Source organism: Phytoactinopolyspora halophila (assembly GCF_003287285.1).
In the GTDB taxonomy this organism is placed as follows: Bacteria; Actinomycetota; Actinomycetes; order Jiangellales; family Jiangellaceae; genus Phytoactinopolyspora_A; species Phytoactinopolyspora_A halophila.
In genome coordinates this window covers 401,568-459,238 of record NZ_QMIG01000001.1, presented here as the reverse complement: position 1 = coordinate 459,238, position 57,671 = coordinate 401,568, and the positions used below count along the sequence as shown (strand labels likewise).

Sequence of the window (57,671 nt, the reverse complement as noted above, 5' to 3'; positions counted from 1 at the left end):
TGATCTTAGAGCAACGTACGCTGATCACATGCACATCGAGGCGGCCCGCCAGTTCAAGAACGCGCTATTGCGCGAAGTCCGAGCGGAAATCGTCGCTGAACCCGGAGTCGTCGCCGCAGGCATCTGGCCACTTCCCGAGGGCGGGTATGGGCTCGCGGTGCGCTGTTCCGGTGATGTGGATCGGATACGCCGGGTGCTGGCACGAATGGGTGCCCCCGCGCCGGAGGAGTCCGACCTCCGCGAGGTGGGCATGATCAGCCCGCTCTCCTGGAATCCAGCCGATCTGCAAAAGCGCGTACGCCCGGTGCGTCCCGGCCTGTCGGTCGCCCATGGCGAGGTCACGGCGGGCACCATCGGAGCCTTCGTCATTCCCGACGACGGCGGGGGTGGCTGGGAGAGCGATGGCACCGGGAACGGCGGCGATCCGGGCAGCGACGGTGGCTCCGACCGCGACGGCCGGCTGCACGTCCTGTCGAACAACCACGTTCTCGCCGATTCTGATCGGGGCATACCAGGCGACGCCGTCCTCCAGCCCGGCCCAGCAGACGGTGGCGTGGATCCGGGAGATCGGATCGGCGTCCTTGATCGGATGGTGACGCTTCAGCGGGACGCCAGCAACCTGGTCGACGCGGCCACCGCGCGGCTGGACGGCGCCATCGAGACCGATGTCGCCCATCCCATCGGCGTTCTCGCGGGGTGGAGCGACGTGCACGAGGGGATCGAAGTGGCCAAGGTGGGCCGGACGACGGGGATCACCCGGGGAGATGTCAGCGCATTCGAGGTCGACGGCCTGGTTGTCGAGTTTCCCGGCGGCCCGGTGGAATTCCACGGCCAGATCGAGGTGTCTGGCGGCGCCGACGGCGCGTTCTCCTCGGGCGGGGACAGTGGCTCCGTGGTCTACCGGGAGGATCGCCAGGAAGCGGTGGGGCTGCTGTTCGCCGGAAGTGAGCGTGGCGGCCCGGCGGGCACCGGGCTCACCTACTGCAATCCCTTCGGAGCGGTGCTCGACGAGCTCGGGGTGCGGCTGGCGAGCGGCTCGCAGGGTGGTGGTGTGCCGGAGGCGGCATCAGGAGGATAGGGGCATGAGTGCTTCGGTCATCCGTCGGCGGGTGGTGGCTCACGGCCGCGTACAGGGCGTGTTCTTTCGCGACACGTGCCGCCGGGAAGCCGCCCGGAACCAGGTCAGTGGCTGGGTGCGTAACGTGCCTGACGGCAGTGTGGAGGCGGTGTTCGAGGGCCCACCCGAGGGCGTCGAAGCGATGGTGGCGTGGGCGCACGAGGGGCCTCCGGCAGCGAAGGTGGAGCGGGTGGACGTCACCGAGGAGCCGGTCGAGGGCAACGACGGCTTCCGGATCAGCTGATCAGCTCGACGTGTCGCGAGGAACTCGCCGCTTCACCGGGCGTTAAGGTCATCTCGTGAGCTGGCGTGCGCCAACTCATGTGAGGTGCGCCAGCTCACGTGACGGCACGACGGAGGGATGGTACTGCGCATGCGTGTATCGGTGATCGGCACCGGCTATCTCGGTAGCGTGCACGCAGCGGGTATGGCCGAGCTCGGCTATTCGGTGGTAGGTATCGACCCGGATGCGGACAAGATTGCCGCGCTTTCGGCTGGCTCTGCCCCCATCTTCGAGCCGGGCTTGGACGAATTGCTGATGCGGCATCTCCGGTCCGGATCGCTGCGGTTCTCGTCCGATGTCGAGGATGCCGCCGGTGCCGATGTTCATTTCGTCTGCGTCGGTACACCGCAGCTGTCCGACGGTCTCGGGGCAGACCTGACCGACATCCATGCCGCCATCGATAGTCTGGCACCTCTTCTGGACCGGCCGAGCTTGGTGGTGGGCAAATCCACCGTTCCCGTCGGGACGGCGCACCAGCTCAGCGACAAGCTCGCCAGGCGTGCACCGGCGGGGGCCGACGCGGAGCTCGCGTGGAATCCGGAATTCTTGCGCGAGGGCCGGGCCATCGAGGACACGCTACGCCCGGACCGTCTCGTCTTCGGAGTGAACTCGGAGCGTGCGGAAAAGATTCTGCGGGAGCTCTACGGGACGGCAATCGCTGGCGGAACCCCCGTCGTCGTCACCGATCTCGCCACATCCGAACTGGTCAAGGTGTCGGCGAACGCCTTCCTGGCGACGAAGATCTCATTCATCAACGCGATCGCCGAGGTGGCCGAGGTGAGCGGCGCCGACATCACCAGCCTCGCCGACGCCCTCGGGTACGACGACCGGATCGGCCGCAAATTCCTCAACGCCGGTGTCGGGTTCGGCGGCGGATGTCTTCCCAAGGATCTGCGTGCCTTCATGGCGCGGGCGGGCGAGCTGGGCGTTGCCGATGCGCTGACGTTGCTGGGTGAGGTCGATGCGATCAACCTGCGCCAGCGCGAGCGGGTGGTGGAGCTGGCGCAGCGTCTCGCCGGCGGCTCCATGATCGGGCGGAGGGTTGCGGTGCTCGGCGCGGCGTTCAAGCCACACTCGGACGACGTGCGGGACTCTCCGGCATTGACGATCGCCGGTCAGCTGCACTTGCAGGGCGCCGATGTCGCCGTGTTCGACCCGCAGGCGATGGAGAAGGCCCGCGTCATCTACCCGACGTTGGAGTATGCGGATTCTGTGGTGGACGCGTGCACGGGCGCGCACGTCGTCTTGTTGCTGACTGAGTGGCCCGAGTTTCGCGAGCTCGACCCTGCCGAACTGGGAGACGTCGTGGCGGCCCGCGTCGTCGTCGATGGCCGCAACTGCCTGGACGGCAACGCCTGGCGCGCGGCCGGATGGACCTACCGTGGTCTCGGTCGCCGCTGAATCGCGGGCGCGCTTCGCGCTCGCGGTCAGTCCTCAAGGAGATGGCGCGGAACTTCGGTCCCGTCTTGCAGGGAACTCCACAACTCGCCGGCTGCCTCCGGATCCCAGTCGACCGTGTTTCCGACGCGTCCCAGCGGCACCGTCAGCGTGTCGCCGGAGCCGGAAGAGATGCTTCCCATGGCTTGGACGAACGTGAACATGTCCCACGGTTGCGTGCCGTCGTCGATCACCAGAGCGTCGCCTCCGGCGAGTGCCGTGCGCGTGAACTCGATCGGGTTCAGCAGCGTGCCCGGCGAGAACGCCTTGTCAGAGATGGCGGAGATCAGCTCCCGTTGCCGCTCCACCCGGCCGAGATCGGCGCGTGGATCGAAGTACCGGGCGCGCGCGTAGCCGAGGGCGTCGTCTCCACCCAGTTCCTGGCATCCGGCCGGAAGGTCCAGCTTGGCCTTCTCGTCCTGGATCGCTTCGTCGAGACACATCTCGACGCCACCGAGCGCGTCGACGATGTCGGAGAATCCGCCGAATCCGATCTGGACGTAGTCGTCGATGGCGACCTCGGTGTTCGCCTCGATGGTTTCGACGAGCAGTGCCGGGCCCCCTTGGGAGAAGGCGGCGTTGATCCTTCCCGAACCGTGACCGGGAATGTCGACCGTTGAATCCCGGGGGACGCTGATGAGTGCGGGGCGGCCGTCGGACGGATTGTGGACGAGCATGATCGTGTCGGCCCGATCGCCACCACTCGTGCCGGTCTCGTCACCACCGTCGTCGAGGTCCTCCCTGCGGTCCGAGCCGACGAGGAGGAATACGTGACCGTCGGATGTCGCGGCGCCATGATCGTCCGGGACGGCTTCGACCTTGTCGATGCGACTCCAGATCCACCACACGAGCCCGCCAAGCGCGACGGCGATGATGAGCACGAAGATCAGTAAGAAACGGAAGAATCGGGCGAGCCCGGAGCGGCGCTTCTTCGGTCGCTTCTCGGTTCGGCGCGCTCGCGGTTCACGCTCGCGAGGTGGCGCCTGCGTTGCCGGCCGCTCCGCCGCCATCTGGCGAGTACCACCGTGCGGCGGTTGCGGAGATGCTGCGGGCACGGGCTCTGCTCCCTCGTCCTCGTCGTCGGGGCTGTGAGCATAGCCGCCCTTATAGGACACACCTGGGACGTTGCCCGACGTGTAGCTCGTCACCTTGGGCGGGCCGGCGTGTGGCGCGTCGTGCCCTGCGTTTCCCTCGGGGTGGTGCTCGGTCACGTTCTGAACCGTACCTCGTCCGCTGGCAAATAGGGATAGACGTGACGCTAGCAGTGACACGCCGTGCTGTGTGAGCAGGACGGGCGTTGCAGTGACGCTATAGTTCGCAAGGAGTCACTCACGGAGTAAAAGGTATTTCCCGTGCCTGGTGCCTGGCTCGTAGTGTGTGACTGATGTGACAGCAGGTACGCCAGTTCGGTCCGGCGCGTCGTCGACAGCACGATGACCCGCAGCTCGATACTGGCCATGTCGGCGCTACGGGGGCGTCGGCGTGACATGCTCCCATGGGAGGATGCGAGATGACGCCGACGGCACGGCCACCGGGGGGCGCGTCCCACCGGCACGGCAGGTCGCATGCACAACGTGCTCCAGGACGCTCGCGCGCGAGCCGCGCGGCTGAGAAAGAACAGCGTGCCGAGGCCACGAGGTTCCGGCGCTCGCTTACATTGATGGCGATGTCGGTGGTCGCGCCGGGCAGCGCGCAGTTCATGAGAGGCCACCGAAAAACCGGCAAGATCGCCTTGTTGGTCTGGGCCGGACTGGTGTTCGTCGGCCTGCTGGTCACGTGGCGCATCTCGATGAACGATCTGGCCAGGCTCGCGGTACATCCGTGGCTGCTGACGTCGTTCCAGATCCTCGCGTTCGGCTTCGCTCTCGCGTGGGTCGCGATTCTCATCGACGCCTGGCGGCTCGGCAACCCACCGGGGCTGAACCGCAAGCACCGCTTGATCATGGTTGGTGCCACGCTAGGTCTGGCGATCATCGTGACCACGCCGTTCGTGGTGGCGGCTCGATATGCCGAGGCGGCTCATGATCTCGTGGTGCGGATGTTCCCCTCGGGAGACGTCGCGGCGGCCAGTGACGGCAGACTGAACATGCTGCTCCTGGGCATGGATTCTGGCGACAACCGGTACGGTGGCCGGCCGGACAGCATCCATGTGGTCTCTGTCGACGTTCTCACCGGCGAACCCGCTCTGATCAGCCTGCCCCGTAACCTTGAGAAGGCGCGCTTCGCCTCCGGCACCCCCGCCGCCGAGGAGTTCCCGAGGGGATTCTCCGGTGAGGGTGATCGCTCCGATTACCTTCTGAATGCCACCTGGACCTACGGGACGGAGAACCCGGAGCTCTTCGACGGATCATCGCCGGGAGCCACGGCGGTCAAGCAGGCGGTGCAAGGCAGCCTGGGCATCGACATTCATTACTACGCGGCAATCGACCTGCAGGGCTTCCGTGACCTCGTCGACGCCCTCGGCGGCCTGACCATCGACGTGCACGAAGAGTTGCCGATCGGAGAGCAGGGGCGGGTACTCGAACCCGGCGTGCAGACTCTGGACGGATACCATGCCCTGTGGTACGCCCGCTCGCGCGAGAGTACGTCCGACTACGACCGTATGGCGCGGCAAATGTGCGTCCTCGGCGCGTTCCTCGACCAGGCGGATCCGCGTACGGTGCTCACGAACTTTGTCGAACTTGCCGATGCCTCGGCCGAGATGGTCACCACCGACATCCCCCGAGAAGACCTGAGCAACCTTGTCGACCTGGCGCTCGAAGCCAAGGACCACGACGTCGCGTCGTTGCAGTTCGTGCCTCCGTTGATCGTTCCCGCGGACCCGGACTTCGACCTCATCGCCGAGGAGACCTCCGAGCTGTTGCATGGCAACCGGGACGTCGCCGGTGGCGAACCCCCGGACGGCCCGGAATCCAGCGAGGCCGCCGAGACGTCCGGTGACACCGACGCGGATGGCGAAGGTGACGGCGAGGAATCGCCGGCTGAAGGAGCAGCGGATGAGTCCGATGACGGTGGCGAGAACCACGATCCTGGCCAGGCGATGGAGAACGGCGAGCCGGTGGGAATCTCCTCGGCATGCTCGTTCGGCTGATCGGTGATGCTCGTGGCGCCCCGGGCAGGTCTCGCCTCGGGACAACCTCGCGGAGCGGCGCACCGATCACCCGTGTGAAGATCGATCCGGGAGGCCCGTCGACGGGCGGAATACCGTGGCAGGTAATCTGCTCGCGGACATGGACGATTCCCTTCGGCACGAGCTGCCTTCCGATACGCACGCGCTCGCCCAGGACCCGGACCTGGACGCGAGCGTGACCGGAGGCAGCGAGCCCACATCCGAGTGGCCGGGCGTGTCGGTGATCATGCCGGTGCGCAACGAGGAGCGGCACCTGGCCGAGGCCGTGGCTGGCGTACTCGCTCAGGAGTATCCGGGCGAACTCGAACTGGTGGTGGCGGTCGGGCCGTCCGACGATCGGACAGCCGAGATCGCGCGGCGTCTCGCGGCCGAGGACACCCGCGTACGCCTGGTGGAGAATCCGGGAGGCACGACACCGGCGGGTCTCAACATGGCCATCTCCGCCGCCCGCCACGGCATCGTCGTGCGGGTTGACGGCCACGGCATTCTCAGCGACGGCTACGTGCGGCGCTCCGTCGAGGTGCTCGAGGAGACCGGAGCGGCCAACGTCGGGGGCATCATGCATGCCGAAGGGACGACCGGTTTCGAGCGTGCCGTCGCCTTCGCGTACTGTTCCAAGCTCGGTCTCGGCGGGGGACGTTTCCATGTCGGCGGGCCGCCCGGTCCGGCGGACACCGTCTACCTTGGCGCGTTCCGGCGTGATGTGCTCGACCGGCTTGGCGGGTACGACGAACACTTCATCCGCGCGCAGGACTGGGAGCTCAACTACCGGATCCGGGCCGCGGGCGAGCAGGTGTGGTTCACACCCGATCTGAAGGTGAGCTACCGGCCGCGTTCCAGCCTTCGCGCCCTCGCGCGCCAGTTCCTGCGCACCGGACAGTGGAGGCGCGAGGTGGTGCGCAAGTACCCCGATACGGCCACTGCGCGCTACCTGGCGCCGCCCGTGTTGGCGGTTGCCGTGGCTAGCGGCACCGCCGCGGGTGTTGCCGCACTTCTCGGTGCGTGGAGCTGGCTCGCCCTGGGATGGATTTTGCCGGCCGGCTACGTGGCTGGCGTGGTGGCCGCGGGATTGGTGGTGGGCCGCAGGCTGCCCGGCCGTGCCCGGGCGTGGCTTCCGGCCGTTCTCGCCACGATCCACCTCAGCTGGGGGGCAGGCTTCCTCATGGGTCCGCGCATGCACACCCGGAGTGGTCGCCCATGACGCTCTTGGAAGCGGGCCTGCTCGGAATCGTCCAGGGCCTGTTCATGTTCATCCCGGTGAGCTCGACCAGTCACCTGGCACTCACCCAGCACTGGCTACTCGACCGGGGTTCGGGCATGCCCGAGCCGGATTCGCCGGAGATGATCCTGTTCGACATCGTCGTGCACGTCGGCACGCTGGTGTCGATCATCCTGGTGATGCGGGGGAGCCTGGGCAGGCTGATCGCCGGCATCCTCGGCGACGTGCGCTACGCCCTCGCCCGGCCGCCACGCGGTGCGCATCGTCGGGGTGTGCAGCACGACGACGGCCGCCGCCGCAAGCTCGGCGAACTGCACTATTTGCGCATGGCCTGGCTGGGAGTCGTCACCGTTGCCGTGACCGGCGTTCTGGGGCTCATCGTCCGGGCCGTCGGCACGGAACAGTTCGCCAATCCGGCGGCGATCGCCGGGGCGCTGTTCATCACCGGGGCAATCCTGTGGTGGACGGACACGACCGGCCCGCAGTGGCGCGATGCGCGCCATCTCACGGTCTGGGTCGCTGTCGGGATCGGCGTTGCCCAGGCGGCGGCGCTGCTGCCGGGCCTGAGCCGAAGCGGGTTGACCATCGCGATGGCGTTGCTGCTGGGACTGCACCGCAAGCTGGCGGCGGAGTACAGTTTCTTCATTGCCATCCCGACGATCTTGTCAGCGGTCGCGGTGCAGGCCCTTGACGTGCTCGGTGAGCCGGATGTGACATTGGCCATCGGTTTCTCTGCCTACGCCGTGGGCTTCGTCGTCGCGGCGATCGTGGGCGCCGGCGCTCTGCTCGCCGTGTTGAAGTTGCTCTACCAGGCCCGATTCCGTTTCTTCTCCGTGTACGTGGTTGCGCTGGCCATCGCCATCTTGGTCGTGCAGCCGGTTCATCTCTAGCGTTGGGTACTCGATGGTGCGGACTCTCGACGGCGTGCGGACGGTGGCCGAGATCGGCGCATGCGTGTGGGCGACACGGGTGCCCGGTCGTCTACGCTTGTCCAGACTCGGAAACGACAGCTATTCGAGAACGACGGTGACGGCGGCGACACCGGCAAGGGCCGGAGTGGCGCCGGATGGCCGCCTCGAGGCGAAGGGGCATACAGGGAGATGAACGCGACTCGGCTCGATGAGGACTTCACCTCGTCGGTGCACGTCTACGAGCCGCACCGCAACGGCCTACCGAGGTTGCGGGCGTACTTCAAGGCGTTGTGGCAGCGCCGGCCGTTCGCGGTCGAGATGTCACGCGCCAGCATCCGCGCGGACAACGTGAACACGTTCTTCGGCCAGATCTGGCTGGTCCTGAACCCGCTGCTGCTGGCGTGCGTCTACTTCCTGCTCGTGATGATCATCCGAGGGGCGGGCGATCCGTTCGAGGAGAACGTGGAGCGCTTCGTGTATCTGTGCTCCGCGCTGTTCGCGTACTACTTCCACGCCGGATGTGTGCGGCAGGGCGCGTCCAGCGTCGTCGGCGGGGGCAAGCTGTTGCTGAACATGTCGTTCCCGCGGCTGCTGCTTCCGCTGGCCGAGGTCCGCACGGCCTTCTTCAAGTTCCTGCCGACGCTGGTGATCTTCTTTGTCCTGATGCTGAGTTTCGGGCGCCCGCTGCACTGGCAGGCGGTGTTCGCCCCGGTGTTCTTCCTGATGTTGATCCTGTTCGCGTCCGGCACGGCGATGATCTTCGCCGCGATGCAGGTCTACTTCCGTGACATCGGGAACTTCCTGCAGTACATGATGCGGGCGTGGCTGTACCTGTCGCCGATCCTGTGGTATCCAGACATGCCGCTGGCGCACCTCGACAACCTGGGAATCCCCCACTGGATCATGCATCTCAATCCGCTGTACTCCATGCTGGGGGGATGGAGCAGCCTGCTGGTGCACGGCGAGATCCCTCCGCTGGCGTGGTGGATCGCTGGAGGAATCTGGTCGATCGTGATCTTGATCCTCGGCACGTTGTTCTTCATGTCAAGGGAGCGCGAATTTGCCGTCCGTCTCTGAGGCCACCGAAGTGAGCACTGCCACGACGCAGACTGCCGATCCGGCAGTGCGTGTCCAGGACGTTTCCATTTCCTACCGGACGACGTTCGAAAAGGTGCCGACGTTCAAGTCCGCCTTGCGCCGCATGGGGCGGGGAAAGCGCGAGGTCCACGAGGTCGAGGCGCTGCGTGACATCTCGTTCGAGGTGGAGCACGGCACCAGCATCGGAATCATCGGGGCCAACGGCGCGGGCAAATCCACGCTCATGCGGGCGATCGCCGGCATCTTGCCTCCCAGCAAGGGACGGATCGAGGTGCACGGCAGGGTTAGCACCTTGCTCGCTCTCGGCGTGGGTTTCAACCGCAAGCTTTCCGGTCGGGAGAACGTCATTCTGGGCGGGCTGGCCGCCGGAATGACCCGCAAGGAGCTGGAAGAACGCTACGACGAGATCACGGAGTTCGCCGAGCTGGGTGAGTTCATCGACATGCCGATGAAGACGTACTCTTCCGGCATGTACAGCCGGCTAGCGTTCTCCGTCGCCGTGCATCTGAACCCGGACATCCTGCTCATCGACGAGGCGCTGTCGACCGGGGACGCGAAATTCAAGCAGAAGGCCGCGCGCAAGATGCGCGAGGTCGCGGAGAACGCCGGAACGATGTTCCTGGTCAGTCATTCCATGCGTAGCGTCAAGAAGCTATGTAACGAATGCATCTGGCTGAACAAGGGTCAGGTCATGATGCACGGTGAGCCCTCCGAGGTGATCGCGGCGTACTCGAAGTTTCTCGAAGTTGGTGAAGACGCCTTTTCGCTCGAAGACATGTAGCCGTGATCGGCTGGCGAGGATCGACGATTGGCCAGGTCGGCCGGGATTTTCGAGACGGTGGCCGGCCGGAGATGGCCGATGATTCGTGCCGAGCTCGAGCCAGGGCTCATGGTGCGTCTCAGAGTGTGACCAAACCGTTCACAATTTGTGATGATCTTGCGTATTGTCGCGCTCGTGCGTCAAGGTGACAGTGACCATAGCCTGATGCCTGAACCGGAGTCAGGGGTGCCCAAACGGCAACGGTGCGACGGAGAGACACGTACAGATGCTCCTGAGTCGCAGGCTCCGGTCCCCCGGCAAGGTGCGAATCGCGTCGAGGGCGCCGCGAATGAGGTGGGACGGATGCGTGCGGAGCTAGAAGACATGCAAGCCCGGCTGGCTGCGTCAGAGGCCAGGCTCGCCAGGGTGGAGGGCCGGCTGCAGCGCATTCTCAGCAGCCGCTCCTATCGCTTCGCCAAGCGCTTGGCGGGCGCCAAGCGGCGAGTGGCGACGCTGGTCGGCGTCGGTAAGGAGAGCTAGACGCGGAACCTGGATGTCGCGGGACGGTTCATGCAGAGCCCAGCGCGATGAAGGAATCGAGGGCGCCGGGATTCTGCAGAGCGTCCCGGCTGACCGCACGTTCCGGATCGCGTCCGGTCAGGATCTTCTTGACTGGGACCTCGCACTTCTTGCCGTTCAACGTTCGTGGCACGTCACTCACGGCAACGAACCGGTCCGGCACGTGCCGGGGCGATAGCTGGCGGCGCAGCTCGGTGCGTAGCTCGGCCTCGACCTCCTCCAGCGTCGCCGCGTCGGCGAGTACGAGGAAGCACCACAGTTCGCCGTCCTCGCCAGCCGTGCCGGATGTGTCGATGACGAGCGAATCGAGCACGCCAGGATGGGATTCGACCACCCGGTAGAACTCGGCGGTTCCCATGCGAATACCGCCCCGGTTGAGCGTCGAGTCGCTGCGGCCATGAATGATGGCCGACCCCCGGTGTGTCACGGTCACCCAATCGCCGTGCCGCCACACGCCCGGATAGACATCGAAATAGGCCTCGCGTAACCGGGAACCGTCGGGATCGTTCCAGAACGACACCGGCATCGACGGCATCGGCTGGGTGAGGACCAGCTCTCCGACGTCGTCGACGACGGGCTCGCCGTTCTCGTCGAAGGCGGCCACGGCGGCGCCCAGCGCCGGGCGGGACAGCTCGCCGAGCCAGACCGGGACGTCGGGCGCCGGGCCGATGAAGCCGGTGCACAGGTCGGTGCCGCCGGAAAAGCTCGCGATCTGTACGGACGGCCCCAGGTTCTGGGTGAGCCACCGGAATCCGTCGGCCGACAGTGGCGCGCCCGTCGATCCGACAATCCGCAGCGCGGAGAGGTCGTGCTGCGACAGCTGCAGATCGTCTTTCAGGCATGCCTGGATGAACGGCGCTGATGTGCCGAACACCGTGATGTCCTCGTCGGCAGCGAACTGCCACAGCGCGTGCATACCCGGATGGGCCGGGCTGCCGTCGTACAGCACGACGGTGGCGCCGACCAGGAGGCCGGAGACCAGGAAGTTCCACATCATCCAGCCGGTGGTGGTGAACCAGAAGAACCTGTCGCCGGGCCCGGCGTCGAAATGCAACCCCATGGCCTTGAGGTGCTCCAACGTGATGCCGCCGTGGCCGTGCACGATGCCCTTGGGTAGTCCGGTGGTGCCAGACGAGTAGAGCACCCAGAGGGGATGGTCGAAGGACACCGGTTCGAACTCCAGGGCAGCCCCGTGACCACGCCTCAGCAGGTCGTTCCACTCGATATCCGCACCGTCCGAGACGGACGTGGGGGAGCCAGGCAGGCTGGACCCGGCGAGATAGGGAACGACGACGGTGGTGCGCAGGGTGGGCAGCTCGGCCTGAAGCTGGGCGACCGTTCCCGAGATGTCATACGCCCGGCCGTTGTAGACATAGCCGTCGATCGTGATCAGTACGGCGGGTTCGAGCTGGGAAAACCGGTCGACGACGGCGCGCAGGCCGAAGTCCGGGGAGCAAGACGACCAGATCGCTCCCAAGCTCGCCGTGGCGAGAAACGCGATCAGCGTCTCGGGTGAGTTGGGGACGAGCGCGACGACGCGGTCGCCGCGGCCGACGCCGAGATCGCGCAGGGCCGAGCGCGCCCCGGCTACCTGCGTACGCAGCTCGCCGTACGTGAGCCCGTGTTCGAGGCCGTCCTCGCGGCGGAAGATGACCGCGAGATCGTTGTCGCTCTTGCCCTCGCCGGGCCGGAGGGCGTGCTCGGCGTAGTTCAGCGTGGCACCGGGAAACCAGCGGGCACCCGGCATGCGGCTGTCGGCTAGCGCCGTCGACGGCTGCTCGTGAAACGCGACGTCGTAATACTGGGCCAGAGATGCCCAGAACGATGCGGGATCGTCGACAGACCAGCGCCACAGCGTGTCGTAGTCGTCGGCGTCGACCACGCCGCGCGAGCGCAACCATGTCCGGAATCGCGCGAGCTGGCTCGCACCAGCCACGTGGGGATCTGGCGTCCACACGACTTCGGGTTCGGCCATGACCCCAATCTAGTTGATGCCCGGGACGTCACAGGGCTCGCCGCTGGTCGACGATCAAGGTGGCTGCCGTATGAGGTTTTCTCGGGCCGTACTACGTCTACAGACGTGTCATGGCCCGGGAAAACGTGTGTGGAGGTTGTGCTCGGCGACGCCCTGAAGTGTGCGCAGGAACAGGTCGGCGTCGGCGTTCCAGCTGTAATACTCGTTGACCGCCTTGCGACCGGCGTCGGCCATCTGATCGCGACGAGTGCGGTCGTCGTTGATGCCGCGCAGCGCGGCTTCAGCCGCGTCGACATCGCCGAACGGGACTACGATGCCGCAGCCGTGCCCGTCGACCAGCTCCACCGAGGCGGGGTTCGGGGTCGTCACCACGGGCAGGCCGTAGGCCATGTACTCGAGAACCTTCGTGGGCCGCGAGTACGCGTAATTCGGCTGGTTGTGCAGCAGGCTGAGGCCCGCCAGCGCCCCCGAGAGATGGGTGAGCGCCTGATCGTTGGGTACGTAGCCGTGCCAGTGGATGTGCCCAGCACGGTGTGCGGCCATGACGTCGTCGTCGCAGTCCGGATCGGCATGTCCGATGAGATGTATTTCGATCTCGGGAGTCAGCCGCTTGCCCAGCTCGATCATCTCGGCCGCTCCGCGCGCGTTGGTGATCCGGCCGAGGTACACGACGCGATTGTCGGTTTCGGCGTCGATCTCGGTCGGTTCGACAGCGCCGTTGCGGATGACCGGGTGCGAGCCTTGGAAGCGTACGGTGTAGCCGTCCTCGGCGAGCAGCAACGTCATCCGGCGTTCGGCCAGGCGCTCGATTCGCCGGATGAGCCGGACGGCGAGAGTGCGCGCGACGCGTGGCAACCACGGCTTGATCCGGACTGCGGCGGCGGTGTCCTCGTGGACGTCCCACACGAGTCCCGGATGCCGCACTTTCTTCGCGGCGAGCACGAGCTCGGGGTCGTGCATGAGGATGATGTCGAATTCTTGCGCACGTTGACGCATCAGCTGCCGGGATGCCCGGAACGCCTTGAGCCGCCGTCTTCCCCGGGCCCGGGGAAGATCGACCGCCTCGAGGTCGTCCGGGAGAGCGCGGCCGTAGGCGCTGAAGGGTGCGGCGTACGTGACCGCGTGCCCGGCGTCACGCAGGGCTGCGATCTGCTTGTGCCGGATCCGCGTGTCCTCCGGATCGTGCACAACCGTCAGGACGAGGACATCCATGTCACTATCATCTCCGGCGTCCAACTTCGATGATCATGAACACGTCTGGTGTGCATGGCTCCGTAGGTGTTCACGATCATTTGGGTTTTTAGAGGTGCTCTACCGTACCGGAGTTCGGCGTGATGCCGCGGGTGTCGAAGACGTTGGTGGCCTTCTTGGCGATCATCTCGCCGTCGTATCCGCGGTGCCCTTGAAGGATCACGGTGACATCGGAACTGGTCAAGGCGGCGTCGAGGTCGGGCGTGCATTGCAGGACGACGTCATCGACCTCCCATATCGACACATGGGGATCGTGAAAGATCACGTTGGCGCCGAGGGCCATCAGCCGTTTCGCCACGGGTACGGCAGGAGACTCGCGTTGATCGGCGATGTCTTGCTTGTAGGTGATGCCCAGCAGTAACACCGTGGAACCGTGGACTGCCTTGCGCTGGCGGTTGAGGTTGTTCTGGATTCGCTGGGCAACGTAGCCGGGCATCGTCGCGTTGATCTCCTGGGCCAGCTCCACGAACCGGAACGGATACCCCAGCCGGGCGCGGACGTTGTGGCTCAGATAGTTGGGATCGATGGGGATGCAGTGCCCGCCGACGCCCGGACCAGGGTAGAAAGCCTGGAATCCGAATGGTTTGCTCTTGGCGAGGCGGATGACATCCCAGAGGTCGATGTCCAGTTCGTGACAGAACCGCGCCATCTCGTTCATCAACGCGATGTTGACGTGGCGATAGGTGTTCTCCAGCAACTTCGCGGTCTCGGCTTCCCGGGTGCCGCGGGCCTCGACCACAGTGTCGACGAACCGCCGGTAGAACTTGGCTGCCCTGCTGGTGCAGGCCGCCGTGTGCCCTCCGACCACCTTAGGCGTGTTGCGCATGCCGAAGACGCTGTTGCCGGGATCGATGCGCTCTGGGGAGAAGGCGAGGTGAAAATCCTCTCCGGCGACGAGTCCACTGCGCTCCAGGATGGGACCGACGACCTCGTCGGTGGTGCCCGGGTAGGTGGTGGATTCGAGGATCACGAGCGTGTCGCGCTGCAGTCGCGCCGCGATCGTGTGGCATGCGGCCGTCACGGCTTCGAGATCTGGCCCGCCCTCGTCGGACAGCGGCGTCGGGACGCAAATGATGATGGTGTCGGCGGATTCGAGCACGCTGGGGTCGGCGGTCGCCTCGAACCCGGCTGCGAGCATCGCCGCAACATCGTCGTCGCTGAGATCGTCGATATGTGAACGGCCGGCGTTCAGCTCGTCGACCACCACCTGCGAGACGTCGAATCCGCGGACCGTGAGCCCGGAATGACTCGCCTCGTGGGCGAGCGGCAGGCCGACGTAGCCCAGGCCGATCACCGCGAGATCTGCGGTCATGCATGCCTCCTCGAGTTCGAGCGCCCAGCGCTCACATCGCGGTCCACTATGCCTGACTGCGTGCACGATCCCGCGATCCGGTCCCTCATGTCGAGCTCAAGACATAGTGCGAACTCTTCGCCAGTGCCGTGGCGACGTCCGTGTAGACCGAATCGATCGAGCCGGCCGGCCCGCCGTCCGAGCCAGCTGATCCGTTCGGAGTGCCGGCCTGCCGATGTCCGGGGAGCGCGAAGTGGGCGACGACCGGATCGGGGTCGAGACTCCAGACGGCCCAGGTATGTCCACCGGGGCGGGGCACGTAGGCGAACGTGACGCTCATGATCGGGAGCTGCCCGAGGACCCCGGAAAGGCGCGCGGACAGCTCGGCGAGTGCCGGGTACGGACAGCCGGCGAGGCCGATCGTGTCGGCGCCGTACGACATCAGCGGGGTCAGTGCCAGGTGTACGACCTCGCCGTGGGCCGGCACGTCGTCCCGGTGCCGCCGGCGCCGGGCCAGCGAGCGTTCGGTGAGCAACGACTCCTTCACCGGGAAATGGCGCAAGTACGGGTGGTGCGCTCGAACGGCGCGCTTGTTCTCGATCAACGTGCCCAGCGGTGTGCTGCCGTCGCCGACCACCCCGGGCGGGCTGGCGAACGACGTGGCGCTGGGTTCGCCGTCGACCATCAAGACGGTGCACGACGTGCCGGTCGGAGCTTCTTCCAGGATGGCGTGCGTCCCGTCGTCAGGCATCCGGGACCACGCGTGCTCGAGGGCGGCCACGTCCTCGACCCGCACGGAGCCTGTGCCCTCGGCGGCCGGCTGCGGGCGCAGCCGCCATGCACCGGGAGCCTCCTGCATCACCGCGCGGGCATCGTCGAGGCCGGAGCGGTGAAAGCGGTGCCGGCCGACGGCAGGCAGCGTGGCAGCGCGCAACAGCTGCTGCAGCGCGGCCGGTGTGCGCGCTACCGCGGAGGCGAACATGGTCCGCCCGCTGCGCTCGAACACTACCGGTGCGCCGTCGCGGACCGCGTGGACGAGCCGGCCACGGTATTCGACCTGCTCGAAACCCTCCCGTGCCAGCGCCGTGCGCAGGTGATGCTGGTCGATGCCGCGGGGAGAGCGGGGGGATCGGCCGGAGCCGGCGGTTGCCTCCGATCGAGCCGCGAACGTCACGGGGGCCGCGAACTCGCCTGGCGTGGGAAGCTCGTCTGGTGTGGGACGCGCCGCCGGTGCTGGCAGTGCCGCAGATGCCGTCGTCTCCTCGTCGCTTCCATCACCGCTACCGTTACCGGCGCCGGTGGCCAGATCCTCAGCAGCGATGCGGTGCGGCCCGCGTTCGATTTCGGTACGTGCCCGGAAGAAGTACCCCTCGATGGTCTCGTCGTCCGTGGCGGTCGGCGTGCCGTAGAGGGGGAAGATGTGGATGGGCATCTCGTTGTTGAGATTCAGCTCGCACACGATGCATCGCTGCGCCTCCGGCGGCAGGTCGAATCGTTCGAGGAGGATGTCGACCCCGGCGTGGTAGGCACTGGATACCCGTGCGGCTGCCTGCTCGGCGAGCCGCAAGATTCGGGGATGGACGACGTCGACGATCTCGTAGCTGTCGCCACCGGAAGAGAGGTTCGCCTTGTAGTGCAGATACACCCGCCGTCCCGCTTCCGGAACGCTGTCCGGTGTCAGCCCGCGAAGTTCGAGGTGATGTTCGGTGAACGACGTGATGGTGATCGGGCAATGCCGGAGATAGGCATTGCCGGCGCGGATCTGGTTCTTCTGCTCGATCAGTTCGCGGATGCTGGACGTGCCGTCGCCGACGACGTTGGCCGGTACGCGGAGCATGGCGGCCACGGCGCGCCCGGCGATGGTCATGATGCGCAGATCGATGCCGGCGACCATCTCCTCGACCAGCAATCGGTGGTTGTATGTGAAGGCTTCGTCGGCCGCCGCCCTCAGTTCGGCCTCGTCCCAGACGTCGACGGTGACGCCCTTGCCCCCGCTCCCGGTGATCGGCTTGACGGCGACGGGCGGGCCGATCTGCTGGAACGCCGCGCTGGCCGTGTCCATGGTGCTGGCGATCTGGCCGCGTGCCACGGGGATCCCGTGCTGGGCGAGGACCTGCTTGGTGAGGAGCTTGTCATGGGTGAGCAAGCGGTCGAGCGCCGTCAGGGGCGAGGCCATGTTCTGGTAGAAGCCGACGGCATGTGAGCCGTTCCGGATGATCTGAGTCTGTTGGGTCAGCCGGACGACGTCGAGCCCGCGACGTCTGGCCGCGTCGGAGATGAGAGCGGCATCCAGCGCACGTTTCGCGACCTTGTGCCGGAGTTCGGGGAATTGGCGGTCGAGATTCCGGAGCTGGTCGAGAGCCTGGCTGATGCGCGCTTCCACCCCGGAGACACCGGCGCCGAGCCCGTCCTGTGCGGGAGGCACGCCAGCATGGCCGGGCTGGTCTACGTCACCGGCCTGGCCAGGTTGACTCGCGCGGTTGGAGGGATCGGGTGTGGCGGGCGGTTCGGATGTGGAGGGTGGAACGGAGTCTTGGGTGGTGTCACTCATGCTGACCGTCTGGGATCGGAAGGGACGATAGACGCCTGCGGGCGTCTGAAGACCGACTGTACTCGTGTTTATCGAATCGATACACATGAGTGCCATGTCCATGAGCTGGATTGTCAGCTTCATGACGGTTTGTCCACTTTTCTCCTCATTGCCGGACCCGTGCCTTCTCCCGGTCCGGCAGACGACGCTGCGTCGACGACACGCCGAGCATGACCTCCGGGCGCCCGGGCGGATCGCAGGACCTGTCGGGCGGCGCGGTGGGTGAAGGGGCAGGATGGGGTCATGAGCAGTGAGCGGTCTAGGCGGACGTTCGGCATGTGTGGACGCATGGGTGCCGAGAGCAACCAGCGTGTCGACGTCATGTCCAACCTCCTGGGGGGTATTCGCTCGCTCATCGATCAGCCGGCCGGGGCGTTGCGGGCGGATGCCGGTGCGGTGCGGTGGGTGTCATCGCCCCGGACGGCGGTGTCGTGGTCCCCGACACCGCTCCCGCAGAACCTGCCACAAGACGGCTTCGACGTCGCGGCCCGGCACGACGCGTTCTCCCTGGTCGTCGACGGTTTACAGGCGCGGTTGCACGGCGGCATCTCGGGCGCCGTGCCGGTCTACGTCGAATTGGACGGTGCGCCCGGCGACGGTGTGCATTTCTGTTCCCGCGCCGATCCCTTGATCCGGACGCGTACCCGCACCGTCCGGCCGGACTGGGATGCGTGGGCGCACATCCTCGCTGCCGGTGGCCCGCTGGAGGGCCGGACCACCGTCGACGGAATCCGGCGCTTGCTTCCGTGGGAGAGGATCACGATGGACGGCAGCGGCGCCACCACGATCACATCGGAAGGATGGCCGTGGCTCGATGTCGAGATCAGTGGGAACGCCGGTGTGGACCCGGTGCGCGACGCCCTGGCGGAGGCGGTCGGTCAGCTGGGCGCGCTGGGCGAGGTGTCCACGTTGCTCAGCGGCGGTTGGGATTCCCGCGTCCTGGCGGCGCTCGGCGCACGCGTCACGACGGTTCCGGTGACCGCCTGGACCACGTCGTCGGACACCGGAACCGTCCTGGAGGAACTGGTAGCCGCCAAGGTTGCCGAGACGTTGGGGATCGAACACAAACTCGTCCATCCGCGGCGCGATCAGTTCGGTCAGGACTTGGATCATTTCGTCCGCTCAGTGGATTACCAGACCTCGTTCCACGTGTGGCTCGTCCCGCTGGCACGCAGGCTGGTGGGTACGTCCGCGGCTGTCATGGACGGGCTCGGAGGAGGCCTCTTCGTCGGGGGAGCGTTCCCTGATGACGAGTCCGACGTGCCGGTTCTGGATCAGCGATTCGGGCGGATGGCCCGATATCTGCACGGAGCCGAGCAGATCCTGGACCCGCGGGTGGTGCACGAGATCCGGCACCGCACGCGGGAGAGCTTCGACAGCATCGCCAAACCACTCGTCGACCACCCATTCGCCAGCACGTTCACCGCCTATCTGACGCGGACGCTGCCCGGTATCAGCCTCGCGCCGTACGGGCTCGTGTCCGCAGCGGCGCCCGTCGCGACCCCGTTCGTCAGCGATGCCGTCGTTCGTGCGGCGCTGGCCATCCCGCCGGCGCAGCATGCTGAAGGGCAGCTGTACCCGGAGTTGCTGCGGCCATGGACACCCGAGCTGGTGGAACTCCCGACGGCGGCGGAGCAAACCCCCCGGATCCGTCGCCATCAGCGACGCGTGTCCTCACCCGAAGCGGCCGCGCATTTCCGGGAGCTGCTGCTGACGGAACCGGTCCGGCAGCTGCTGGCTCGAGAACTGGTCGACGCGGATCTCGACACCTGGATGCGGCATCTCGACAACACCCGTTCGCAGCATCTCATCCGGAGCCTGGCGACTCTCGCCCTGTGGTTGCGCAGGTATGCTCACGTGCTCGGCGACGTCAACGTCGACGGCCTTCTCGGCCGGGCATGACCGCCCCGGGCGGCGAGATGCCGGTGCATCTTGCAGACTGAAGCATTATGGCGTATTACCTGCCGCATCCTCTGGTGAAGTGGTTCGTCCTGGACGACGCGCTGCGACGGTACGAGCGGCGCGGAACCGTGCCTCGCCGGTGGTTGCGACCCGAGCGGGTCGTGCTGGTGCCGGGGCGAGCGGCCGGTGGTCCGGGCCAACTGAGCGGTGCGGTCGTTGATGTACTGACCGAATGCGAGGTCGCGGGGGCGCCGACGGTATTGCTGGCGGGCGAGATCGACGATCTCGACGCGCCGATCGCGGCCGTGTGCCGCTACGTCGCCAGCGATCGGCCAGAGGTCGTCGAGGAAGCCCGGCACCGGTACGGCCAGGAACGCGTCCACACCGTGGACTCGATCGAGGCCGCTCGCGCTCGCGCCTGGATCGGGCCGGTGCGAGCGGCAGCGGAGCGGGACGCCCGGCGACATCCGCGCCGGGACAGGAGACCTGGCTGGCTCAGGCCGCTGCGGACGGTATATGAAGGGATACGCCGTCGGGCGAGGAGCCCGGAGCGGGGACGGTCACGTTCACACATCAACGCTGAGTAGCGGAAGGTTCGATGACCAGTAGAACGACGAGGTTCGACGTCTTGATGGCCACCGACTGCCGGTTTCCCGGCGGCAACACGTCGAGTGTGGTCGAAGAGATCGAGGCACAGCACAGGGCCGGGTACCGGACCGGTCTGTTACATCTGCCGTCGCCCGTGCTCGGCAAGCCGCGCCCGTTCGCGCCGAAGCTTCGCACGATCCTCGATGAGGGCAAGGCCGAGCTGGTTCTCGGAGCCGACCGTGTCGAGGCCGGATTGCTTCTCGCCCGGCATCCCACCGTCTTCAGCGAGCCGCCGCGTGGCCTTCCGCAGCTGGACGTCGATCATGTCGTGCTGGCGGTGAACCAGGTCGCCAGTGACGATCGCGGAGTGATGCCCTACTACGACGTGCGGCACGTGCATCGCCAGATCGAACGCATGGCTGGCAAGGAGGCCACGTGGGCGCCGATCGGACCCCGTGTGCGCGAGTCGCTGGGCCACCATGCGGGGACGATCCCGATCCTCCCGTGGGATTGGGAAAACGTCATCGACGTCACCAATTGGCGGGTGGATCGCCCGTGTTTCGTCGCGGACCGTCCAGTGATCGGCCGGCACAGCCGTGGGCACTGGAGCAAGTGGCCGAACACGAAGGCCGACATCCTGGCCGCCTACCCGGCAGATCCCAGGTATCGGGTGCGAATCCTGGGGGGCACGCAGGCACCAGCCGAGATCCTCGACCGGATCCCGCCGAACTGGGTCGATCTCCCGTTCAACTCGATCCCCGCCCGGGACTTCCTCGCCACGATCGACTTCTTCGTCTACTTTCACCACCCGGGTCTGATTGAGGCTTTCGGCCGGGTGGTGCTGGAAGCGCTGGCGGCGGGAGCCGTCGTCGTCGGCCCGCGCTACCTGGAGCCGCTGTTCGGGGACGCGTGCCTGTACGGCACGCCGCAGGACGTTCGCCGGCACGTCGACGAGTTGTACGCCGACTGGGAGGGGTTCGCCGCTCGGTCGCAGGCGGGGGTCGAGCTGGCGCAGAAACGGTTCAGCTACGAGACGCATGCCGAACGTATCGCGACGCTGATCGGTGAGCCGTCCGGTGCACCGGCCACGGGCGGCACATCGAGGATTCCCGTTCCGGGAACGGGCAGGGGGTCGCGCCGGACGCCATGGCAGTCCCGGTCCGGGCGTCCTGACAAACGTGCGGGGGCCCCGCGCTCGGGTGACCCGGAGCAGCAGCAACCGACATTGGTCGTTGACCTGCGTTGGGACACGACGGACGCCCCGTTGCTGGATCGCGTCGTCGAACACGTGACGGCGGAGGGCGTCACGTGCGCCGTCGTCGTGCCGGCCTGGCGGGCATCGCAGCTGGGCGAGCAGGCGGCAACGGTGCCGGGCCGCGGCTCGGTTCGCTCGCGAATGGAACGCAAGGCTCGCCGCGAGACCAGAGGGGGCGAGGTCGCCGTCGAGACGTTCCCCTGGGTGCTGGCGGAGATGTCCGCCGGCGAGCGCCGCCAATACGTCGCTCACCGAATCTCGGGCCTGCTCGCCGCGCACCGCCCGGGCCGGATGGTGCTGGTCGATGGCAGTGCGCAGGACGTGCGGGTGGCGCTCGATGCGGCCCGCGGGTCCGGCATCGAGGCGCTGCGGGTGCAGCGCGAGATCGCACCACCCATGCCAGCCACCATGGGGCCCGTGGCAGGCGACGAGGCGAACGTCCCGCAGTGGCCGTTGCCCGACGGCTGGACCGTGGCGCGCCAGCCGGTGAGCGCGTCGCCGACGACCCGCTCTGGGCCGAGCGCGATGGCGCGGCTGCGCCGCAAGGCTCCGGCGCGAGTACGGATGTGGGCTCGCCGGAGGATGAGTGGCCTGCGCCAGGCACGGCTCCGGCTGCTGGAACGTCTCGCGCCGGCGTCGGGCGTGCTGTTGCTCGAAGCCAGCAAGGCGGAGCTGAGTCTGCCGGTGCGAGCTCCGATCACGCATCCGACACCGGACCGGCTGCCAATCGCGTTGCTCGTGGTCACCAGCACGGATGTGGACGCCGAGCCGACGCTGCGGGCGCTGGCCGAGCGTGCGCAGATCACCGCCGGGTTCCGCCCGGCGGTGCTGGCCCCGCCGGAATGGGTGGATGAGGCAGTCGGATTCGGGATCACCCTGGAGACCATGGTCGCGCGGCAGCAGTGGGATACGGCCCACGGCGACGGCTGGTCACAGTACCTGCGCCGGCGCGTGACCGAGACGTCCCAGGTGATCCATCCGACGATGGTGGCGTTCGTAGACCGTACGATCGATCCTGCGGGCGCTGCCGATGATACGGGGGAACCATCCGCCGTGCTCGATCTCATCGAGGCGGCCCGCACGCGTCGGCGTGCATGATCGAAAAGGGTAGAGGTAAGCCTGATGGGCAGAGTTCGTGAGGTAACTGTCTGGGGTCGAGGCAGGGCGCGAGTGGCGGCGCGGCGGGTGCGCAAGTTGCCCAAGCGCACCCGCCAGCGCTTCCGCAATGCGCGATTGCGCTGGACTGCGATCCGTAAGCTGATCAAGAAGGAGCGGGAGTGGGATGCCCCGCTGCGGCTGCGCCGGCCCCGGTGGTGGTTCAAGGGATTCCTCTCGCGCAGCGCGATCCTGTACGACCTGCCGCGCAACGATCCGGCCCAGTACATCTCGGACCTGCAACGCGTGTACCGCACGAAGCGCATGGTGCACGAGCGGCTACAGGACGTGATCAACAACAAGCTCACCACCCACCTGCTGCTCGGCACCATGGACATCCGCTCGGCCACCCTGCTGGGCGTGTACTGGCGGGGAGCCGTGCACCGGTTCCCGCACGAAGAACGGGTGGAGTTGCCGGCGTACCTGACCCGGCTGGCGCCCGAACAGCAAGTCTTCTTCAAGGTCCTGTCCGGTGCGGAGGGCAAGAACATCTTCGCGGTCAAACGGATCGGCGAGGACCGGTGGGCGGTGAACGGTCAAGAGTCCGACCTGGACGGCACGGTCGGTGTCTTTTACGCGCAGAGCCGCCCGCTCATTGTCGAGGAGGGATTGGAACAACATCCCAAGCAGGCCGCGCTGTTCCCGGATTCGGTCAACACCCTCCGCGTGTTGACGATGCTGGACGTGAACGACGAGCACCGGCCGTTCATCGCGGCAGCCGTCCAGCGGATCGGGACCGGACGGTCGGCGCCGGCGGACAACTGGAGCCGTGGCGGTTTGAGCGCGCGTATCGACATCGACACCGGCCAGCTTGGCAAGGCGACGAGACTGCCGAACACCGGCACCGTCGAGTGGTTCGACGCGCACCCGGACTCCGGCGCCCCGATCACCGGCATGGAGGTGCCCTATTGGCAGGAGGTACGTGACCTCGTCCTGCACTCGGCTCGGGTGCTGTCCTTCATGGAGTACATCGGCTGGGACATTGTCATCACCCCGGAGGGTCCCGTGGTCCTGGAGGCGAACATCAACACCGGGACGAACGTGTTGCAGGCACACCAGCCGTTGTTCACCGATCCCCGGGCCCGGGCGTACTACGCCGAACGGGGGGTCACGACCGACCTCGCGGTCGAGCCGCCGCCGGTCGACATCGACGAACCCATCTGATCGGCGCTTTCCGGCGCAGGCGGGCAGTGTCAAACCACTGCTAATCGGGCAAATCAGAGGCAATCTCCCATGATCAACGGCTAGTGGCGGAGTGAGGTAACCTTCGAGGAATGATGTCGCCGTTGCTCGGTGTGCTGGGCGGGATGGGGCCCGCCGCCACCGCCGACTTTCTCGCCAAGCTGGCCGCGCATACCCCCGCGACGCGCGACCAGGACCATATCGCGTCCATCGTGTACTCGGACCCGGCCACGCCCGACCGTTCCGACGCGATCCTCGCCGACGGAGAGGACCCGCTGCCCGCGATGTTCCGTGGCATCGCGTTCCTGGATGAGGCGGGCTGCGATCTCCTCGCGATCCCGTGTAACACCGCGCACCACTGGTACGATGATCTCGCAGCGGCCACCACGGTGCCGGTCGTGCACATCGTCGACGCCGTGGTCGCCCAGATCGAGCGGGAGGCGCCCGACGTCACGACCATCGGCCTGATGGCCACCGACGGGACGGTTCGTTCCGGCATCTATCAGAAGGTGCTGAGCCAGAGCGGGCGCACCGCGATCGACTTGACCGATCTCGGCCCGGACAATCCGGTGATGGCCGGAATCCGGGCGGTGAAGGCCGGATCGCTCGACGGCGCGCATGCCATCCTCACCAACGCGATCCGCGAACTGGTGGCCCGCGGTGCCCAGGGCATCGTCTATGGCTGTACGGACGTGTCCGCCGTGCTCGACATTCCTCCGGAGGGCGTAGAGATCAATGCATGGGATGCGGCCGACGCATTGGCCATCGCGTGCGTGAAGCGGCTCCGTGGTTGAGGGCTACGCCCGGATAGCTGGACGGCCGGATCGGCGGGCGAGCACGCGAGCCGACCAGGCGCGCGTGACCTGACCACCGCCAGCCCTTTACAATCGGCCAGGCGCACGCCAGCCGCCTGGTGTCGGGGCCGGCGGCGGCCACATTGATGAGATCATGACGAGAGGCACGGCATGGATCAATCCGGGCAGACGTTGACGATAGCCCGCGCTCACGCCGTCGCGTACCGAACAACCCAGGAAAGCCCCGGGAAGTCGAAGTCAGTGTCAAAGGGGAACTTCCTGGTCAAGCTGGAAGGCACCGGGCCGGACGGGGAACAGGTCGTGGGCCTCGGGGAAGCGCAGCCGCGGGGCGCCGAGACCGGTGATCGTGGCAGGATCTCCTGGGAATTCCTGCTGGCATGTGCACAGATGCTCGAAGGTCGGCCGTTGCCGCTGGCCGACCCGTCGTCTGCGCTGACAGCGGTGCGTGAGCTGATGGTCGAGTTCGAGGGCGTGGCGTCGACCTACGCGCCGCAGCCCGGGCGCGCCAGATCGATACGCAAGACCGTTCGGGGATGGGCGCGCCAGGTCGCCCGTCGCGCGGGCCGGATCGATGATCCCCGCCCGCTGCGCGGAACGCTCGCCGGCCTCGAGGCTGCCCTTCTGGACGTCGTCGCCCGCGGCTTGCAGCTGTCCGTGGCGGAACTTCTCGGTGTCCAGGCGGCCAAGGTGCCAGTGGCGGCGCCGTGGCGCACGAATGGCGGCATTGCCGAGCACATGATGTTGATCAAGGAAGCAAGCAACTCCGAGGCGGCGTCGAACGACGAACCCCTGTGGATCGATCTCGCTGGGGCGCTGACCCCACCGGAAGCGATGCAGTTCGTTCACGCGGTGGCCGATGCCGTGCGTGCGCGGGAACTTCCACGCCAGATCGTGCTGGAACAACCGGTACGCTCCCGTCACCGCCACCAGCTGCCCCAGTTGCAGCGCAAGGCGGACACGTTGGCTACCAGGTCGAACCGTTCCGGCGTCGACATCCGCATCATGGCGGGCACCAGCGTGTGGAGCCGCCAGGGACTGGAGCGGCTCGTCACCCGGGGTGGGTGTGGGGCACTGGACATCCGCCCGGCCGTCGTCGGTGGGCTGCTCACGAGCATCGAATTGGCTCAGGACGCCCTGGCGGCGAATCCGGACATACGGATCTATCTGAGCCAGCTCGAGGGTGGCACCGAGGTCTCTGCGGCCGCATTGCGCAACCTGGCAGTCGCGATGCCCCGCGTCGATGGTGTCATGATCGACGATGACACGACCGAGGTGACGGAGCCGGAGGGTCCGGGTTTCGGTGCCGGGATGCCCTACGAGACCATGGTCGATCAGATCACGGATATCACGTCGTTCCCGCCGGAGCCCACGGTCGACGAGCCGGGCATGACCCCGAACGTCTACGACGAAGTCCCGTTCCTGCAGCCACTCGGGCCGAACGGGACCAAGGGCCATTTGCTGGAACGTGAGGCTCTGGCGCTGGGCCTGTCCACGACCCGGTATTCCAAGGGCGCGTTCGTGGCCATGGACGGCGTGCACGACCCACTGCCGTTCAAGTGGAGCCGTTCGCCGCTGTCCAGTGCGGTATCGCTGGCGTTGTGCACCCACAAAGAGGCCACCCGGATGCGGCTGGCTCGTGCGGGCGTGCCCGTGCCGAAGGGACGCACGTTCGCGCATGGAGATTACGCGTCCGCCCGGAACTTCGCCGAACGCATCGGATATCCGGTGGTCGTCAAGCCGGCCATGGGAGTCCGCGGTATCGGTGTGGTCGCCAACATCCAGTCCGAGGACGAGCTTGATCGGGCCTTCCAGTATCTGGAGGACAGCAAGCTTGGCAGCCAGGACTTCATCGTCGAGCAACACGTGACGGGCCGCGACTACCGGATCGTCGTCGTCGGTGACGAGGTGATCGCGGCGATTCTGCGGGAACCGGCCTCCGTTGTCGGCAACGGCCAGCACTCCGTGGCCGAGCTGATGGTCCGCAAGAACCTGGTGCGTCGCCTCAACCCGCACCTGTGGGGGCGTCCGATCAAGTATGACGACGCGGCGCGCTACCAGCTGGAGCGGGCCGGCATGACGCTCGACTCCGTGCCGCCGGTCGGCCAGCGGGTGCTGCTGTCGAGCTCGTGCAGCCTGTCGCAAGGTGGGGACTCCATCGACGTGCTCGACGAGCTGCATCCGTCGATCAAAGAAGCGTGCGTCGACGCGGTGAAGGCCGTACCGGGCCTGGCGTTCTGTGGTGTCGACTTCCTCCTTGAAGATCACACCAAGCCGGTGGACACCCAGCAGGCCGGTATCTGCGAGCTCAACGCGCATGCCGCTATCGGAAATTGCGAATACCCGCTGTATGGCCAGCCCAGGGAAGTGGCGCGGACGTTGATGCAGGCCTGCGTGGAGCACTTCGATCTCGTCACCCGCGAGGAGCGTGCCGAGCGTCTCGCGCTGCAGCTCACTGTCCGGGGGCGGGTCACCGGTGTCGGCTACCGCGCCTGGATGAAACGGCGGGCCGAAACGTTCGGGCTCACAGGATGGGTCCGCAACATCAACGAGCGCACGGTCGAGGTGGTGCTCGTCGGACCCACGGCCGCGGCGAGCGCGCTGGCCGCTGGAGCCGTGTTGGGCTCGAAGAACGCCCTCCCCACCTCTGTCACGACCACCCACATCGAGCCGCCGGACCTCGACGGCTTCGAGATCGTCGAGCACGCGCCGCAGGAGCTGATCCATGTCGGTTGAACCGCTCCAGATGCCCGACCCGACGGCGTCGTCGCAGCTGGCGGCACCGATCCGGGATGGACACGAGATCCACCAGGCGGCCTTGCGGCACGGCCTGAACGTGGTGCTCTATCCACGCCAGGTCCTCATGGTCACCACGCCTGACGGTGAGCACGAGCTGTCGTTCATCCACGGGATACCCCAGTCGTCGACGCTCGCCGCGGTGACGTACGCGCAGGACAAGCGGATGCGTCGGGCGCACCTCGAACGCGCTGGCGTGCCGGTGCCCCGCGGTGCCACGTTCTCCGTGGGCCGGGGGCTGAACGATGCGAAGAATTTCGCCGAACGCATCGGTTACCCGATCGTGGTCAAACCGGCCATGGGTGACAACGCCATCGAGACGTTCCACAACGTGCTCGACGAAGATCAGTTCGACCGGGCGATCGATTACCTGCGGACCCCGCCAACCGAACGGGACACGTTCGTACGCTCCGCCTACGCGCTCACCGAGCTGCGCGAACCGGGTGAGGAAGAAGGACGTGTCGTCGTCCCGCCCGGGTACCGGTTCCTGATCGAGGAACAGGTCAAGGGCGAGTACATTCGGATACTGGTCGTCGGCGGCGAGGCGCGATCCGCGGTGCTGCTGCCGGTGCCTCCGAGCAGTATGGAATCGAGCGAGGCGGGCCAGGACGTATTCGACGAGCTGCACGCCACCGCGCGCCAGCTCGCTGCCGACGCGATTCGTGCCGTACCCGGGCTGACCGTGGGATTCGTCGATCTCGTGGTCACCGACCACCGGCATCCCGTTGCCGACCAGCATGCCTGGGTGGTGGAGCTTGGTGAGCGTCCCGGGCTGTCCGCTCAGGCCAGCGTGTCCGGCGAGCTCAGCCAGGCCGGAGGGGCGAGCATCCTGCGTCATCATGCCGGAGAACGTTCGATCGATCTTCCCGATCCGCAGGATGACGTCGCGGTGGAATTCCATGCGGCCGCCGTTCCCGACCTCGACGGTGCGGTCACCGTCATCGCCGAGATCGCCCGGAGCATGGAGCTGTCCGGTTACATCGAGATCACCGACCGGGTCGAAGGGATCGCCGACGGCGTGTTGCAGGGACCCGCACAGCACATCGCATGGCTCGCCGAGATGCTCGTGGACGGAACGCTCGCCGGGCACAGTGCGATGCTCGTGGAAGAGCGCCATCGCGAGCGCCAAGAGCTCGACACGTTCACCGTACGGTAGTGCCTTCTCGCCTCATTGCTGTCGACAGCGCGCACCAGGTCGCCGGGCGAACCACGAAGCGCCATCCAGCATGCATCACCCGACGCGTCGTGTCACACACGCGTCTACGATCGCCGCTGCGACGTCTCGCGTCTCTCCCTCCCACGGGAAATGATGCGCACCAATAGCAGGGCGGGAGTTGACCTCGATGATGATGTGGTTGTGCGGTGTGGCCGGCTGCGTGAAGTCCTCGGCGATAATGTCCACTCCTGCGATTCCTAGCTGGGGGAACGTGCGCTCGGCACGGCAGGCGATATCCACATACGAGGGATGTACATCGTCCGTGAGATCGATGCTGTCGGCTCCCGTGGAGAATCCGCCGCGGTGATCAAGGGTGACACGCTCACGCGGGGCCGGCACATGATCAGGATCACCAGTCAACGGGACCCTGTGTCCCGCGAGATGCGGATTGATCGCTCTGGCTCGGTTCTTCTCAGCAACTAGCTCGGCGACCGTCGAGTGACCATCGCCAATGACGTGGGCGGGCCTCCGGCCCACGACTGCCATGCACTCCCCATCGATCACGAGGAAACGCGCCTCGTCCCCGGATTGCTGCCGCTCGATGACCACGTGCAATCCACTCGCGGCGGACTGCCACGCGGCGTTGAGTTCCTCCTCGCTGGCCACGACGCCGACCCCGCGACCCTTCCCGGCGTTTGCCGGCTTCACTATGACGGGCCAGCCGATCTCACGAGCTTTCCGGATGGCCTCGCCGTACTCCGCAGGACGAAAGGATCCGCCCGACGCTACTGTCAATCCGGCCTCGCTGAGCAGTTTCCGGGTGTAGTCCTTCCGCGTCGTGAGTTCAGCGCCGATTGTCGAGGTGATGGTGCACCGGGTCATGTTCCACCCGAGGACGCGACCGTCGATGTCAACCACGAATGCTGCGCGGCGGAGCCATCGCGGCTTGTAACCGCGATGCATGACCTCAAGGGCAATCAGATGCGTGGACAGCTCGTAGTAGCCGAGCTCTACCTCACTTGCGGGCGGAAACGGCATCATGTCTCGCCGTCGAGGCGGAGGTCAGCGATCCCGTTGTCCCTCTCGTCGATGCCGAGTCGACGTCGGGTTGTCCATCCAGGTTCATGCATCAGAGGTTACATGACGTCTGAGAAAGTGGCCCTGGCGCCGCGTCATTACCGTGTGGAGCGGCATGTCGATTGTGGTAGGCGCGTAGACTGACGTGCTCGGCACGATCTCCGGGGTATCGTGGCTCCAACCCGTCAGCAAGTAAGGAAACGAGCAGGTTGGAACTCGGCGACGTATTGCTCACCGAGATCGCCGAGCGCAGTGATCCAGGGCCGCGGTCGAACCGGCCCATATGGCTGGGTGTCGTCGCCCGGCTGTGTGCCGATCACGGCGGCGAGCGATACGTCGGTGGTAGCGCGGTCACGTTGCCACCCGGCGCGCGTTCGCCGTGGAACGCACCAGACCTCGAACGCGAGATGAGCCGCGCGGTCCGGGATCTGATTGGATCGTCGCTCACGGCTGCCGAGGATCCCCTCGCCGTCGCCCACGGGATTGCTGGTTCCATCGAACGGAGCGTGTCCGGCAGTGTGGGCGACGCGGCGTTCGCGAGATGGCAGCGAACGGCCGTGGCAGGTGTGGCGGGAGCCGTGGAGGCCGGCACGCTCAACCTCCTCGCTCAGGCACGCGGCGAAGATCTTGCAGGTTTGCTCGGGGCGCGACGGGAGATCCCGCAGCGAACAGCCCGGACGCTAACGGCACGCGGTGACGTCGAGGAGCTCCGGCAGCAGGTGACCGCACAACACGGTCGCTACCCCGTGACGCGCCTGACCGGGCAGGGTAACCCCGAGTACGATCTCGAAACGGTCGCGGCCGTCGAGCAGGCCAACGTCGAGGCGGGGCACAGCACTCCGGTCTGGTTGGAGTGCTCGGGACGCTACGCGCCACACGACGCGGAGCAGCTTGTTGACGAGCTTGGCCAGATGCTGGCCAGCGGCCGCCTGACGTCCCGTGTCTATATCGAGCAGCCCATCCCCCGGTCACGGAGGTCCGAGCTGGCCGAGTTGACCCGCCGGGCATATGACCTCACCTGTCGAAGCGACGCAAACGATACCCCGGACCTGCGGATCATCCTCGACGAGAGCGTCGTCACTCCGGAGGAACTGGATTACTTCGGCGCGAACGGCATCGTCACCGGAGTCTCGGTCGACACGCGACGGGGCGTGAGCGCGGCCATGCGCATCGTGGAGCGGGCCGTCGAGTACAACCCCGATGCCACGATCGTCCTGTCCGGATCGCGGCAATCCACCGACCTGGAACGGGCAGTTATCGAGGCAATGGCCAGGGCACTGCCCAAGCTGGACTTCTACCTTCCCGGCCGCACGACGGTGCACCTGGCCGGCGACGGCAGTAGAACGTCTCCGAGCCTGGACCGGCTCGTCACCTGGATGGGCCGGGGCATCTGGGAACGCACCAGTCCGGCACCGGATCCGTGGCCGGCGCACACCCGGCACAACGAGTACGACGCCACCGGGCTCGAACCCCTGGGCAAGAACTCGCTCGACAGCTACCTGCTGGAGAACGCGGCCCGCCAGCTCGGACTGGCCACGGTGCGCTCGCGCGGCGTCGACTTCCACGTCGAGGATCGCGGCGGCAACGCCGTCGGCTTTCACTGCACCACGGGGCCGGCCACCAGCAGGTACGTCGCCAAGGTGTGCGATGACAAACAGATCACTCGCTCGCTTCTCGCTCGTGCCGGGGTGACCGTCCCGCAGGGACGCTCGTTCGCGGCGGCCGACTGGACCGGCGCCCGGGATTTCGCGCGTTCCCTCGGGTGGCCCGTCGTCGTGAAGCCGGTCGACGGCAAGGGTGGCTCGGGAGTCACGACGGGTATCGACGATCCCGGCGAGCTGCGCCGGGCGTTCTCGGCACTCGCTGCCCAGGGACGGCAGCAGATTATCGTCGAGACACACCTTCGGGGCGCCGATTACCGCTTCTTCGTCGTCGGTACCGAGGTGGTGTCCGTCGTCCAGCGCACCGCCAGCAGCGTGGTCGGCGACGGGCGCTCCACTGTCGCCGAGCTCATGATCGCGAAGAACCTCGCGCGGCTGCGGAACCCTCATCTGCGCAGCCGCCTGCTGTCACTGGGGGACGAGGAGCTGCACCTCCTCGACCGGCAGGACACGACGCCCGACTCGATACCTGGTACCGGCGAGCGCGTCATGCTGAGCACGGCCGGAAACATCGCCCGTGGAGGGGACAGCGTCGAAGTGCTGGACGGCACCCACCCCTCGCTGCGGGAGCTGGCCGTGCGAGCCGTCGCCGCCGTGCCGGGATTGCACCACGCGGGCGTCGACATCCTGGCCGAGGACCACCGGCTCCCGTTGGATCAGCAGGACGCCGGCGTGTGCGAGCTGAACGCGTTGCCGGCCATCACCACGCACCACTATCCGGCCATCGGCCCGCCCCGGGCCGTGTCACGGGCGCTGCTGGAGTACACCGCCGAGTCGTATGGCCTGATCACGAGTCGGCAGCCGGACACCGTGTCGGTCGCGATGCGAATCACGGGCACGGTGCAGGGCGTCGGCTACCGGCAGTGGTTCGGCGGGATCGCACGGGAGCTGGGCCTGAGCGGGTGGGTACGCAACGCCGCGAATCCCGATGTCGTCGAGGCGGGCGTCACGGGAGCGTGCGGACTCGTGTCCGCGCTGGCCGTTCAGGCGATCTTCGGGCCGGCCAAGGCCCAGCCGGAACTGGTCGAGACGCACGTCGTCGACGAGCGGCACGCCGGGGAGTTCCAGGCTGAGTGATCAGCCAGATGGCGAGCGTTGATCCGCACTGGAGGTGTCGGGTCCACGCGGTGCTGACCGTGCCGCTCGACTACCGTAGAACCCGTGCGGATCGTGTCGCTGCTGCCATCGGCTACCGAGATCCTGTTCGCCGTCGGCGCGGGTGACGACGTCGTCGGCGTGACGTTCGAGTGCGATCACCCGCCGCAGGCCCGCGACAGGCGGATCGTCTCGACAAGCGCGCTGCCCGAGGGTCTCGACGCGGCGGCGATCGACCGTGTCGTCGACGAGCGGATGGCCGCTGGTGACGATCTGTATCACCTCGACGAGGGCGCGCTGGCCGGCCTGGACGTCGACCTGGTGATCACCCAGGATCTCTGTGCGGTGTGTGCGGTCGACGTGTCCACCGTGCACGACGCGCTCGAGTACCTGCGCTGTTCCGCCGAGGTGCTGACCGTCGACCCGCAGACGCTGCCGGAGGTGCTGGAGTCGATCGTCACCATCGGGACCGCGACCGGCCGCCGCGAGCGGGGCGAGGAGCTGGCGGCGGCCTTACGCGCCCGGCTTGACACCGTAGGCCGCACGGTGCGCGACAGGCCGCGCGTTCCGGCGCTCGTCCTGGAGTGGACCGATCCGCCGTTCGCGCCGGGGCACTGGGTTCCCGACATGATCACGGCCGCGGGAGGCGAGTGTGTCCGGGGCCGCTCTGGTGCGAGATCGTTCCGGACCACCTGGGAGGACGTCGCCGCAGCCGGCGCCGAGGTGATCGTCTGCGCCCCGTGCGGATTCGGGCTAGACGCGTCGGCGCGGCTCACCGAGGAGATCGTGCGGCGCGCGGTGCTGCCGGAAGGCGCGCCGGTGTGGGCGGTGGATGCCAACGCCTCGTTCGCGCGCCCGGGACCGCGCGTCGTGGACGGGGTGGAGGCGCTCGCCGCGATTCTCCATCCGCAGGTGCTGGACGCCCCGGATCCTGCCTTCGCCCGGCGTATCCGCTGAGGTCCGATGACGCTGCCGATCCGCAGCTGGGCAGAGCAGCCGGGACGTGGACGCGGTGAGTTTCAGGCGTTATGTCCGCAGCTGGTCAAGATCAGCCGATCGGTGTCGTCGAGGCCGTCCGGACCGGCGGAGATGGTGGCCGAGCAGCGATACGTCGCGATGATCCGCCCGATCCGCGACCGGGCATATTCATCCCACGTCTGGTTCGCGTCGGCCCAGTGGTCCTTGGCGATGAGGAGTTCAGCCGGGTAACCGTACCGGCGCGGGGCGGCGAACGCCGGGGTGTCGAGGACGATGACGGGGCGGAAACCGGCCGTCAGGAGTTGTAGCTGCGCGATCTCGTCGACGACGGGTTCGGCTCGCTCGGCGGGTATTCCGAGCATGAGGATCACGACGACGGGAAGCCGTTCGGTGCCGACACCCCCCAGGACGTTGCCAGGGGCCACGTCGAGCGGGACGGATTGGGACGCGTCGACGTCGAAGACCCGCTTGACCAGGGAACGGACGCTGGGGCTCTGCCTGATCCGGGGCAGTAGCGCGCGTCTGGCATAGCGGTATCCGGGCAGGCGCCGTACGTAGCGGCCCGCCTTGCGCACCTTGGGGTTCGTGACCACGGCCCTACCCTACTGGCGGTCCGGCCCGCTGGACTCGTGAGCCGGCCGGATGCCCGAGCACGTGCACACCGGCCCCCGTGATGACCGATTCGGATGCTTCACTGCCGTGCCGCCGTCTCGGCAAGTTCTGCGATGTGCTCGGCCGCCTCTCCGGCGCCGTTGCCGGGATCGATGTCGCGTACCCGTTCGACCATCCGCGAGCCGTGTTCGAGGAGGTCGGCGATCAGCGGTTTGGCGCCGTCGACCGAGATCGATGCGAGCTGATGCGCGAACCCGTGCCCGGCAGCGAACCTGGTCCGGCTGGCTTGGTCGTCCAGCGCGGTGGACTGGTTGGGCACGAACAGGCTCGGCACGCCAAAACGCAACAGCTCGTGAAAGGAGTTGTATCCGGCGGCGCTGATCGCCACGTCGAACGCGCGGAAGTAGCGAGACAGCGGATACGTGCGCACCACGTGGACATCGGGATGCTCGCCACCCTGCATGGCGATCTCGGCGCGGGTCACGCACACCTCGACCCCGAGCGCACGCAGCGCGGCGATGGATGCTCCGACATCCCCGCTGGTGTCGTTGATGTTCCCGGCTCCGAGGGACACCAGGGCCATGGGCACATCCCCGGCCAGGCCGAGAGCGGCGCGTGCCGCGTCGCGGCCGTCGAGGTCGTCTCGATCGAGCAGGGTCACAGGCCCGATTCGCTGTGCCGCCGCCTTGGCGGTGGCTCCGCGGTCCAGCTCGGCGGCGAGATCGCCGGGCTGCACGACGAGGTCGAACCAGTCCGCCTTGCCGAGCCGGTCGTCCCCGATGCCGGGCTTCCACATGCCACGGCGGGACCAGACCCAGCGCACGTATGGGAACGCTTCACGCACGAGCGGGATGCCCTCGTACGGCCACGTGCCGTCGAATACCACGACGCCGGGCTGGATGCGTTCCACGGTCTGCGAGACACTCTCGGCAAAGTACGCGTGCCAGCGCCGTGGGGCCAGACCCGTAGCGTCCATGGACGGCAGGTATTCGAACGGATAGCCATACGTGGCGACGACGGGCACGGCTTGCGAGAGCGACAGGAAGTGGGGCTCGATCTCCCGCTCGGCGCGGGTGGCATAGGCGAGCAGCCGGGTCAGGTGTCCCATGCCCGAGCCGTTGCTCGAGATGAAAAGAACCCGGGGGCGGGTGGAGTCGGCGCTTGCCCGGGCATGCCCCCCGCGGGATCGTTGCGAGACCGGCGCTGCCGGAGCATCCTGACCGGTGCCGTCGGTGCCGTCGGTGCCGTCGGTGCCGTCGGTGCCGTCGGTGGCCTCGGTGGTCGCTGTTGTGCCGGTGGTGCCGGTGCCGGGGGCGCCGGCGCTGCGGGCGTCGGTGTCGTGTTCCCTGGTGCCGGCCGAACCGGATGGCTCACCGATCAGCTCGGTCAGCCGGGCGGCATGAGCCTCGTAGCCGAACCGGGCGCGTACGGCATCGATCGCGTGCCTGACCTGTGCCTCGTAGGCGTCGCGAGCTGCATAGAGTTCATCGATGACGCGGTGCACCTCGTGCGGTTCGGCGTAGATCGCGGCATCGCCGAACAGTTCTTCGAAACTCGGCGGCAGGATGGCGGGAACGCCGCTGGCGAGTGCCTCGATGATGGTGCGGCCAAACGCCTCCACCCACTGAGGGTCGTGATAGTAGACGAAGAAATCCAGTCCGGCGAGGAACTCCTTCGGCGACATCGCGCCGAACTCGTGCACCTCCCACGACGCGGGTAGCTGACCGAGTAGATCCGCTGCCGGCTCCGCTCCACCCAGGACCCGCACGATCCAGGAGCCGTCTACCGGGTAGACGGCTCGCAGCGTCTCCGCGTCACGTGGCCACTTCTGGGGTGACGAGCGGCTGTGGCGGCCGATCACGGGCCGGTCCGCGCACCACCCGGACCGCTCGGTGATCCAGTCGTCCACGTTGATGATGTTCACCCAGTCGGTGTCGAGCAGGCATGCCGAGTCGATACGGCCGGAGATCGCGGAGCGCACGCTGGGTCCGATCGGTGCCCAGAGCGGCTCCTGGCCGAAGTGGTGCTCGGTGATGCGGTGCACCTCTTCCGGCTGGTAATGCTCGTGGCCGTCGATGTCGCGTGGCGCGGCGTTGGCCACGATGACGACGTGCTCGGCCTCGATAGGTGGAAGCTGGCCGGCGGCGTCCTGCAAGACTGCCGGGTGCCGGATCACGACGACGCGGGCTCGGACCCGGGAGGGCTGGACGAGCAAGCGCGCGCGTCCGCTCTCGACGTCCTGCCTGATCTGCGGGTTGATCGGGGAGACCTTGGCTACCAGGGGACCGTCGAGGTGGAGCAGGGCCGTGGAGAACCCGGCGGTGTGCTGGGCTTTGATCTCCTCCGCGATGCTGTGCGACGTTCCCCCGGCAAACCGTAGGTCGGACACCGACAGCACGTCGACGGCGGTCGTATCGGTTCGAGACACGGGAGACGATGATGCCATGACACCTCCGGCATCACGACCTACCCTCCACCTGCTGATCATGAACACTTGCCGTTCTCTGAGGTCAGTTAGTGTTCATGATCATCGGCGGTGGGTGCGGGGGTGGGAACGACCGTGGTGACCCGCTCGGCGGCGGTCCGGTTGTCGCGGCCCGCCGTCTCCTCGTTCTGGACCAGCACCGCCGAACCGCTCACGACTAGCGGCACCAGGAAGGCATCGACGACGGCTGCCCGAACGTCGCTGGCGGGTACGAGCAACCGTGCCTCCGGGCCTATCCCGAGCTGCTTGGCCCGCTCGCGTGCGTGCTCGACCAGCCCGCCGAGCGTGTGCACGGCGCCGCCCGCCTCGAGTGCTGGTTCGTCCGCGGATGGCGGCACGTATGCGACGAGCTCGTCCGCATGGCCGGGAACCTCGACGGCGTAGTCGAGCACGCCGATGGGCAGCGGGTCGGCGAACCGGGCGCCCATCGGGCGCAGCGAGTGGGCGATCACGTCGTCGACGTCCGAGGCAGCCGCGTCCTCCAGCGAATCGGGACCGGTGACGACGGCGGCGGCATCGTCGATGGAATCCGTCAGGCACGCTCCGACCGCCCAGCACGCGCCCGCCCAGACGAGTGCCTGCCAGTGGGGCGGCAAGAGCAGCGCGACGCGAGCGCCGGCGTCGGCAGCCAGGTCGTCGCGCAGCAGCCCGGCGGTCTTGGCGACCCAGTTGTCGAAGGTGGCGACGGAGAGCTCGACCCGTTCTCCGGTGGCGTCGTCATAGTACGTGACGAACGGCCGCGAGCCGTCGCGTTGCAGCTCGTGGCGCAGCAGCTCGTAGGGAGTCGTGACCATATGTGCGAGGTTACGCGTCCGGTGCGACACGCGCTGCTCGTGGGCAAGTATCCGGTTGGTCCCATTCTCCGTCGCGCGTGCGTCGTATACGAGTGTCAGCGTACGGTGACGACGTCATTGACCGGGTAGCCGGGGTGCTCGGCGGGAGCGACGGCCGGATATCCGGCGACGACGACACCGACTGGCCGCCAGCCGCCGGGAAGCGCGAGCGCCGTCGGGACCGCGGACTCCACGGCGCCAGGGGGAAGGAGCCATGTCGCACCGATCCCGTCGGCGGCGAGCGTGATGAGCAGGTTCTCGACCGCGGCGCCCGCGCCGAGCATGCGCGCCGCATCCGGTACTTGCGCGCCGGCCGGTCCCTCGAGCAGGCAGGGCACCATGACGAGGGGAGCGGACGCCACCAGATCGGCGGAAACGTGCTCCTCGGTTCCCGGCTCGCGCAGTGCGCGCACCAGCGCCTGCCGTGCCGCCCCGGTTTCGACCGACACGACCCGGAGGGGCGGCTCCGTGCTTGGTGACTGCGCGTCCGTGGTACCGGTTGCGGGAACCGGCGCGGTGAGGGCGGCGGCGACGGCGCGGTGCACGATGGCCGGCTCGACGGGCGCCGAGCTGAACTCGCGTACCGTGCGCCGGCTGACCACGGCCTCGCGCATGGCTTCCGGCGTGCCGAGGCGGAAGCGATCTTCCGACGACGGCCGGACCAGCACCGATGCGCCCCGGTCGGGCTCACCGGACTCGTCCACGTGGTCGGGCAGGACCACGTGGGCAAGTCCGCGCACCACCGCGACGGGAACGCCCGCCAGCTTGCTGCGGACCAGCTCGGAGGCGGACGCGAGCTCGTCGGCCACGGCCACCACGGTCATGCCGAGATCGTTGCCATACTGATCGACCTGGCCGCGCAGGTCGTCCAGTGCGCGAATGCCGGCAGCGCCGACGGCCATGTCGACGACGCCGTCGCGCCAGGCCCGTCCCGCGGTATCCGTGAGGATCACGCCGACGCGAACCCCGAACCGGGCACGTAGCCCGTCGCGAATCCGGCGGGCCGACGCGTCGGGGTCCACGGGCAGGAGGGCGACGGTGCCGGCCTCGACGTTGGAGGCGTCGACGCCGGCCGCTGCCATGACGAAGCCGTGGCGGGTCTCGACAATCCGGGTTCGCCCTCGCGGGCTCGTCCACTCCGAGACCGTGCGCACGGCCTCGGCGTCGATCGCTGCCTCGCGGTCCGTTCCCGCTGTGATCCGTCCTTCGGCCTTGCTGACGATCTTGCTGGTCACGACGACGACGTCGCCATCGGAGAGCTGGGGCGGTGCCGGGCGGTCGCCGGACGTGTGGTCGCCGGGGGCGCGCTCCAGGTCCTCCAGGGCCTTCGCGAGCAGGCCGACGAGATCGTCGCCCGGGCGAACCTCGGGTATGCCGGGAACTCCCCAGACGTCGAAACGGGGGATCGAGTTCACGTGCGCCTCCATTCGTCCCGAAACGCCGATCACGCGTCCTGGCGCCGGGAGCTCCAGGCGAGATCGAGGGCCTCGCGTGCCATGGCCGCGGCGGCCTCGACGTCGTGCATGAGCAAGGGCACCGCCCGGCACCGCAGGTGTCCTTCCGTGCGCAGCGCCTCGATGCCGGCGACGGAATCGGCGTCCGAGGTGTCGACCAGCCAGCCGTCGAGGATGTCGCGGAACATCCCGGCCACTCCTGCGGCGCTGACCTCCACTCCGGTCGACCGGAGCGTGGCACCGGCCATGCCCCGTACCGGAGCGGCACCGATGATGGGCGAGAGCCCGACCACGGGCGCGTCCGTGCTTGCCACCGCCTCGCGTACGCCGGGTACGGAGAGGATCGGTCCGATGCTGACGACGGGATTCGACGGAGGCAGTATGACGACGTCGGCGTTGGTGATCGCCTCGATGACGCCGGGTGCCGGCGTGGCAGAGTCAATGCCGACGAACATGATGCGCGCGGCCGCGATCCGGGCGTGCCATCGTACCCACCATTCCTGGAAGTGGATGGCACGCATCCCGGTGTCGTCAGCGACGACGACGTGGGTTTCCACTCGCTCGTCGGTCACGGGCAGGAGGCGCACCCCGGGCCGCCAGCGATCACAGAGTGCCTCGGTCACGGCGGACAGCGGATATCCCGCCGAGAGCATCTGAGTACGCACGATGTGCGTCGCGATGTCGCGATCTCCCAGGGTGAACCATTGCGGGTGGGCGCCGTAGGCGGCGAGCTCCTCGGCTACGGAGAACGTTTCGTCCTCCCGGCCCCAGCCTTGCTCTTCGTTGATGCCACCACCGAGCGTGTACATGACCGTGTCGAGATCAGGGCTCACGTGCAGGCCGTGCAAGGTGATGTCGTCGGCGACGTTGCCGATGACGGTGATATCCGCATCCGGTACGGCGTGCAAGAGACCGCGCAGAAACCGTGCTCCCCCGATGCCGCCGGCGAGGGCGGTAATGCTCAGCATGCTCCGAAGCTACCTTGCCGGTCGCTTCCACTGCCGCCCCGGCTCTCCCTTGTCTCTCCCTCCCATGATCATGAACATAAAGGGGCCAGTGAGGCCAGTTAGTGTTCATGATCATGGGAGGGAGTGGGTACTGCGGCGTCGACGTGCTGTTCGGGTGGGCCGCTCGACGGTGAGGGGATCGGTCACATACATGAACCGAAGATATTTAGCACGATTCGGCTTGACGCGCACGTATTCCAGCCATGTAATTTCGTACGTGTCGTAAGGTGTTCCGTGGCTTCGACCACCGCGGTACGCCACGGGGGCCGGTTCCCCGAGGGAGCCGGGAGCGGTCGAAGGAGGCGAGCCATGTGACTGAGTGGGAAGAGCTCAACCTCCTGCTCGAAGTTGTTGGTGAGGAGGAAACCAGCTGGCAGGAGCGGGCGCTGTGCGCCCAGACCGATCCGGAGGCGTTCTTCCCGGAGAAGGGCGGCTCGACTCGCGAAGCGAAACGAGTCTGCCTTTCTTGTGAGGTGAAAGCCGAGTGTCTCGAATATGCCTTGGCTAATGACGAACGTTTCGGTATCTGGGGCGGACTGTCCGAGCGCGAACGGCGTAAGTTGAAGAAACGAGCGGGCTAGGGCCTGTCTCCTCGGATCCGGCACGCGGTAGCCGGGCTGGACCCGAGGAGACAGCTCAGCTGTCATGCGGGATCTGTCACTTCATAGCCGGCCTCGTCCACCGCGGCGCGAATGTCATCGGGATCGAGCGGGCCGGAGCTGACGACGGTGACGTTCCCGCTGTTCAGGTCGATCCGAACGTCGGATACTCCGTTGATCTTGGAAACTTCTGAGGTCACGGCCGACACGCAATGTTCGCAGGTCATGCCGGTGACGGTGTAGGTCGACGTGGTCATCGTGCTGTCCTCCCACGGCGTGGTCGGGTTCGGTGCGCGTTCCGTGTTCGTTATCGCCGCCGCCCGTGTCGAACGGCCGGGTGTCACGAACGAACGAGGCGAGCGATCGCGTCTTGTGCTTCGCGGACCTTCTCGTCTGCTTCGGGCCCGCCCGTGCGCGCGGCGTCGACGACGCACGTGGCGAGGTGATTGTCGAGAAGTTCGAGCGAGAACGACTGCAACGCGCGAGTGGCTGCCGTGACTTGAGTCAGGATGTCGATACAATACTGATCGTCTTCGATCATTCGCTGCAAGCCCCTGACCTGGCCTTCGATGCGTCGAAGGCGCATCAGGTGCCGGTCCTTGTCCTTCTCGTAACTGGTCATCGTGCTCCTCCACGTCAGGCCGGGTCCCTCGGCGTCCACTATACCCCCCTAGGGTAAGCGCGTCCTGGCGAGCCGTCGCCGGTACGTGCCGCTGCCGCTCCATGTCTCAGCTCGCCACCATCTGGTGCGGCTCATGTCCCCGTTTCGGCGTAAGGTTGGCGATCGGCGTACCAGTACGCGAGTAGCTGGTCCCCGAGAACTGACGACATCTGGAACCGACGAGGCATGGCAACCGACCGATTCATCTCAACCGCCAGTACGGCCGGGCATGGCGCCCGAGCGGTGGGCGCTGCCGACGGCGACGTCGCTGACGGCTCGGCCGACATCTATGCCACCACTGCAGGTGGGGCCGACGCCGCCCTCGACGCGTTCGCGGCCGTGCCGGCCGACGAAGCGCCAGTCGGGCCGCGGCAGCTACAGGAACATGACGTGACCGCGATCCTCGTGGCGCACAACGGTTCCCGGTGGCTTCCCCGCGTCCTCGAAAGCCTCGCGGAACTGACGTATCGGCCAGACCGAATGATCGCCGTGGACACGGGCAGCAGCGACGACACGTCTCAGCAGCTGACGACGGTGCTCGGCGCGCCCGCTGTGGTATCCGCGCCGCGGTCGACGGGGTTCGGCGCTGCGGTGGCTCGGGGCTTGCACGAGTCCGACGAGGCGACCACGTCGTCGACCTTCACCTCGTGGCCTGCTGCCGAGCGCACGGAATGGATCTGGCTGCTGCACGACGACAGCGCACCGGCCCCGGACGCGTTGCGCCAGCTACTTGAGGCGGCCGTACGTCGCCCAGATGCGGGTGTGATCGGCCCGAAGGTGGTCAGTTGGAAGGGCGATCGCCAGCTCTTGGAGGTCGGCCTGACCATCACCGGCGGTGGGCGACGGCATACCGGACTCGACCGGCGCGAGTACGACCAAGGCCAGCATGACCACATCAGGGACGTGCTGGCGGTCGGCAGCGCCGGGATGCTCGTACGGCGGGACGTGTGGGACGAGCTGGGCGGATTCGACTCCGTCCTGTCGGTCTTCCGGGACGACCTCGACTTTGGCTGGCGGGTCAACCAGGCAGACTACCCCGTCATACTCGCTCCGAAAGCCGTGATCTACCACGCCGAGGCCGCGGCACATGGCCGGCGGCGCCTCGGCGCCACCCGCCACCGTGCACATCTGGCCGATCGGCGAAACGCGCTCTACGTCCTGCTCGTGAACTCGCCGCTGCGGTGGCTGCCGTTGCTGATCCTGCGAGTGTTGTTCGGCGGTGTCGGGCGTTCGCTGAGCTTCCTGTTCGGTAAGCAGCCCGCGCTCGCACTGGAGGAGCTCGGGGCGGTGTTCGCCGTGCTGTTCCGGCCGGACCGGATGATCCGCGGGCGAGCTCGACGGCGCAGTAACCGGCGCCGATCACACGTCCAGATGCGTCCCCTGTTTCCTCCCCGAGGCCAGCAGCTGCGAAACGCTGGCGAGAGCATCCTCGGCGTACTGACCGGATCTGGCGCGGGATCCGACATGTCCGGCGCGCATCGCCGGATGGGTGCGGTCGATGGTGTGGACGATGATGACGACGAGATCCCGGGAACCGACGACACGTTCTTGATCCGGTTGCTGCTGCACCCGCTGGTCCTGAGCACGGTCGCGTTGGTGCTCATCACCATCATCGCGGTTCGGGAGCTGATCGGCGCGGGTCGTCTCATCGGTGGCGCCCTGTTGCCCGTGGTGGGTGACCCCGCGGCGCTCTGGCAGATGTACACCGAGTCCTGGCATGGTGTCGGGCTGGGCAGCCCGACACCCGCCCCGCCGTATCTGGCCGTCGTTGCCACCGTCGCCACGGTGGTGCGCAGCGCGACGCTGGCGGTGGACCTCCTCGTGCTGGCCTCCGTTCCCCTGGCGGGAATCTCTGCCTACCTCCTGCTGCGCAGGCTGGTGAGCGGGCGTTGGCTGCGGTTGTGGGGATCGGTCACCTACGCGCTGCTGCCGGCCCTCACCGGCGCGATCGCCGCCGGCCGGCTCGGAACGATCGTCGCCGCGGTGCTCACCCCGCTGCTGGTGCTCGCGCTCTACCGCACGCTCGGAAAGCCGGGCGAGCCCGGGCCGTTCCGCGCGGCATGGAGCGCCGGATTGATTCTCGCTGCCATGGCCGCCTTCGTGCCGCTGGCGTGGTTGCTGGTACTCGCGTTGAGCGCGCTCGGGTTGGCGACGGTCTACCGAGATCGGACAACGGCCCTGCGCTTGCTGGTGACACTCGGCGTCACGCCGGTGGTGCTCGTGCCGTGGAGCGGCACCGTTCTGCGGGATCCGATCCTGCTCTTCACCGAGGCGGGAATGCCCGGACCCGGCCTATCCACCGATGCGCTGGAGCCGTGGTCGCTCCTGCTGCAATCTCCGGGCGGGCCCGGGGGTGCGCCGTTCTGGCTCGGTGCCGGACTGCTCTTCGCGGGCTGGGCGGCATTGTTCCGTGCGGATCGGCGCCAGGTGGTGATGACGGCATGGGCTGTCGCCGGAGTTGCCCTGGTGCTCGGCTTGATCGTTTCTAGGCTCCCGGTGACCGGACCCACGCTGCAGGCGCCGGTGTCCGGATGGCCGGGTTACCCGGCCATCGTCGTCAGCGGGGCGTTGATCATTGCTGCGGCCGTCGCGGGCGACGGTGTGCGAGGCTGGCTGGCGGGTACCACGTTCGGCTGGCGCCAGCCGCTGGTGGCCGTGGCTACCGCCGGCGCCGTCCTCGTACCCGTCCTCGGTGCCGGTTGGTGGGTGACCCGAGGTGCCGACGAGCCCCTGGAACGCCGTGATTCGGAGGTGCTGCCGGCGTACATCGCGGACGAAGCCCAGCAGCCGGAACGCATCCGCACGCTGGTGCTCAACCGCAGGGACGGGCAGGTCACGTATGCACTGCTACGTTCGTCCGGGCCACGGCTCGGTGACGCCGAGTCGGGTCCGCCCGCCGAGCAGTATCAGGCGCTCGACGACGTCGTCGCCGACCTCGTTTCGGGACGTGGCGGAACGGACGGTGCCCGGCTGGCCGAGTTCGCCGCGAAGTATGTCTACTTGCCTGCGCCGGCTGATCAGGACCTTGCCGACACCCTGGACACCGTTCCGGGACTGGTCCGGGCCAGCGCTCCGGAGGACGCGGCCATGTGGCGTGTCGATCACCCTGTGGGCCGGCTCTGGGTCGCCGAGCCCGAGCCCGACGAGGAGGACGCGGAGGAAGCGGACGCGGAGCCTTTCATCGTGGACAGCGAGGCCATCGATGCGAGCACCATAGTGCCGGACGGGGCCGAAGGCAGGACCCTCGTCCTGGCCGAGCGCGCCCATGCGGGATGGTCGGCGACGCTGGATGGCCGCCCGCTGGAGCGGGTGGAATACGACGGCTGGGCCCAGGGCTTCGTTCTCGGCCCCGCGGGCGGTGAACTCGAGCTGTCACACGAAGGGACGCGCCGCGCCGGGGTGCTGCTCATCCAGCTCGGCGTCGTGGTCTTCGTCGCCGTTCTCGCGCTGCCGGGGATGCGTCGGCAGAAGGGCGCTGTCGAAGACGCATCGGAGATCGATCCCGAAGAGCCCACGTCGCCCGACCTTCCGGCGGTCTCGACCGAGCCGAGCGCCCCTGGCGGTGCGGAGTGGGCCCAACCGGAACATGCTGGAGCAGGGCATCGGGACGAACCAGCCGGGGTCGCTGGCGTGGCAGGTGCCGGGGAAAGCTCGGACTGGCCACTACCGCCGCCGCAGGCAAACCCGGTTGCCCGGCCGGGCGGAACCGGGCAGTTTGCGGGACCGCCCGCCGCGGAGCCGTCTCCTCCCGCAGACGAGGCGCCGGAATCGACCACCGGTGGTGGCCATTACCGGGGGCGCCGGGCCGCGCGAAAGGCGAGCGAGGACGAACAGACGGCCGAGGAACGCAACTATCAAGGCCGCCGCGCGGCCGGCCGCCGTGCCGCCGGCAGGCGGGCGCGCGGTCGTGGGGACGGTGAACGGTGATGCGTAGTGGCCTGACCGCCGCGTCCGTGGCTGCGGGTGTCGCCGGTGTCATCGCCGCGGCAAGCTTGGTGGGCGCTCCCGAGTCGGTTGTCGAAGAACATCCCGAGGTCCGCGAGCCGGTCGTGCGTACGTCGCTGGTCTGCCCGTTCATCGGCGGTGAGGAAGAAGGGGCGGCACACGTGGGTGTGCTCGCGCTGGCTGGAGTGGACGCGGTCGACGACGATCAGGGCCCCATCGAGGCGCGAGCGCTCGATGCCGCGCCGGAGCCCGGCGAGGCGGACGACGACTCGGGGGACGGCGACGACTCGGGCGATGGCGACGAGAATTCGGAGGGGGACGGGGATGACGTCTCGCTCCCGGAGCCGATGCTGACCGTCGATGAGCGAGGCGCTCTCGGCGTCACCGACGTGGACATGGACGAGCCGGCGGCCGTGGCTGTCGAAGGCGAGGGCGCCCTCGCGCCGGGGCTGAGCGCCGAGCAGTCGCTGCTGATGAGTGAGGTCGATCTGCGTGGTCTGAGTACCAGCTCGTGTACCCGAGCATCGCGCGAGCACTGGCTCGTCGGCGGTTCCGGGCAAGTCGGTGAGCGGGGGCGCCTGGTGCTGTCCAATCCGACGTCCGTCGGGGCGGTCGTGGATATCGAGCTGTGGGACGAGGCAGGTCCGATCGATGCTCCGGCGACAGAAGACATCGGAATTCCGCCGCGCAGCTACCAGGTCCTGCTGCTCGAAGCGCTGGCGCCGGAAGCCGAGCGTGTCGGTGCACACGTCTCCACCAGCCAGGGCCGTGTCTCGGCGGCGCTGGAGATGCGGGAGAGCGATGAAACCACGCCGCTCGGCATGAGCTTCGTTCCGCCTGCGGTCGAACCGGACAACCGGGTGGTGATTCCCGGTGTGCCCGATCACGGGGAGCGGGTCCTGCGTATCCTCGCGCCGGGCGATACCGACGCGATCGTGTCGTTGCGGATGTTCGGACCGAACGGGCCGTTCACTCCCGTCGAGCACGATGTCGTGACCGTCCCAGCGGGAAGCGTCTTCGAGGTTCCGCTCGAAGGAAACGAGGAACCGGTTGCCGTCGAGCTGGACAGCGACCAGCCGATCACGGCCTCGGTGCGAGTCGTGGAAGAAGCCGACGACGGACTTCCCGATATCGCGTTCACGTCCGCGGCTCCGCCGCTGGACGGGCCGGCGGCACTCCTGCTGGGCGGGGCGTCGGAATCGGATACGACGTCGTTGCATGTCAGTTCCACCGGGGAGAGTCCGAGCCGGGTCGACGTCGCCTTCCTGGACGAGGAGGGTGAGGTCGCTGAGGAAGAGACTCTCGATATCTCGGGCGGGGCAACGGAGACGATCGAATTGGAAGCGCCGGGAGACGCGTCGTTCGCCACGGCCGTGGTGGATCCGGGACAGTCCGGCTCGGTCGTCGTCGCCCGGGAGATCTCGGCGAGTCGTGACGACGGCGCTTACCTGGATCTGATGCCAGCGTGGCCGCCCGTCATCGACGTGAATGTGCCCCGCGTCGTCGGTGAGCTGCCCGGCGTGCTCGATCCCACCGAGGAGTGACCCGGAACCCGCTGGGATTCAGTGATTCTTGCCGTATGAGGGATCGACGTCTTCCGGCTCGACGCCGAACATCTCGGCGATCTGCTCGACCACCACGTCGTTGACGAGTTCCCGTAACCCCTGCACGCTAATAGCGCGAGTCTCGATCGGGCGACGGAAGATGACGATCCGGGCGGGAAGCGGGCCGGTGCTGGCGAACGCCCGGGCCAGCGGCACCCAGTCGTGGGTCCAGTCGTCGAGCGTCGGGACGTCCTCGACTGCGAACTCGATCTTGGCTAGCTGTTCCCGCCATTCCCTGGTGAGGCGCTCGATGCTGGCTATCACGAGATCATCGAAGCGCTGAGCGCGGGAACGGCGCATCGGCGAGTCTCGCGGCACGAGGGGTGATCGCAGGCCTCGGCCGTGGCGGTCCCGACGGGCAGGCGGGAGCGCGTGACCCACGGTTTCGGCTGCCAAGTGGGGACGTTGCCTCACGCTTGCAGACTAGCAAGCTTCGCGACGTGACGATCGGTATGTCGAGAGGAGCATGGCGTGCCGCGCGGACGCCGGCACGGTCGGGACGTTAACCTGGCTAACTGTGAGCCCCATGCGTCGCTGTTCCCGATCGGCCTGCGCTCAGCCGGCCGTGGCGACGCTCACGTACGTCTATGCCGATTCCACGGCTGTCGTCGGACCGCTCGCCACTTACGCTGAGCCGCATACATACGATCTCTGCGCTGAACATTCCGAACGCCTCGTTGCTCCTCGGGGGTGGGAAGTCATCCGGTTGCAGCCCGATCCCGAGGTGTCGAAGCCGAGTAGCGATGACCTACTCGCGCTCGCCGACGCCGTCCGGGAGGCGGCCCGCTCGCCGGAGCCCGACCAGGAGCCGGTAGGCGAGCCCACGCGGCACGGGCATCTGCGCATTCTGCGCAATCCCGACATGTGATCCGGCAGAGATGCGTGCCTAGTCACGCTCTGTGACCGCGCCTCGACTATCCGGGTTGCGCGCCCCGCGAACAGGACGAGGGCAGTGCGGCACCCGGCCCGGTTGTCGCTCCATCCTCGAATGCAGGGGAGTCGTCTGTTCGCCCGTCGGATGTCATGGCCGTGCGAGGTACACTCCCTGTCGGCGGTTATCGTGGTCAAGACCCGCGATCACCCGTAACGCACATTCCGTATCGAGAAGAGCGAGGTCATCGACCGATGCAGCTGGCATGTTGCCGTCTGGCCGGCCCGCTGCTGGTAGCGACATTGACAGCCGCTGTGACGGCGTGTGGGGACACGGACGACGAGTCTGCCGCCACCCCGCTCGCCGAGATTTCCTCAGGTGAGGAAACCGCTCCGGCCGAGAACGGTATCGACGAGCTGCCAGCCGACGAGGTGCTCGACCTCGTCATCCAGTCCCTCGATGAAGCCGAGACGTATCGGGTGCAAGGTACGACGTTGGCGGGGAGCACGATCGACATCTCCTTCAAGGTAGGCGAGGGGTCAGTCGGCACCGTGACGACCGATAGTGAGGTCGAGTTGGTGGCCTCGGACGACGTGGTGTACATCACGAGCGATCCCTCGACGCTGGCCGACGTGGTGGACGAAGACATCGAGGAGACCATCGCCGACAAGTGGCTTCTCCTCTCGCCCGAGTCGAGTTCAAACTTCCGGATCTTCGTCGAGGGCAGCGAGTTCGCCGATGCCGTCCTGGGCTCCGAGGTCGAGGACGAGATGACGTCCGTGCAGGAAGTGGATGGCGTTCCCGCGGTGGGGCTGATCTTCGCCGAGAACGGGGGAACGCTGTGGGTTGCAGCCGAGGGTGAGCCACGTCCGATACGGTTCGAAGAGCGCGGAGCTTCCGGCGGCTCCGGCGTCTTGACGTTCAGTGACTTCGGCGAAGAAGTCGAGCTCAGCGTCCCGGATGAGGACGATGTGGTCGACCCCTCCGAGCTTCCCTCAAGTGCGGAAGAAGAGAACGAAGGCGAGGAGAGCGACGGCTAGCGGAGGACGACGCCCTCTCATCCATGACGCGCCGGTAGCGGCCCGGCGGCGGCGCGCGATAATTGGGTCGTGGAGCTGGTTGGCGGTATCGCGGTTGGGCTGAAGCGGCTGTTCGGCCGCGTCGAACTGGATGGGTTCGAGAATCTCCCCGTGTCAGGACCGGCCATCGTGGCGGTCAATCACACGACGATCGCGGACGTTCCGGTGGTCCTGGGAGCCTTTCACCGGGCCGGGCTGCATCCGAGCGTGCCATGTGAGGGTATGGGCTGTGGGTCGGAGCATGGCCACGTGCGATTTCTCGCGTCGTCCTTGGTGTTCCGGAGCCGGATGATCGGGCCGCTGGCGCGGCATGCGGGAATGATCGAGATCGGCTGGCGATGGTCCGGCCCTGCGGCGCTGCGATCGGCGCGGGAAGCGCTGGCACGAGGCGAGATCGTCGGCATCTATCCGGAAGGTGACGTGTCGGCGACGGACGACGGCTCGCCCCGCCGCTTCCGTTTCGGCGTGGGCCGGTTGGCGCTGGACTCCGGAGCGCCGGTGATACCGGTGGCGCATCACGATGCCCGAGTCATCGGTTCCGGGTCTACCGCGCGCAGTCTCGGGGGCGCGCTGACAGCGGTGGTGCGCCGCCCCACCGTGCGGCTTCGCGCTGGCCGGCCGATCCGGCCGGAGGAGTTCGCCGGGTGCAGCATCCGCGAGGTCGTCGACATGGTGCAGGACCGGGTGACCGAGGTATGGCGTTCGCTGGCGACGACGTCCGGGGGACCTGATGGGCCCGGAGCCGTCAGGCCGCCGCGTCGCACCAACCCCGCCCTTTAATTTTTCTTTGCGTTATCCCTGCGTACAGCTTCACTATGGGAAAATATTTGGTGATGGGCGGCGTGCCGGTGCAAGCTATGTCACAGCGTCAACGATGACGTTCACTAGAATTCGCCCATAAGGGCAGGTTCTGCCGTCGTAGCTCGCTGCGATGGCAGAGTGGAAGGGCGTCGACGTGACGCCGAAGGACAAAGACGACGGGAACGACGAGGAGTCGCGAGCGGAAAGAAGACGAGGGACGGCGATGTCACGGAAGGAGACGGGCACGTGCAGACGCTAGTGCTGAACGCTTCATACGAGCCACTGGCGGTCGTCTCCGTCCGTCGCGCGATCGTCCTCGTCTTGACAGAGAAGGCCGTCACCGAACACGCCGACTCCGACCGCGTCATCCGTTCGGCTACCCAGGAGTTTCCCGCCCCGCTCGTGGTACGCCTGCTGAAGTTTGTGCGCGTTCCTTACCGGCGCAGGCTGCCGTGGTCTCGTAACGGCGTGCTCGACAGGGACGGGCGGCGGTGCGGCTACTGCGGTAGTCGTGCGGAGTCCATCGACCACGTGCTTCCCGTTTCGCGTGGAGGAGCGGCCCGCAGCTGGTTCAACACCGTCGCGGCATGCCTGTCGTGCAACCAGGCGAAGGCGGACCGCACGCCGGCCGAGGCGTCGATGCGGCTACTGGTCGAGCCCTTCGAACCAAAGGTGCAGCGCGCGCTCGTCTTGGCACTGGGCGTCCGGCAGACGGAGAGCCTTCCGGACTGGCTGAGCGACACCCTCGCGGGACACACGTCGGCACGCCGTGCAGCGCTGGCGGCCAGCTGACGGCGATACCGTCGCGCCGAACTGTCGGCCGCATCGATCCGGAGCTCATCCGGCCCTCTTGGGGTATCGGTGTGCTGTGCGGGGATCAATAGTGGGATCATGGGCGGTGACGTCGATAAGGAGGTGCGCCATGGCGAGTCCCGTGCCCGGTCTGCCGACCGGCATGGTCGTCGGGACCTATGACGAATACGCCGATGCGCAGCGCGCCGTCGATTACCTGGCGGACCACAAGTTTCCAGTGGAACACCTCGCCATCGTCGGCACCGAGCTCCGCCAGGTGGAACGGGTCACGGGAAGGATGACGTGGGCCAAGGCGTTGCTTGGTGGGCTCGCCACGGGTGCATGGCTCGGGCTCTTCGTGGGGTTGTTGCTGAGCTTGTTCACCGAAGAAGGATGGGGAACGATCATCCTGATGAGCATGGCCTGGGGCTCCGTGTTCATGATGATCTTCGGTGCCGTGGGATACGCCTTCACGGGCGGCCGTCGGGACTTCACCTCCAAGAGCGTGATCGTCGCCGGCAAGTACGAGATCTACTGCCAGCACCAGCATGCCGAGGACGCGCGAAACCACCTGGCGCGGCTGTCGTTGCAGAACGGCTGATGGCGCGATCTGTGGAACTGCTTGACGAAACATACGGTGAATGAGGAGCGTCGTCGGGGTGAGAGGTGAACCGACCTGCCCGCGGTGTGGCGCCCACCCCACCGCTCCTGGAGTGTGGTCGAACCGGTGGACGTGCAGCAGGCACGGCGAGATCTTTCCGGTGTCGCCGGTGCGAGAGCCGAACGCGAGGCTGGTCCGCCAGCTCGCCGAGCGTTCGGCCGTACCGCTGTGGGCGCCGTGGCCGTTGATGCGTGGATGGGTCATTGGTGCGGTACTGGAGGCCGGTGACGATCCATCCGGGGTGCAAGCGACGGCGGTGGCGCTCAGCGGGCCCAACCCGTTCGGGGGTGCTGCCGATCTCGTCCTGGTCGCCGAGGAACAGGGCGTGGGACTGGGAGCCGGCATCGCCGGCATCGACGGGCCAGATCCTGGTGATGCGGTCAAGGCCGATCCGCACGCGCACGTCGAGGTCAAGGGACGGCTGGCGCCGTTGTGGTGCGTGCCGGGCCGACCCGACCGGGCGGTGTATGCCGGGCAGTCCGGCGGGATGTGGCTGTGGATGATCTTGTATCCGGAGAGCGCCGGCCTCTTGATGCTCGAGGAGCTCGTCTTCGAAGATCTTCGCGATCTCGGGCGGGAAGTCGAGCTCCTGCCCTACGGGACGCCACCGCCCTGGTTACCTCCGGGCTCCGCGGAGAGCACGTGAGGCGAAGAGGCGGCGCGAGCGAATGAATGACCAGCCGACGTTGCGGGACATGCCGAAGCGGCTCTACCGGGCGACACCGACCCGCCTGCTGGCGTGGCTGGACTGTCCGCGTCGCTACCGGTTCACGTATCTCGATCGGCCACCACCACCGAAAGGGCCACCATGGGCCCACAACACCGTGGGCGCGGCCGTGCACAATGCCCTGGCCCAGTGGTGGCGACTGCCGCGCGAGGCCCGGACCGTCATCCGGTCACGCGCTCTTGTCACCGAGTACTGGTCGGCGGACGGATTCCGGGATGCCGATCAGGCCGCGCAGTGGCACGAGCATGCCCAGGACATGGTGGAGCGCTACGTGTCCGGGCTCGATCCGGACGACGAACCCCGCGGTGTGGAGCGTACGGTCAGCACGATCCATGAGGGGGTGGCGCTGTCCGGGCGCATCGACAGGGTCGACGAGCGCGGTGCGGAACTCGTGGTCGTCGATTACAAGACCGGCCGGCACGTGCTCGGTATCGACGACGCCCGGTCGTCGCTCGCGCTGGCGGTCTACGCGGCGGCGGTGTCCCGGACGTTGCGCCGGCCCGCGCACCGCGTCGAGCTCCACCACCTGCCCTCGGGCGAGGTGGTGGCGTGGGAACACGACGATCACACGATCGCCCGGCATCTCGACCGTGCCGCCGAGATCGCTGCCGAATGCGAGGAAGCCGACGACGCGTTCCGTGCCGGCGCGACCGGCGATGAATGGTTTCCGCCCCGGCCTTCCCCGCTGTGCGGGTGGTGTGACTACCGCCAGCACTGCCCGGAAGGTGCGGCGGCCAGCCCGGCTCGCGCACCCTGGTCCGCCCTCACCCCACCCGCCACCAACCACACCCCCACATCCGAATGATCATGTGCCGGAACGGTGAGCCGCTGGAGGAGGGGCGACGGAGGCGGCGAGCGTGACCGAGGGGTTGGAACGGCGAGCCGCTGGAGGAGGGACGACGGAGGCGGCGAGCGTGACCGAGGGGTTGGAACGGCGAGCCGCTGGAGGAGGGACGACGGAGGCGGCGAGCGTGACCGAGGGTTGGAACGTTTTCTCGGGCCATAACACGCCTGCAGTCGTGGTACGGCCCGAGAAAACCTCATAGGGCTAGCTATTATCCGCAAATGTACGTTTAGGACAGCGGGCGAATGGGGATGTCCTATGGTGAATGTCGATCTTGGCCCGATTCGTCACCTCGTGAGTGACGGTGAGGAGAATGGATGCCTGGACGCTACGAACGGCCATCTCGGCCGGCGCGAGGCGCGGGACACGCCCAGAGCCGTGGGCCGCGCTCGACCCGGTTGCTCGGCTTCGTAGCCGGTGCCGTCCTCATCGCGGTGGGTGCCTTCACTGTCATCGATGGTGACGATATCGATCATGGCGATACTGACGGTGCGAGTGACGTGCTCGCGGACAGCGAGTCGGCCGACGGCGGTACCGATTCGCTGGATGGTATCGGGAGAGACGTTCGGGACACCGACGGCACATCCCGCTCCGCGGATCGAAGCCGTGAGCGTGACGACGACGGAAGCCGTGAGGGCGACGACGACGAACGTCCCTTGCCGGAGGCGGCACCCGACGTGCCGTTCATCGAGGTCAAGATCCACGACGATTCGGAGGACGAGGACTCCTCCGAGTCTGATGAAGACTCCGATCTCGACACGAAGCCGCAGGCGACCGCGCCGTTACCGGAAGACAGTGGACACGGTCGGCGCGTCGTGTACGACATCACCGGACAGCAAGTGTGGCTCGTCGATGAGGGCAACGAGGTGGTTCATACCTACCTCGTCTCCGGCAGCCGCTACGATCAGCTCGACGAAGGTACGTACGAGGTCTTCTCCAAGTCGGAGGAGGCGATCAGCTGGACGTACAGCGAGACCATGCGGTACATGGTGCGATTCCACCGAGGTGAGAACTCCAACATCGGCTTCCACGACATTCCCGTGTACCGGGACAGCGGTGAGGAGGTCCAGACCCTCTCCGAGCTTGGGACGCCCCTGTCGGACGGATGTATTCGCCAGGACCCCGATGACGCGAAGGCGCTCTGGGATTTCGCTCCCGTGGGCACGCCGGTGGTCGTGGTGCGGACCTAGGGCAACCTTGGTGCGGGTCGGCTCCTCCGGCCGGCGCGGGCCCGGGAACCGCTTACGCGCCGGGCCTAACCGTCTACGGGGTGGGCCTACGAATTGCGATCGATGGGCTCCCCGCCGCGGGTACGCCGACGTACCCGTTTGCGTGGGCGGGAATTCGTGGCGCCATCCGACGCGTGCTCGGAGCCGGAGCGTTCGGTGCTGCCGGATTGAGGCGAGCGGTTGCGATCCGACCCGGTCGATTGGCCGTTGCGCGAACCCGACCTGCGGCGCCGGCTACGCTGCCGTTTGGCCCCGCCCGCCGATCCGGAATCGCCGCTCTCGTCGGCCGCCTCGTCCTGCAACCCGGCCCTGGTCTGTTGGCTCTTCGGAAGTTTGCCCTTGGTTCCGGACGGGATCCCGAGATCGCGCAAGAAGTGTTCGCTGCTCGAGTACGTCTCCGGCGGATCGGAGAACGGCAGGCCGAGCGCGTCGTTGATGACCTTCCAGCGGGCGAGGTCTTCCCAGTCGACAAGGGTGACTGCGATGCCGGCAGCGCCCGCCCGTCCGGTTCGCCCAATCCGGTGCAGGTAGGTGTTCTCGTCTTCGGGACAACTGAGGTTTACCACGTGCGTGACGGCTTCGACGTCGATTCCCCGGGCAGCGACATCGGTGGCGACGAGCACGTCCACCTTGCCGTCACGGAACGCGCGCAGCGATCGTTCCCGTGCAGATTGGCCCAGGTCGCCGTGGACGGCGGCCACGGCGAAGCCGCGGCCGGTGAGCTCGTCGGCGAGCCGCTGTGTCGCTCGCTTTGTACGGGCGAAGATCATGCTCAAGCCGCGTCCCTCCGCCTGCAGGAGACGCGCGATCATTTCGTCCTTGTCGAGGTCGTGCGCTCGGTAAACGAACTGGGCCGTGGCGGGTACGGTCTGGTTCTCCTCGGCGGCCTCGGCCCGGATGTTGAGCGGATGGCGCAGGTAGCGGCGCGCCAGGCCGACGATCTCGGCTGGCATGGTCGCCGAGAAGAGCATCGTCTGGCGCAGTTCGGGGGTGAGCGTAATGATCTTCTCGACGTCGGGGAGAAAGCCGAGGTCGAGCATCCGGTCGGCTTCGTCCAGCACGAGGACCTTGACGTGCGCGAGACTGAGCTGACCTTGCTGTGCCAGGTCCAGAAGCCGGCCGGGTGTGCCGACGACGACGTCGACGCCCGAGTTCAGTGCGTTGATCTGTGGCTCGTACGCCTTGCCACCGTAGACGCTCAGCAGCCGGATCCGCCGGCCGCTGGATGCCGTCTCGAGATCTCCGGTGACTTGAACGGCGAGCTCTCGGGTCGGGGCGACGACGAGCGCCTGTGGCTTGCCGGGCTCGGTGGCTTCCGCGTAATCGCGATCGTCGGGTGCGACGATGCGCTGAAGTAGCGGTATGCCGAATGCGAGCGTCTTTCCCGTACCGGTGCGGGCTTGACCGATGAGATCACTGCCGGCGAGACCCGGGGGGAGTGCCAGTTCTTGGATGGGGAAGGCTTCGGTGATGCCGGCACTCTCGAGAGCGTCGGCCACGGCGGGAAGCGTTCCCAGTTCTCTGAAGGTTGTCAGAGTATTCGCCTCACTCGTTCGGAAGATCCTACCGAGGGGTGTCGTACGGTGTCCCTGCCGGTGCGGAGCCGCGCACCTGCACCCGTCCGGGGCGTCGCGCCGCAGCCTTGCCGGATCGTTCGAAACCACCCTCGGGGCATCCGTGCCTGTCGGCTTTGCGGATGCCGATATTACACATGACTAGTCTACGGTAGATGCTCATCACACTGCGGCGCCAATCGGGAGGCGTGCGGCGTGTCATCGGCCGATGTTCTAAGGTTACCGGGTGGAGCCGAACATGGACGATCCGGAATACCGGGCCGGCATCATCGAGTTGCTCGGTGCCCTCGGACTCGGCGAGTTGGCGGCCTTTCAGCGATTGTCGGCAGACTCGGAGCTCGCCCCGACCCTGGCCGATCAGGCGGCTCTTGCTGGTATGGCGGTGGTCGAGTTCCACCATTTCGAGCGGATCCGAGATCGGCTCGCCGAGCTCGATGTCTCGGTCGACGACGCGATGGCGCCGTTCCACGACGCCTACGCCGCTTTCCACGCCAACACCGCGCCGTCGACGTGGCTCGAGGGCCTGGTCAAGGCGTACGTGGGCGACCAGATTGCTACGGATTTCTACCGCGAGATTTCGGTGGCCGTGGATGAGGACACCCGCCTTCTCGTGACGAGCGTCTTGGAGGACTCCGGGCAGGCGGACTTCATCGTGGAGCACGTGCGCAGAGCGATCTCAGATGATCCGAGTGTGGCGGGGCGGCTCGCATTGTGGGGGCGCCGCCTGGTGGGTGAGGCGCTGTCGCAGGCGCAGCGTGTGGCTGCTGACCGGGACGCGCTTGCCACGATCATAGTGAGCGGTGCCGGAGGGCCGGGTATGGACCTCGCGGAGCTGAGCAGGGTGTTCACCCGCCTGACGGAGAATCATGCCCGGCGGATGTCGACGCTCGGATTGTCGGCGTAGCAGCGGTGCCTTTGTCGGCAGCAGCGGTCCGCGGATTGGCCAGGGAGGTGGCGCTACCAGTGGAGCGCGACCTCCTCGGCTCCCGTTCGCGCAGTCTTAGAGGGCGCCGAAACCCACGCGCCGTTCGACGGGTTCGCCGATCTCCACGTAGGCGAGGTACATCGAGCGCACGATCACTCGCCGGCCACGATCGTCGACGAGGTTGAGGACGCCGTTCTCACCGTCGGCAAGGGCGGCTCGGACCGCCGTGTCGACGTCCTCGGGCGACTGGTTGCTCTCGATCACCAGCTCGCGGGGGGCGTTGTGCACGCCGATCTTGACCTCCACGGGCACCTCTCACACATATTTGGGTGACGGACACGTCCGTCGCGGTGACAATAACAACGGTCAGGCTAACTCAACCGATTCCCACTCGATGAGCCTGTACGCCGGCAGCGATCGCCGGGCTTCGTGCGGGGCATCACTTGCCCTGTTCATGAGTGCGGGGAAATCCGCGGATTCCCCGCCATCCGAGCGAGGCGACCAGCTCGGCGGCCTTCGCCCGTGGGATGGTTCCTTGAGTGGACAGCCAATAGCGCGCGGTGACTTGGGCGATACCAACCAGCCCGACGGCGAGCAGGGTGGACTCTTCGCGTGACAGGCCAGTGTCTTCGGCGATGATGGCACTGATCTCGGCGGAGCACACGTCGGTCAGCCGGTCGAGCCGTTCCCGGACGGCCGGGTCGTTGGCGAGATCGGACTCGAACAGCAAGCGGTAGAACCCCGATTGATCGTCGACGAACTCGAAGTACGCGTTCACCGTGGCGATCACGCGCTGCTTGTTGTCCTGTGTTGAGGCCAGCGCGCGGTGGATGCCGTTGAGCAGTTCCTCGGTGGCCGTGTCGATGAGGGCGAGATAGAGCTCGAGCTTGCCGGGAAAATGCTGGTAGAGCACGGGCTTGCTCACACCGGCGCGGACCGCGATCTCGTCCATGGCAGCTGCGTGATAGCCGTGCGCGACGAATACCTCCCGCGCCGCCTGCAAGAGATGAGCACGTCGCTTGCCCCGGGGCATGCGGACACCGCGGGGAGGTACGTCGGGAGCGGCGCTCACACTCGCACCTCCAGATTCGTCGCAATTCTGGCGATGATACTCGACGTGGCCCCCTGTTGCCGATCCGTGGCCTGACGTGTGGGACGCGAGATCGCCTCGGTCATGGTGACGACGCTCAGCGGTAGTCGTCCTCGTCGTAGTCAACGATTCGGGACTGTTCGAAGACGTCGGCCGGATCGGCGTCACTCGGCAGATACGGGGGGAGGTCGGGTACTCCAGGTTCTTCCGGGTCGGGTGCGCTCGTCCCGGCACTCGCCGTGCCGTCGTCGGTAGCATGCCGGCGCTGTTCGTATACGTCGGCCTCAGGGGCCTCGACAGGTTCCTTGGGAACCTCGTTCTTTGCCATTTCGGGATTACCTCCCCGCGTATTGGTGACCGAGTCTGCTTCGCTGCCTACTCGATGCGAAGCTACATCTCATTCTGACTCCACGCCCCCGCGATGTGGGCGTTGCAGCACACTTCTTCGTGTCCGCGCGGCCGGCCCGCTGCGATGACGGGAGATGGTGCCTGCGGGGACGAATTACCATCGTCCCCGTGGCAACGATCTCGAGATGGCCGGGCTATGAGGTGACCTTGCCGAACGGGCATCAGCTAAACG

At 67.3% G+C, this 57,671-nt stretch carries 49 protein-coding genes (1 of these 49 only partly in view); 31 read left to right on the top strand and 18 right to left on the bottom strand.

The window, feature by feature from the left end; all coding sequences use genetic code 11:
- Window positions 1–28: 28 nt before the first annotated feature.
- The 3 genes from DPM12_RS02035 (at window position 29) to DPM12_RS02025 (ending at window position 2,801) form a co-directional block, all read left to right on the top strand.
- Window positions 29–1,078, top strand: a complete 1,050-nt coding sequence (locus tag DPM12_RS02035) for a chymotrypsin family serine protease (protein WP_112256567.1) — start codon at window positions 29–31, stop codon at window positions 1,076–1,078.
- Window positions 1,079–1,082: 4 nt separating this feature from the next.
- Window positions 1,083–1,361 carry an acylphosphatase gene (locus tag DPM12_RS02030; protein WP_112256566.1) on the top strand — a complete coding sequence of 93 codons (279 nt, stop codon included), beginning with the start codon at window positions 1,083–1,085 and terminating at the stop codon, window positions 1,359–1,361.
- 123 nt (window positions 1,362–1,484) lie between these two features.
- Window positions 1,485–2,801: a UDP-glucose dehydrogenase family protein gene (locus DPM12_RS02025; protein WP_112256698.1), complete on the top strand. Its 1,317-nt coding sequence runs from the start codon at window positions 1,485–1,487 to the stop codon at window positions 2,799–2,801.
- A 26-nt stretch (window positions 2,802–2,827) separates the two neighbouring features.
- Here the strand turns inward: DPM12_RS02025 and DPM12_RS02020 are convergent, their stop codons facing one another.
- On the bottom strand, window positions 2,828–4,048 hold the full coding sequence (locus DPM12_RS02020) for an LCP family protein (protein ID WP_112256565.1): 1,221 nt from the start codon (window positions 4,046–4,048) through the stop codon (window positions 2,828–2,830).
- A gap of 488 nt (window positions 4,049–4,536) precedes the next feature.
- Here DPM12_RS02020 and DPM12_RS02015 point away from each other — a divergent pair, with 488 nt between their 5' ends.
- The 6 genes from DPM12_RS02015 to DPM12_RS23005 all read left to right on the top strand — a co-directional run bounded on the left by DPM12_RS02015 (window position 4,537) and on the right by DPM12_RS23005 (window position 10,495).
- On the top strand, window positions 4,537–5,928 hold the full coding sequence (locus DPM12_RS02015; RefSeq protein WP_158542672.1) for an LCP family protein: 1,392 nt from the start codon (window positions 4,537–4,539) through the stop codon (window positions 5,926–5,928).
- 139 nt (window positions 5,929–6,067) lie between these two features.
- A complete protein-coding gene (locus DPM12_RS02010) occupies window positions 6,068–7,168 on the top strand; it encodes a glycosyltransferase family 2 protein (RefSeq protein ID WP_112256697.1) in 1,101 nt (366 codons plus the stop codon).
- The gene (locus tag DPM12_RS02005) at window positions 7,165–8,076 is read left to right on the top strand and encodes an undecaprenyl-diphosphate phosphatase (protein WP_112256563.1); all 912 of its coding nucleotides are present in this window, start codon (window positions 7,165–7,167) and stop codon (window positions 8,074–8,076) included. The genes DPM12_RS02010 and DPM12_RS02005 overlap by 4 nt, the downstream gene beginning before the upstream one ends.
- 210 nt (window positions 8,077–8,286) lie before the next feature.
- Entirely contained in the window at window positions 8,287–9,174 is an 888-nt protein-coding gene (locus DPM12_RS02000) for an ABC transporter permease (RefSeq protein ID WP_112256562.1), read from the top strand.
- Window positions 9,158–9,976, top strand: a complete 819-nt coding sequence (locus tag DPM12_RS01995) for an ABC transporter ATP-binding protein (RefSeq protein WP_211658227.1) — start codon at window positions 9,158–9,160, stop codon at window positions 9,974–9,976. Before DPM12_RS02000 ends, DPM12_RS01995 begins: the two co-directional genes overlap by 17 nt.
- Window positions 9,977–10,318: 342 nt before the next feature.
- Window positions 10,319–10,495, top strand: a complete 177-nt coding sequence (locus DPM12_RS23005) for a hypothetical protein (protein WP_158542670.1) — start codon at window positions 10,319–10,321, stop codon at window positions 10,493–10,495.
- A 28-nt stretch (window positions 10,496–10,523) separates the two neighbouring features.
- Here DPM12_RS23005 and DPM12_RS01990 read toward each other — a convergent pair whose 3' ends face one another.
- The 4 genes from DPM12_RS01990 to DPM12_RS01975 all read right to left on the bottom strand — a co-directional run bounded on the left by DPM12_RS01990 (window position 10,524) and on the right by DPM12_RS01975 (window position 17,602).
- Window positions 10,524–12,509, bottom strand: coding sequence for an acetoacetate--CoA ligase (locus DPM12_RS01990; protein WP_112256561.1), 1,986 nt, complete (start codon window positions 12,507–12,509; stop codon window positions 10,524–10,526).
- Window positions 12,510–12,617: 108 nt separating this feature from the next.
- Complete coding sequence (locus tag DPM12_RS01985; RefSeq protein ID WP_112256560.1) at window positions 12,618–13,721, bottom strand: glycosyltransferase; 1,104 nt, start codon at window positions 13,719–13,721, stop codon at window positions 12,618–12,620.
- Window positions 13,722–13,809: 88 nt separating this feature from the next.
- Window positions 13,810–15,072, bottom strand: coding sequence for a nucleotide sugar dehydrogenase (locus DPM12_RS01980; protein ID WP_112256559.1), 1,263 nt, complete (start codon window positions 15,070–15,072; stop codon window positions 13,810–13,812).
- Between the two features lie 85 nt (window positions 15,073–15,157).
- Window positions 15,158–17,602, bottom strand: coding sequence for an ATP-binding protein (locus tag DPM12_RS01975; protein ID WP_158542668.1), 2,445 nt, complete (start codon window positions 17,600–17,602; stop codon window positions 15,158–15,160).
- A gap of 282 nt (window positions 17,603–17,884) precedes the next feature.
- Between DPM12_RS01975 and DPM12_RS01970 the strand changes: the two genes are divergently transcribed.
- From DPM12_RS01970 to DPM12_RS01940, 7 genes are all read left to right on the top strand, one after another.
- Window positions 17,885–19,543 carry an asparagine synthase-related protein gene (locus DPM12_RS01970; protein WP_123788350.1) on the top strand — a complete coding sequence of 553 codons (1,659 nt, stop codon included), beginning with the start codon at window positions 17,885–17,887 and terminating at the stop codon, window positions 19,541–19,543.
- A gap of 47 nt (window positions 19,544–19,590) precedes the next feature.
- Window positions 19,591–20,130 (top strand): hypothetical protein, encoded by a 540-nt coding sequence (locus tag DPM12_RS01965; protein ID WP_112256556.1) that lies wholly within the window; start codon window positions 19,591–19,593, stop codon window positions 20,128–20,130.
- Between the two features lie 11 nt (window positions 20,131–20,141).
- Window positions 20,142–22,484: a glycosyltransferase gene (locus DPM12_RS01960; protein WP_112256555.1), complete on the top strand. Its 2,343-nt coding sequence runs from the start codon at window positions 20,142–20,144 to the stop codon at window positions 22,482–22,484.
- A gap of 24 nt (window positions 22,485–22,508) precedes the next feature.
- Window positions 22,509–23,705, top strand: coding sequence for a sugar-transfer associated ATP-grasp domain-containing protein (locus tag DPM12_RS01955; RefSeq protein WP_112256554.1), 1,197 nt, complete (start codon window positions 22,509–22,511; stop codon window positions 23,703–23,705).
- 110 nt (window positions 23,706–23,815) lie between these two features.
- Complete coding sequence (cuyB, locus tag DPM12_RS01950) at window positions 23,816–24,517, top strand: cysteate racemase (protein ID WP_112256553.1); 702 nt, start codon at window positions 23,816–23,818, stop codon at window positions 24,515–24,517.
- 171 nt (window positions 24,518–24,688) lie between these two features.
- Window positions 24,689–27,271: an acylphosphatase gene (locus DPM12_RS01945; RefSeq protein ID WP_112256552.1), complete on the top strand. Its 2,583-nt coding sequence runs from the start codon at window positions 24,689–24,691 to the stop codon at window positions 27,269–27,271.
- Complete coding sequence (locus tag DPM12_RS01940) at window positions 27,261–28,487, top strand: ATP-binding protein (RefSeq protein ID WP_112256551.1); 1,227 nt, start codon at window positions 27,261–27,263, stop codon at window positions 28,485–28,487. The genes DPM12_RS01945 and DPM12_RS01940 overlap by 11 nt, the downstream gene beginning before the upstream one ends.
- A 75-nt stretch (window positions 28,488–28,562) precedes the next feature.
- Here DPM12_RS01940 and DPM12_RS01935 read toward each other — a convergent pair whose 3' ends face one another.
- Window positions 28,563–29,528, bottom strand: coding sequence for an ATP-binding protein (locus tag DPM12_RS01935; RefSeq protein ID WP_112256550.1), 966 nt, complete (start codon window positions 29,526–29,528; stop codon window positions 28,563–28,565).
- A gap of 245 nt (window positions 29,529–29,773) precedes the next feature.
- On the opposite strand from DPM12_RS01935, the gene DPM12_RS01930 reads away from it, so the two are divergent.
- Window positions 29,774–32,302: an acylphosphatase gene (locus DPM12_RS01930; protein ID WP_112256549.1), complete on the top strand. Its 2,529-nt coding sequence runs from the start codon at window positions 29,774–29,776 to the stop codon at window positions 32,300–32,302.
- Between the two features lie 84 nt (window positions 32,303–32,386).
- Window positions 32,387–33,277: a cobalamin-binding protein gene (locus tag DPM12_RS01925; protein WP_112256548.1), complete on the top strand. Its 891-nt coding sequence runs from the start codon at window positions 32,387–32,389 to the stop codon at window positions 33,275–33,277.
- 62 nt (window positions 33,278–33,339) lie between these two features.
- On the opposite strand, the gene DPM12_RS01920 is transcribed toward DPM12_RS01925, so the two are convergent.
- From DPM12_RS01920 to cofD, 5 genes are all read right to left on the bottom strand, one after another.
- On the bottom strand, window positions 33,340–33,891 hold the full coding sequence (locus tag DPM12_RS01920) for a hypothetical protein (protein WP_112256547.1): 552 nt from the start codon (window positions 33,889–33,891) through the stop codon (window positions 33,340–33,342).
- Window positions 33,892–33,989: 98 nt separating this feature from the next.
- A complete protein-coding gene (locus DPM12_RS23515) occupies window positions 33,990–36,338 on the bottom strand; it encodes a glycosyltransferase (protein WP_211658225.1) in 2,349 nt (782 codons plus the stop codon).
- 86 nt (window positions 36,339–36,424) lie between these two features.
- Window positions 36,425–37,189 carry a TIGR03089 family protein gene (locus DPM12_RS01910; protein WP_112256694.1) on the bottom strand — a complete coding sequence of 255 codons (765 nt, stop codon included), beginning with the start codon at window positions 37,187–37,189 and terminating at the stop codon, window positions 36,425–36,427.
- Between the two features lie 95 nt (window positions 37,190–37,284).
- Window positions 37,285–38,643: a coenzyme F420-0:L-glutamate ligase gene (locus tag DPM12_RS01905; protein ID WP_211658223.1), complete on the bottom strand. Its 1,359-nt coding sequence runs from the start codon at window positions 38,641–38,643 to the stop codon at window positions 37,285–37,287.
- Between the two features lie 29 nt (window positions 38,644–38,672).
- The gene (gene cofD / locus DPM12_RS01900; RefSeq protein WP_112256693.1) at window positions 38,673–39,647 is read right to left on the bottom strand and encodes a 2-phospho-L-lactate transferase; all 975 of its coding nucleotides are present in this window, start codon (window positions 39,645–39,647) and stop codon (window positions 38,673–38,675) included.
- Window positions 39,648–40,000: 353 nt separating this feature from the next.
- Between cofD and DPM12_RS01895 the strand changes: the two genes are divergently transcribed.
- The gene (locus DPM12_RS01895; protein WP_112256545.1) at window positions 40,001–40,270 is read left to right on the top strand and encodes a WhiB family transcriptional regulator; all 270 of its coding nucleotides are present in this window, start codon (window positions 40,001–40,003) and stop codon (window positions 40,268–40,270) included.
- Window positions 40,271–40,332: 62 nt separating this feature from the next.
- Here the strand turns inward: DPM12_RS01895 and DPM12_RS01890 are convergent, their stop codons facing one another.
- Complete coding sequence (locus DPM12_RS01890; protein ID WP_112256692.1) at window positions 40,333–40,545, bottom strand: heavy-metal-associated domain-containing protein; 213 nt, start codon at window positions 40,543–40,545, stop codon at window positions 40,333–40,335.
- 83 nt (window positions 40,546–40,628) lie between these two features.
- On the bottom strand, window positions 40,629–40,910 hold the full coding sequence (locus DPM12_RS01885; protein WP_112256691.1) for a metal-sensitive transcriptional regulator: 282 nt from the start codon (window positions 40,908–40,910) through the stop codon (window positions 40,629–40,631).
- A gap of 225 nt (window positions 40,911–41,135) precedes the next feature.
- Here DPM12_RS01885 and DPM12_RS01880 point away from each other — a divergent pair, with 225 nt between their 5' ends.
- Complete coding sequence (locus tag DPM12_RS01880) at window positions 41,136–44,876, top strand: glycosyltransferase (protein WP_112256544.1); 3,741 nt, start codon at window positions 41,136–41,138, stop codon at window positions 44,874–44,876.
- Window positions 44,876–46,438: a DUF5719 family protein gene (locus tag DPM12_RS01875; protein ID WP_112256543.1), complete on the top strand. Its 1,563-nt coding sequence runs from the start codon at window positions 44,876–44,878 to the stop codon at window positions 46,436–46,438. Before DPM12_RS01880 ends, DPM12_RS01875 begins: the two co-directional genes overlap by 1 nt.
- An 18-nt stretch (window positions 46,439–46,456) precedes the next feature.
- On the opposite strand, the gene DPM12_RS01870 is transcribed toward DPM12_RS01875, so the two are convergent.
- Entirely contained in the window at window positions 46,457–46,762 is a 306-nt protein-coding gene (locus DPM12_RS01870) for a metallopeptidase family protein (RefSeq protein WP_245951174.1), read from the bottom strand.
- A gap of 253 nt (window positions 46,763–47,015) precedes the next feature.
- Here DPM12_RS01870 and DPM12_RS01865 point away from each other — a divergent pair, with 253 nt between their 5' ends.
- The 8 genes from DPM12_RS01865 (at window position 47,016) to DPM12_RS01830 (ending at window position 53,463) form a co-directional block, all read left to right on the top strand.
- Window positions 47,016–47,366: a DUF3499 domain-containing protein gene (locus tag DPM12_RS01865; protein WP_112256541.1), complete on the top strand. Its 351-nt coding sequence runs from the start codon at window positions 47,016–47,018 to the stop codon at window positions 47,364–47,366.
- A gap of 257 nt (window positions 47,367–47,623) precedes the next feature.
- Window positions 47,624–48,409 (top strand): hypothetical protein, encoded by a 786-nt coding sequence (locus DPM12_RS01860; RefSeq protein ID WP_123788352.1) that lies wholly within the window; start codon window positions 47,624–47,626, stop codon window positions 48,407–48,409.
- A 69-nt stretch (window positions 48,410–48,478) separates the two neighbouring features.
- The gene (locus DPM12_RS01855) at window positions 48,479–49,228 is read left to right on the top strand and encodes a lysophospholipid acyltransferase family protein (RefSeq protein WP_112256539.1); all 750 of its coding nucleotides are present in this window, start codon (window positions 48,479–48,481) and stop codon (window positions 49,226–49,228) included.
- 267 nt (window positions 49,229–49,495) lie between these two features.
- Complete coding sequence (locus tag DPM12_RS01850; protein ID WP_112256538.1) at window positions 49,496–50,041, top strand: HNH endonuclease; 546 nt, start codon at window positions 49,496–49,498, stop codon at window positions 50,039–50,041.
- Window positions 50,042–50,171: 130 nt separating this feature from the next.
- Window positions 50,172–50,642, top strand: a complete 471-nt coding sequence (locus tag DPM12_RS01845; protein WP_112256537.1) for a YflT domain-containing protein — start codon at window positions 50,172–50,174, stop codon at window positions 50,640–50,642.
- 58 nt (window positions 50,643–50,700) lie between these two features.
- Complete coding sequence (locus DPM12_RS01840; RefSeq protein ID WP_112256690.1) at window positions 50,701–51,348, top strand: DUF6758 family protein; 648 nt, start codon at window positions 50,701–50,703, stop codon at window positions 51,346–51,348.
- 22 nt (window positions 51,349–51,370) lie between these two features.
- Complete coding sequence (locus tag DPM12_RS01835; protein WP_112256536.1) at window positions 51,371–52,234, top strand: RecB family exonuclease; 864 nt, start codon at window positions 51,371–51,373, stop codon at window positions 52,232–52,234.
- A 356-nt stretch (window positions 52,235–52,590) separates the two neighbouring features.
- Window positions 52,591–53,463: a L,D-transpeptidase gene (locus DPM12_RS01830; RefSeq protein ID WP_112256535.1), complete on the top strand. Its 873-nt coding sequence runs from the start codon at window positions 52,591–52,593 to the stop codon at window positions 53,461–53,463.
- An 86-nt stretch (window positions 53,464–53,549) separates the two neighbouring features.
- Here the strand turns inward: DPM12_RS01830 and DPM12_RS01825 are convergent, their stop codons facing one another.
- Window positions 53,550–55,001 (bottom strand): DEAD/DEAH box helicase, encoded by a 1,452-nt coding sequence (locus DPM12_RS01825; RefSeq protein WP_211658218.1) that lies wholly within the window; start codon window positions 54,999–55,001, stop codon window positions 53,550–53,552.
- A 313-nt stretch (window positions 55,002–55,314) separates the two neighbouring features.
- Here DPM12_RS01825 and DPM12_RS01820 point away from each other — a divergent pair, with 313 nt between their 5' ends.
- Window positions 55,315–55,980: a ferritin-like fold-containing protein gene (locus tag DPM12_RS01820; RefSeq protein WP_112256688.1), complete on the top strand. Its 666-nt coding sequence runs from the start codon at window positions 55,315–55,317 to the stop codon at window positions 55,978–55,980.
- Window positions 55,981–56,076: 96 nt separating this feature from the next.
- Here the strand turns inward: DPM12_RS01820 and DPM12_RS01815 are convergent, their stop codons facing one another.
- The 3 genes from DPM12_RS01815 to DPM12_RS01805 all read right to left on the bottom strand — a co-directional run bounded on the left by DPM12_RS01815 (window position 56,077) and on the right by DPM12_RS01805 (window position 57,419).
- The gene (locus DPM12_RS01815; protein ID WP_112256534.1) at window positions 56,077–56,307 is read right to left on the bottom strand and encodes a DUF3107 domain-containing protein; all 231 of its coding nucleotides are present in this window, start codon (window positions 56,305–56,307) and stop codon (window positions 56,077–56,079) included.
- 133 nt (window positions 56,308–56,440) lie between these two features.
- Entirely contained in the window at window positions 56,441–57,034 is a 594-nt protein-coding gene (locus tag DPM12_RS01810) for a TetR/AcrR family transcriptional regulator (RefSeq protein WP_112256533.1), read from the bottom strand.
- A 154-nt stretch (window positions 57,035–57,188) separates the two neighbouring features.
- A complete protein-coding gene (locus DPM12_RS01805; protein WP_112256532.1) occupies window positions 57,189–57,419 on the bottom strand; it encodes a hypothetical protein in 231 nt (76 codons plus the stop codon).
- Between the two features lie 188 nt (window positions 57,420–57,607).
- On the opposite strand from DPM12_RS01805, the gene DPM12_RS01800 reads away from it, so the two are divergent.
- Window positions 57,608–57,671, top strand: the 5' portion of a protein-coding gene (locus DPM12_RS01800; RefSeq protein ID WP_123788354.1) for an alpha/beta fold hydrolase. 911 nt of this gene lie beyond the right edge of the window; the window shows 64 of its 975 coding nt (coding positions 1–64); its start codon is at window positions 57,608–57,610; the stop codon falls past the right edge of the window.

What these genes read in the sequence shown, in the direction of transcription:
- DPM12_RS02035 (WP_112256567.1), top strand. Translation starts at nt 29, where the DNA reads ATGCACATCGAGGCGGCCCGCCAGTTCAAGAACGCGCTATTGCGCGAA.
- DPM12_RS02030 (WP_112256566.1), top strand. Translation starts at nt 1,083, where the DNA reads ATGAGTGCTTCGGTCATCCGTCGGCGGGTGGTGGCTCACGGCCGCGTA.
- DPM12_RS02015 (WP_158542672.1), top strand. Translation starts at nt 4,537, where the DNA reads ATGAGAGGCCACCGAAAAACCGGCAAGATCGCCTTGTTGGTCTGGGCC.
- DPM12_RS02010 (WP_112256697.1), top strand. Translation starts at nt 6,068, where the DNA reads ATGGACGATTCCCTTCGGCACGAGCTGCCTTCCGATACGCACGCGCTC.
- DPM12_RS02005 (WP_112256563.1), top strand. Translation starts at nt 7,165, where the DNA reads ATGACGCTCTTGGAAGCGGGCCTGCTCGGAATCGTCCAGGGCCTGTTC.
- DPM12_RS02000 (WP_112256562.1), top strand. Translation starts at nt 8,287, where the DNA reads ATGAACGCGACTCGGCTCGATGAGGACTTCACCTCGTCGGTGCACGTC.
- DPM12_RS23005 (WP_158542670.1), top strand. Translation starts at nt 10,319, where the DNA reads ATGCGTGCGGAGCTAGAAGACATGCAAGCCCGGCTGGCTGCGTCAGAG.
- DPM12_RS01990 (WP_112256561.1), bottom strand. Translation starts at nt 12,509, where the DNA reads ATGGCCGAACCCGAAGTCGTGTGGACGCCAGATCCCCACGTGGCTGGT.
- DPM12_RS01985 (WP_112256560.1), bottom strand. Translation starts at nt 13,721, where the DNA reads ATGGATGTCCTCGTCCTGACGGTTGTGCACGATCCGGAGGACACGCGG.
- DPM12_RS01980 (WP_112256559.1), bottom strand. Translation starts at nt 15,072, where the DNA reads ATGACCGCAGATCTCGCGGTGATCGGCCTGGGCTACGTCGGCCTGCCG.
- DPM12_RS01975 (WP_158542668.1), bottom strand. Translation starts at nt 17,602, where the DNA reads ATGAGTGACACCACCCAAGACTCCGTTCCACCCTCCACATCCGAACCG.
- DPM12_RS01970 (WP_123788350.1), top strand. Translation starts at nt 17,885, where the DNA reads ATGAGCAGTGAGCGGTCTAGGCGGACGTTCGGCATGTGTGGACGCATG.
- DPM12_RS01965 (WP_112256556.1), top strand. Translation starts at nt 19,591, where the DNA reads ATGGCGTATTACCTGCCGCATCCTCTGGTGAAGTGGTTCGTCCTGGAC.
- DPM12_RS01960 (WP_112256555.1), top strand. Translation starts at nt 20,142, where the DNA reads ATGACCAGTAGAACGACGAGGTTCGACGTCTTGATGGCCACCGACTGC.
- DPM12_RS01955 (WP_112256554.1), top strand. Translation starts at nt 22,509, where the DNA reads ATGGGCAGAGTTCGTGAGGTAACTGTCTGGGGTCGAGGCAGGGCGCGA.
- cuyB (WP_112256553.1), top strand. Translation starts at nt 23,816, where the DNA reads ATGATGTCGCCGTTGCTCGGTGTGCTGGGCGGGATGGGGCCCGCCGCC.
- DPM12_RS01945 (WP_112256552.1), top strand. Translation starts at nt 24,689, where the DNA reads ATGGATCAATCCGGGCAGACGTTGACGATAGCCCGCGCTCACGCCGTC.
- DPM12_RS01940 (WP_112256551.1), top strand. Translation starts at nt 27,261, where the DNA reads ATGTCGGTTGAACCGCTCCAGATGCCCGACCCGACGGCGTCGTCGCAG.
- DPM12_RS01935 (WP_112256550.1), bottom strand. Translation starts at nt 29,528, where the DNA reads ATGATGCCGTTTCCGCCCGCAAGTGAGGTAGAGCTCGGCTACTACGAG.
- DPM12_RS01910 (WP_112256694.1), bottom strand. Translation starts at nt 37,189, where the DNA reads ATGGTCACGACTCCCTACGAGCTGCTGCGCCACGAGCTGCAACGCGAC.
- DPM12_RS01890 (WP_112256692.1), bottom strand. Translation starts at nt 40,545, where the DNA reads ATGACCACGTCGACCTACACCGTCACCGGCATGACCTGCGAACATTGC.
- DPM12_RS01885 (WP_112256691.1), bottom strand. Translation starts at nt 40,910, where the DNA reads ATGACCAGTTACGAGAAGGACAAGGACCGGCACCTGATGCGCCTTCGA.
- DPM12_RS01880 (WP_112256544.1), top strand. Translation starts at nt 41,136, where the DNA reads ATGGCAACCGACCGATTCATCTCAACCGCCAGTACGGCCGGGCATGGC.
- DPM12_RS01875 (WP_112256543.1), top strand. Translation starts at nt 44,876, where the DNA reads ATGCGTAGTGGCCTGACCGCCGCGTCCGTGGCTGCGGGTGTCGCCGGT.
- DPM12_RS01860 (WP_123788352.1), top strand. Translation starts at nt 47,624, where the DNA reads ATGCAGCTGGCATGTTGCCGTCTGGCCGGCCCGCTGCTGGTAGCGACA.
- DPM12_RS01845 (WP_112256537.1), top strand. Translation starts at nt 50,172, where the DNA reads ATGGCGAGTCCCGTGCCCGGTCTGCCGACCGGCATGGTCGTCGGGACC.
- DPM12_RS01835 (WP_112256536.1), top strand. Translation starts at nt 51,371, where the DNA reads ATGAATGACCAGCCGACGTTGCGGGACATGCCGAAGCGGCTCTACCGG.
- DPM12_RS01830 (WP_112256535.1), top strand. Translation starts at nt 52,591, where the DNA reads ATGCCTGGACGCTACGAACGGCCATCTCGGCCGGCGCGAGGCGCGGGA.
- DPM12_RS01820 (WP_112256688.1), top strand. Translation starts at nt 55,315, where the DNA reads ATGGACGATCCGGAATACCGGGCCGGCATCATCGAGTTGCTCGGTGCC.
- DPM12_RS01810 (WP_112256533.1), bottom strand. Translation starts at nt 57,034, where the DNA reads ATGCCCCGGGGCAAGCGACGTGCTCATCTCTTGCAGGCGGCGCGGGAG.
- DPM12_RS01805 (WP_112256532.1), bottom strand. Translation starts at nt 57,419, where the DNA reads ATGGCAAAGAACGAGGTTCCCAAGGAACCTGTCGAGGCCCCTGAGGCC.